Source organism: Micromonospora sp. WMMD1082 (assembly GCF_029626175.1).
In the GTDB taxonomy this organism is placed as follows: domain Bacteria; phylum Actinomycetota; class Actinomycetes; order Mycobacteriales; family Micromonosporaceae; genus Micromonospora.
In genome coordinates this window covers 1,660,990-1,717,324 of sequence record NZ_JARUBM010000002.1, presented here as the reverse complement: position 1 = coordinate 1,717,324, position 56,335 = coordinate 1,660,990, and the positions used below count along the sequence as shown (strand labels likewise).

The 56,335-nt window shown below is 72.6% G+C and carries 53 protein-coding genes, 2 tRNA genes and 1 pseudogene (2 of these 56 running past the window's edge); 33 read left to right on the top strand and 23 right to left on the bottom strand.

Annotated features, from left to right (window positions below; translation table 11 throughout):
* The 7 genes from O7615_RS08110 to nudC all read left to right on the top strand — a co-directional run.
* Window positions 1-2,163, top strand: the 3' portion of a protein-coding gene (locus O7615_RS08110) for an ATP-dependent DNA helicase (protein ID WP_278176746.1). 1,290 nt of this gene lie to the left of the window's left edge; only the last 2,163 of its 3,453 coding nucleotides appear in the window; its start codon lies off the left edge, out of view; its stop codon occupies window positions 2,161-2,163.
* A complete protein-coding gene (locus O7615_RS08105) occupies window positions 2,160-5,516 on the top strand; it encodes an ATP-dependent DNA helicase (protein WP_278176745.1) in 3,357 nt (1,118 codons plus the stop codon). Before O7615_RS08110 ends, O7615_RS08105 begins: the two co-directional genes overlap by 4 nt.
* Window positions 5,517-5,748: 232 nt before the next feature.
* Entirely contained in the window at window positions 5,749-5,952 is a 204-nt protein-coding gene (locus O7615_RS08100; RefSeq protein ID WP_013735772.1) for a cold-shock protein, read from the top strand.
* Window positions 5,953-6,166: 214 nt separating this feature from the next.
* Window positions 6,167-6,355, top strand: a complete 189-nt coding sequence (locus tag O7615_RS08095; protein ID WP_278176744.1) for a hypothetical protein — start codon at window positions 6,167-6,169, stop codon at window positions 6,353-6,355.
* An 84-nt stretch (window positions 6,356-6,439) separates the two neighbouring features.
* A complete protein-coding gene (locus O7615_RS08090) occupies window positions 6,440-7,750 on the top strand; it encodes a pitrilysin family protein (RefSeq protein ID WP_278176742.1) in 1,311 nt (436 codons plus the stop codon).
* Window positions 7,747-9,069, top strand: coding sequence for a pitrilysin family protein (locus tag O7615_RS08085; RefSeq protein ID WP_278176740.1), 1,323 nt, complete (start codon window positions 7,747-7,749; stop codon window positions 9,067-9,069). The genes O7615_RS08090 and O7615_RS08085 overlap by 4 nt, the downstream gene beginning before the upstream one ends.
* Window positions 9,066-10,016 carry an NAD(+) diphosphatase gene (nudC, locus tag O7615_RS08080; protein WP_278176739.1) on the top strand — a complete coding sequence of 317 codons (951 nt, stop codon included), beginning with the start codon at window positions 9,066-9,068 and terminating at the stop codon, window positions 10,014-10,016. Before O7615_RS08085 ends, nudC begins: the two co-directional genes overlap by 4 nt.
* Window positions 10,017-10,156: 140 nt before the next feature.
* On the opposite strand, the gene O7615_RS08075 is transcribed toward nudC, so the two are convergent.
* The 3 genes from O7615_RS08075 to O7615_RS08065 form a co-directional block, all read right to left on the bottom strand.
* On the bottom strand, window positions 10,157-10,429 hold the full coding sequence (locus O7615_RS08075) for a hypothetical protein (protein ID WP_278176737.1): 273 nt from the start codon (window positions 10,427-10,429) through the stop codon (window positions 10,157-10,159).
* Window positions 10,430-10,643: 214 nt separating this feature from the next.
* A complete protein-coding gene (locus O7615_RS08070; RefSeq protein ID WP_278176736.1) occupies window positions 10,644-10,880 on the bottom strand; it encodes a DUF397 domain-containing protein in 237 nt (78 codons plus the stop codon).
* Window positions 10,881-10,947: 67 nt separating this feature from the next.
* Window positions 10,948-11,928: a helix-turn-helix transcriptional regulator gene (locus tag O7615_RS08065; protein ID WP_278176735.1), complete on the bottom strand. Its 981-nt coding sequence runs from the start codon at window positions 11,926-11,928 to the stop codon at window positions 10,948-10,950.
* A gap of 218 nt (window positions 11,929-12,146) precedes the next feature.
* Here O7615_RS08065 and O7615_RS08060 point away from each other — a divergent pair, with 218 nt between their 5' ends.
* A complete protein-coding gene (locus O7615_RS08060; RefSeq protein WP_278176734.1) occupies window positions 12,147-13,490 on the top strand; it encodes an MFS transporter in 1,344 nt (447 codons plus the stop codon).
* Window positions 13,491-13,707: 217 nt separating this feature from the next.
* On the opposite strand, the gene O7615_RS08055 is transcribed toward O7615_RS08060, so the two are convergent.
* From O7615_RS08055 to O7615_RS08040, 4 genes are all read right to left on the bottom strand, one after another.
* Entirely contained in the window at window positions 13,708-14,517 is an 810-nt protein-coding gene (locus tag O7615_RS08055) for a hypothetical protein (protein ID WP_278176733.1), read from the bottom strand.
* 86 nt (window positions 14,518-14,603) lie between these two features.
* Entirely contained in the window at window positions 14,604-14,765 is a 162-nt protein-coding gene (locus O7615_RS08050; protein WP_278176731.1) for a hypothetical protein, read from the bottom strand.
* Window positions 14,762-15,886 carry a radical SAM protein gene (locus O7615_RS08045; protein WP_278176729.1) on the bottom strand — a complete coding sequence of 375 codons (1,125 nt, stop codon included), beginning with the start codon at window positions 15,884-15,886 and terminating at the stop codon, window positions 14,762-14,764. Before O7615_RS08045 ends, O7615_RS08050 begins: the two co-directional genes overlap by 4 nt.
* Window positions 15,887-16,625: 739 nt before the next feature.
* On the bottom strand, window positions 16,626-17,828 hold the full coding sequence (locus tag O7615_RS08040; RefSeq protein ID WP_278176727.1) for a helix-turn-helix transcriptional regulator: 1,203 nt from the start codon (window positions 17,826-17,828) through the stop codon (window positions 16,626-16,628).
* A gap of 70 nt (window positions 17,829-17,898) precedes the next feature.
* On the opposite strand from O7615_RS08040, the gene O7615_RS08035 reads away from it, so the two are divergent.
* A complete protein-coding gene (locus O7615_RS08035) occupies window positions 17,899-18,468 on the top strand; it encodes a flavoprotein (RefSeq protein ID WP_278176726.1) in 570 nt (189 codons plus the stop codon).
* 79 nt (window positions 18,469-18,547) lie between these two features.
* On the opposite strand, the gene O7615_RS08030 is transcribed toward O7615_RS08035, so the two are convergent.
* Window positions 18,548-18,811 (bottom strand): mycoredoxin, encoded by a 264-nt coding sequence (locus O7615_RS08030; protein ID WP_278182016.1) that lies wholly within the window; start codon window positions 18,809-18,811, stop codon window positions 18,548-18,550.
* Window positions 18,812-18,902: 91 nt separating this feature from the next.
* Between O7615_RS08030 and O7615_RS08025 the strand changes: the two genes are divergently transcribed.
* The 3 genes from O7615_RS08025 to O7615_RS08015 all read left to right on the top strand — a co-directional run bounded on the left by O7615_RS08025 (window position 18,903) and on the right by O7615_RS08015 (window position 21,976).
* Entirely contained in the window at window positions 18,903-21,056 is a 2,154-nt protein-coding gene (locus tag O7615_RS08025) for an ATP-dependent DNA helicase UvrD2 (protein WP_278176725.1), read from the top strand.
* Between the two features lie 140 nt (window positions 21,057-21,196).
* A complete protein-coding gene (locus O7615_RS08020) occupies window positions 21,197-21,478 on the top strand; it encodes a hypothetical protein (RefSeq protein ID WP_278176724.1) in 282 nt (93 codons plus the stop codon).
* A gap of 132 nt (window positions 21,479-21,610) precedes the next feature.
* On the top strand, window positions 21,611-21,976 hold the full coding sequence (locus O7615_RS08015) for a WhiB family transcriptional regulator (protein ID WP_278176723.1): 366 nt from the start codon (window positions 21,611-21,613) through the stop codon (window positions 21,974-21,976).
* Between the two features lie 302 nt (window positions 21,977-22,278).
* Here the strand turns inward: O7615_RS08015 and O7615_RS08010 are convergent, their stop codons facing one another.
* From O7615_RS08010 to O7615_RS08000, 3 genes are all read right to left on the bottom strand, one after another.
* On the bottom strand, window positions 22,279-23,607 hold the full coding sequence (locus O7615_RS08010; protein ID WP_278176722.1) for an AarF/ABC1/UbiB kinase family protein: 1,329 nt from the start codon (window positions 23,605-23,607) through the stop codon (window positions 22,279-22,281).
* A gap of 68 nt (window positions 23,608-23,675) precedes the next feature.
* A complete protein-coding gene (locus O7615_RS08005; protein ID WP_278176721.1) occupies window positions 23,676-24,731 on the bottom strand; it encodes a hypothetical protein in 1,056 nt (351 codons plus the stop codon).
* Between the two features lie 195 nt (window positions 24,732-24,926).
* The gene (locus tag O7615_RS08000; RefSeq protein ID WP_012014940.1) at window positions 24,927-25,094 is read right to left on the bottom strand and encodes a DUF5679 domain-containing protein; all 168 of its coding nucleotides are present in this window, start codon (window positions 25,092-25,094) and stop codon (window positions 24,927-24,929) included.
* A gap of 537 nt (window positions 25,095-25,631) precedes the next feature.
* On the opposite strand from O7615_RS08000, the gene O7615_RS07995 reads away from it, so the two are divergent.
* Window positions 25,632-26,153 carry a M48 family metallopeptidase gene (locus O7615_RS07995; protein ID WP_278176720.1) on the top strand — a complete coding sequence of 174 codons (522 nt, stop codon included), beginning with the start codon at window positions 25,632-25,634 and terminating at the stop codon, window positions 26,151-26,153.
* A 66-nt stretch (window positions 26,154-26,219) separates the two neighbouring features.
* On the top strand, window positions 26,220-26,852 hold the full coding sequence (locus O7615_RS07990; protein WP_278176719.1) for a hypothetical protein: 633 nt from the start codon (window positions 26,220-26,222) through the stop codon (window positions 26,850-26,852).
* Window positions 26,853-26,920: 68 nt separating this feature from the next.
* On the opposite strand, the gene O7615_RS07985 is transcribed toward O7615_RS07990, so the two are convergent.
* The gene (locus O7615_RS07985; protein ID WP_278176718.1) at window positions 26,921-28,219 is read right to left on the bottom strand and encodes a zinc-dependent metalloprotease; all 1,299 of its coding nucleotides are present in this window, start codon (window positions 28,217-28,219) and stop codon (window positions 26,921-26,923) included.
* A gap of 113 nt (window positions 28,220-28,332) precedes the next feature.
* Between O7615_RS07985 and O7615_RS07980 the strand changes: the two genes are divergently transcribed.
* From O7615_RS07980 to O7615_RS07955, 6 genes are all read left to right on the top strand, one after another.
* Window positions 28,333-29,346: a PDZ domain-containing protein gene (locus O7615_RS07980; protein ID WP_278176716.1), complete on the top strand. Its 1,014-nt coding sequence runs from the start codon at window positions 28,333-28,335 to the stop codon at window positions 29,344-29,346.
* Window positions 29,347-29,469: 123 nt separating this feature from the next.
* Window positions 29,470-32,466: a UPF0182 family protein gene (locus O7615_RS07975; protein ID WP_278176715.1), complete on the top strand. Its 2,997-nt coding sequence runs from the start codon at window positions 29,470-29,472 to the stop codon at window positions 32,464-32,466.
* 184 nt (window positions 32,467-32,650) lie between these two features.
* A tRNA-Met gene (locus O7615_RS07970) sits at window positions 32,651-32,724 on the top strand.
* 138 nt (window positions 32,725-32,862) lie between these two features.
* Window positions 32,863-32,936: transfer RNA gene (locus O7615_RS07965), tRNA-Met, on the top strand.
* 93 nt (window positions 32,937-33,029) lie between these two features.
* Window positions 33,030-33,281 (top strand): hypothetical protein, encoded by a 252-nt coding sequence (locus tag O7615_RS07960; RefSeq protein WP_278176714.1) that lies wholly within the window; start codon window positions 33,030-33,032, stop codon window positions 33,279-33,281.
* 63 nt (window positions 33,282-33,344) lie between these two features.
* Window positions 33,345-34,178, top strand: a complete 834-nt coding sequence (locus O7615_RS07955; protein ID WP_278176713.1) for a phosphoribosylaminoimidazolesuccinocarboxamide synthase — start codon at window positions 33,345-33,347, stop codon at window positions 34,176-34,178.
* A gap of 13 nt (window positions 34,179-34,191) precedes the next feature.
* On the opposite strand, the gene O7615_RS07950 is transcribed toward O7615_RS07955, so the two are convergent.
* Entirely contained in the window at window positions 34,192-34,662 is a 471-nt protein-coding gene (locus tag O7615_RS07950; RefSeq protein ID WP_278176712.1) for an ATP-binding protein, read from the bottom strand.
* Between the two features lie 113 nt (window positions 34,663-34,775).
* On the opposite strand from O7615_RS07950, the gene O7615_RS07945 reads away from it, so the two are divergent.
* Both O7615_RS07945 and O7615_RS07940 read left to right on the top strand, forming a co-directional pair.
* Window positions 34,776-35,912: a DUF5931 domain-containing protein gene (locus O7615_RS07945; RefSeq protein ID WP_278176710.1), complete on the top strand. Its 1,137-nt coding sequence runs from the start codon at window positions 34,776-34,778 to the stop codon at window positions 35,910-35,912.
* Between the two features lie 14 nt (window positions 35,913-35,926).
* A complete protein-coding gene (locus O7615_RS07940; RefSeq protein ID WP_278182015.1) occupies window positions 35,927-36,571 on the top strand; it encodes a response regulator transcription factor in 645 nt (214 codons plus the stop codon).
* A 13-nt stretch (window positions 36,572-36,584) separates the two neighbouring features.
* Here O7615_RS07940 and O7615_RS07935 read toward each other — a convergent pair whose 3' ends face one another.
* A complete protein-coding gene (locus tag O7615_RS07935) occupies window positions 36,585-37,157 on the bottom strand; it encodes a DUF5709 domain-containing protein (RefSeq protein ID WP_278176709.1) in 573 nt (190 codons plus the stop codon).
* A 244-nt stretch (window positions 37,158-37,401) separates the two neighbouring features.
* On the opposite strand from O7615_RS07935, the gene O7615_RS07930 reads away from it, so the two are divergent.
* Window positions 37,402-38,604, top strand: a complete 1,203-nt coding sequence (locus O7615_RS07930) for a glycosyltransferase (protein ID WP_278176707.1) — start codon at window positions 37,402-37,404, stop codon at window positions 38,602-38,604.
* Between the two features lie 36 nt (window positions 38,605-38,640).
* Here O7615_RS07930 and O7615_RS07925 read toward each other — a convergent pair whose 3' ends face one another.
* The 6 genes from O7615_RS07925 to aroA form a co-directional block, all read right to left on the bottom strand.
* On the bottom strand, window positions 38,641-39,045 hold the full coding sequence (locus O7615_RS07925) for a metalloregulator ArsR/SmtB family transcription factor (protein WP_278176706.1): 405 nt from the start codon (window positions 39,043-39,045) through the stop codon (window positions 38,641-38,643).
* Window positions 39,038-39,469 (bottom strand): SRPBCC domain-containing protein, encoded by a 432-nt coding sequence (locus tag O7615_RS07920; RefSeq protein ID WP_278176705.1) that lies wholly within the window; start codon window positions 39,467-39,469, stop codon window positions 39,038-39,040. The genes O7615_RS07925 and O7615_RS07920 overlap by 8 nt, the downstream gene beginning before the upstream one ends.
* A gap of 67 nt (window positions 39,470-39,536) precedes the next feature.
* Window positions 39,537-40,472 (bottom strand): hypothetical protein, encoded by a 936-nt coding sequence (locus tag O7615_RS07915; RefSeq protein ID WP_278182014.1) that lies wholly within the window; start codon window positions 40,470-40,472, stop codon window positions 39,537-39,539.
* A gap of 59 nt (window positions 40,473-40,531) precedes the next feature.
* Window positions 40,532-41,335, bottom strand: a complete 804-nt coding sequence (hisN, locus tag O7615_RS07910; RefSeq protein ID WP_278176704.1) for a histidinol-phosphatase — start codon at window positions 41,333-41,335, stop codon at window positions 40,532-40,534.
* A gap of 40 nt (window positions 41,336-41,375) precedes the next feature.
* Entirely contained in the window at window positions 41,376-42,332 is a 957-nt protein-coding gene (gene rsgA / locus O7615_RS07905; RefSeq protein WP_278182013.1) for a ribosome small subunit-dependent GTPase A, read from the bottom strand.
* Between the two features lie 137 nt (window positions 42,333-42,469).
* On the bottom strand, window positions 42,470-43,774 hold the full coding sequence (aroA, locus tag O7615_RS07900) for a 3-phosphoshikimate 1-carboxyvinyltransferase (protein ID WP_278176703.1): 1,305 nt from the start codon (window positions 43,772-43,774) through the stop codon (window positions 42,470-42,472).
* 103 nt (window positions 43,775-43,877) lie between these two features.
* Here aroA and O7615_RS07895 point away from each other — a divergent pair, with 103 nt between their 5' ends.
* From O7615_RS07895 to O7615_RS07865, 7 genes are all read left to right on the top strand, one after another.
* Window positions 43,878-44,588: an SOS response-associated peptidase gene (locus tag O7615_RS07895; protein ID WP_278176701.1), complete on the top strand. Its 711-nt coding sequence runs from the start codon at window positions 43,878-43,880 to the stop codon at window positions 44,586-44,588.
* Between the two features lie 193 nt (window positions 44,589-44,781).
* Window positions 44,782-45,174, top strand: coding sequence for a WhiB family transcriptional regulator (locus O7615_RS07890; RefSeq protein WP_278176699.1), 393 nt, complete (start codon window positions 44,782-44,784; stop codon window positions 45,172-45,174).
* A gap of 59 nt (window positions 45,175-45,233) precedes the next feature.
* Window positions 45,234-45,848: an alpha/beta family hydrolase gene (locus O7615_RS07885; RefSeq protein ID WP_278176698.1), complete on the top strand. Its 615-nt coding sequence runs from the start codon at window positions 45,234-45,236 to the stop codon at window positions 45,846-45,848.
* A gap of 271 nt (window positions 45,849-46,119) precedes the next feature.
* A complete protein-coding gene (locus tag O7615_RS07880) occupies window positions 46,120-46,932 on the top strand; it encodes a sigma-70 family RNA polymerase sigma factor (RefSeq protein ID WP_278176697.1) in 813 nt (270 codons plus the stop codon).
* Window position 46,933: 1 nt separating this feature from the next.
* Entirely contained in the window at window positions 46,934-47,221 is a 288-nt protein-coding gene (gene rsrA, locus O7615_RS07875) for a mycothiol system anti-sigma-R factor (RefSeq protein WP_278176696.1), read from the top strand.
* Between the two features lie 390 nt (window positions 47,222-47,611).
* Window positions 47,612-47,827, top strand: a complete 216-nt coding sequence (locus O7615_RS07870; RefSeq protein ID WP_278176695.1) for a biotin/lipoyl-binding carrier protein — start codon at window positions 47,612-47,614, stop codon at window positions 47,825-47,827.
* A gap of 41 nt (window positions 47,828-47,868) precedes the next feature.
* Window positions 47,869-48,375, top strand: a complete 507-nt coding sequence (locus O7615_RS07865; protein WP_278182012.1) for a GNAT family N-acetyltransferase — start codon at window positions 47,869-47,871, stop codon at window positions 48,373-48,375.
* A 15-nt stretch (window positions 48,376-48,390) separates the two neighbouring features.
* Here the strand turns inward: O7615_RS07865 and O7615_RS07860 are convergent, their stop codons facing one another.
* Entirely contained in the window at window positions 48,391-48,957 is a 567-nt protein-coding gene (locus O7615_RS07860; RefSeq protein ID WP_278176693.1) for a TetR/AcrR family transcriptional regulator, read from the bottom strand.
* A gap of 17 nt (window positions 48,958-48,974) precedes the next feature.
* Between O7615_RS07860 and O7615_RS07855 the strand changes: the two genes are divergently transcribed.
* Entirely contained in the window at window positions 48,975-50,657 is a 1,683-nt protein-coding gene (locus O7615_RS07855; RefSeq protein WP_347405079.1) for an MDR family MFS transporter, read from the top strand.
* Window positions 50,658-50,719: 62 nt separating this feature from the next.
* On the opposite strand, the gene O7615_RS07850 is transcribed toward O7615_RS07855, so the two are convergent.
* Window positions 50,720-52,399 carry a tetratricopeptide repeat protein gene (locus O7615_RS07850; protein ID WP_347405078.1) on the bottom strand — a complete coding sequence of 560 codons (1,680 nt, stop codon included), beginning with the start codon at window positions 52,397-52,399 and terminating at the stop codon, window positions 50,720-50,722.
* A gap of 194 nt (window positions 52,400-52,593) precedes the next feature.
* Here O7615_RS07850 and O7615_RS07845 point away from each other — a divergent pair, with 194 nt between their 5' ends.
* Window positions 52,594-53,625, top strand: coding sequence for an SIS domain-containing protein (locus tag O7615_RS07845; RefSeq protein ID WP_278182011.1), 1,032 nt, complete (start codon window positions 52,594-52,596; stop codon window positions 53,623-53,625).
* Between the two features lie 25 nt (window positions 53,626-53,650).
* Entirely contained in the window at window positions 53,651-55,276 is a 1,626-nt protein-coding gene (locus tag O7615_RS07840; protein WP_278176691.1) for a PAS domain-containing sensor histidine kinase, read from the top strand.
* 250 nt (window positions 55,277-55,526) lie between these two features.
* On the opposite strand, the pseudogene O7615_RS07835 reads toward O7615_RS07840, so the two are convergent.
* Window positions 55,527-56,335 (bottom strand): annotated as a pseudogene (locus O7615_RS07835) (glycosyltransferase family 39 protein) (its annotated part continues 832 nt past the right edge of the window); the annotation flags it as partial.

Sequence of the window (56,335 nt, the reverse complement as noted above, 5' to 3'; positions counted from 1 at the left end):
TTGCACGCGGCCGGCGTGCCGACCGTGGTGCACGGTGAGGATCTCCCACTGCACCTGCAACCGGCGGTCGAGCCGCTGCTGCTCCTGCTGCGCTGCGCGCTGGAGCCGGAGCGGCTCGACGAGGAGGCCGCCGTCGCGCTGCTGCACTCGCCCCTCGGCGGCGCCGATCCGCTGGCCGAACGGCGACTGCGACAGGGCCTGCGCACCCTCGCCCTGGCCGGTGGCAACCGCCGGCCCTCCGGCGAGCTGATCGTCGAGGCGTTGCGCGACCCGGCCGAGCTGGCCGGCGTCGAGCGGCGGTGGGCCGAGCCGGCGCAGACGGTGGCCGGGCTGCTGGCCGTCGCCCGGGAGGCGGCCGCGCGGCCGGCCGCCACCGCCGAGGAGGTCCTCTGGGCCGTCTGGCGGGCCAGCGGGTTGGCCGAGCTGTGGTCCGCCGCGCTGACCCGGGGCCCGGCCGTGGCCGGTGAGGGTGATCTCGCCCGGCGGCGTCGGGCCGAGGCGGCCGACCGCGACCTGGACGCCGTGATGGTCCTCTTCGACGCCGCCGCCCGCTTCACCGATCGTCTGCCGGGCGCGCGTACCGAGGTCTTCCTCGACCATGTGCTCGGCCAGGAACTGCCCGCCGACACCCTCGCGCCGGCCGCCGACCGGGGCGACGCGGTACGTCTGCTCACCGCGCACGCCGCCAAGGGCCTGGAGTGGGACCTGGTCGCGGTGGTGGGGGTGCAGGAGGGCGTCTGGCCGGACCTGCGGTTGCGCGGCAGCCTGCTCGGCTCGGAACGCCTGGTCGACGTGCTGGCCGGCCGGGCGGCCGGCGCCGGTGCGGTGGCCGCCCTGGTCGGTCAGACCTCGGCGCTGCTCGACGAGGAACGACGGCTGTTCCACGTCGCGGTGACCCGTGCCCGGCGGCGACTGCTGGTCAGCGCGGTCGCCTCCGCGGCCGTGGGCGGCGACGACCACGAGGAGCAGCCCAGCCGATTCCTCTACGAACTCGGCCCGCCCGACGAGCCCGGCCCGCCCGACGAGCCCGGCCCGCCCGACGAGCCCGGCCCGCCCGATCCGCCCGGCCCGCCCGGTCCGACGGGCGCCCCGCCGCCGCACCGCATTTCGCACGACGAGCCCGCGCCGGACCCGGTGAGCGGGTCCGACGCCGCACCCGCCGGGCCGCGCACGCTGCCGCTGAGTCGGCCGCCTCGGGCGCTCACGCTGCCCGCGCTGGTGGCGGAGCTGCGTACCGCCGTCGCCGATCCGGCGGCGCCGCTCGCCCGGCGGCACGCGGCGGCGGCCGAACTGGCCCGGCTGGCCGCCGCCGGGGTGCCCGGCGCGCACCCCGACGACTGGTGGGGACTGCGTCCGTTGTCGGACGATCGGCCGCTGGTGGACGACGGGGAGCCCGTCCGGGTCACCCCGTCGGCGATGGAGAGCGCCCTGCGGTGCAGCCTGCGCTGGCTGCTGGAGCGGCACGGCGGCAGCCCGCCGGCCAGCACCGCGCAGGGCGTCGGCAACCTGGTGCACGCGGCGGCGATGCTCGCCGAGGACGCCAGCGCCGACCGGGGAGCCTTGCTGGACTACGTGGCCGCGCGGTTCGACGCGATCGAGCTGGCGGCCCGGTGGATGGTGGGGCCGGAGCGGGCCCGCGCCGAGGCGATGGTCGACAAGCTGCTGCGCTGGCTGGCCGCCAACCCGCGCCGGCTGCTCGCCATCGAGCACGAGTTCGCGGTACGCCTCGACGACCCGCACCGGCCGGTGCAGCTGACCGGCCGGGTGGACCGGTTGGAGGTCGACGCGGACGGCCGGCTGGTGGTGGTGGACCTGAAGACCGGCAAGTCCACCGCCGTCACCGAGAACGAGGTGGCCGAGCATCCGCAGCTGGGCGCCTACCAGGCGGCGGTGGAGGCGGGCGCGTTCGCCGAGTTCGGCGACGAGCCCGGCGGCGCGGCCCTGGTGCAGCTCGGCACCGGCGCGAAGGACGCCCGGGAGCAGGCCCAGCCGCCCGCCACCGACGGCCCCGAGGCCGGCTGGGCCACCGCACTGGTACGCCGTACCGCCGACACGATGGCCGCCGCCACCTTCGCCGCGGTCGCCAACTCGAAGTGCCGGACGTGCCCGGTGCGCACCAGCTGCCCGGTCTCCGGGCAGGGGCGGCAGGTGGTCGAGCCGTGACCCAGCCCGCCCTGTTCAACCCCGCCGCGCCGGCGCCCCGGACGGCCGACGCCGGTCCCCGGTACACGCCGGTGGAGCTGGCGAAGCTGCTGCGCCTGCCGGCGCCGACGCGGGAACAGGCGGCGATCATCGCCGCCCCGGTCGAACCGCTGCTGGTGGTCGCCGGCGCCGGCTCGGGCAAGACCGAGACGATGGCCGCCCGGGTGGTCTGGCTGGTGGCCAACTCGTACGTCCGGCCGGAGCAGGTGCTCGGCCTCACCTTCACCCGCAAGGCCGCCGGCGAGCTGGCGCACCGGGTGCGTACCCGGCTGGACCAGCTGGTCCGCCGGCTGGGTCGGCGCGGGCGGGATCCGCTCGACGACCCCCTCGCGGGAGAGCCCACGGTGGCCACCTACCACTCGTACGCCGGGCGGATCGTCACCGAGCACGGGCTGCGCGCCGGTTACGAGCCCTCCACCCGGCTGCTCACCGAGGCGTCCCGCTGGCAGTTGGTCGACCTGATCGTGCGCAACTACGACGGGGACATGTCCGAGGTGGACCGGATGCCCAGCACGGTCACCGACGCGGTGCTGGCGCTCGCCGGCGAGCTGGACGAGCACCTGGTCGACCCGGACGAGCTGGCCGCCTGGACCGGCCGCTTCTTCGCCGACGTCCAGTCCCGCCCGGGGCGGGTCTACGCCGACGTGCGACGGGCCCTCGCGCTCCAGCAGACCCGGCTGAAGCTGCTGCCCCTGGTGCGCGCGTACGCCCGCCGCAAGGACGACTTCGAGGCGATGGACTTCGCCGACCAGCTCGCCCGGGCCGCCCGGGTGGCCCGCGACCACCCGGCCGTCGGCGAGATCGAGCGCAGCCGCTACCGCGTGGTGCTGCTCGACGAGTACCAGGACACCAGCCACGCCCAGGTGGTGCTGCTCGGCGCGCTGTTCGGCGGGGGGCATCCGGTGACCGCCGTGGGCGACCCCTGCCAGTCCATCTACGGCTGGCGGGGTGCCAGCGCCGGCACGCTGGACCGCTTCCCGGCCGAGTTCGCCCGCGCCGACGGCACGCCGGCCCGGGTGCTCGGGCTGACCACCAGCTGGCGCAACCGCCCGGAGATCCTCGCGGTGGCGAACGCACTGGCCACCCCGCTGCGGGCGGCCGGCGCCCGGGTGCCCGAGCTGCACGCCGCGCTCAGTGTCCGCGAACCGATCCCGCACCGCAGCCCGCGCGGCACCGCCGCCGGCACCGTGCACTGCGCGTTGCTGCCGACGTACGCCGACGAGGCCGACTGGATCGCCGACAGCCTGCTGGCCGCCTGGCGGGGCGCGGCCGGGACACCCCAGGCGCTGCCCGAGCAGATCCCGGTCACGCGGCGCCCGACCACGGCGGTGCTGGTCCGGCTGCGCAGCCAGATCCCGCCGATCGCCGCCGCGTTGCGCGAGCGCGGCCTGCCCGTCGAGGTGGTCGGGCTGGGCGGCCTGCTGGACACCCCGGAGGTGCGCGACGTGGTGTGCACCCTGCGGGTGCTGGCCGACCCGACCGACGGTGCGGCGCTGCTGCGCCTGCTGACCGGCGCCCGGTGGCGGATCGGCCCCCGGGACCTGGTCGCCCTGCACCGCCGGGCCAGGGGCATCGCGGCGGCCCGTCGCAAGCTCGCCGACGACGAGGCTGCGGAGATCACCCCGGACCGCCTCGACGAGGCCACCCTGGTCGAGGCGCTGGCCGACCTGGGCCCCGCCCAGGCGTACTCGGCCGAGGGGTACGCGCGGCTGCGGGCGTACGCCCGGGAACTGGGCCTGCTCCGCTACCGGCTGGACCAGTCGCTGCCGGAGCTGATCGCGGACGTGGAGCGGACCACCGGCCTGGACGTGGAGGTGGCGGTGCGCGCCGGACGGGGCGGCGCCGGCGACGCCGGCCTGGCCCGGGGCCACCTGGACGCGCTGGGCGACGTGGCCGCCCGGTTCAGTGGGGAGTCACCGGGGGCGACGCTCGCCGGCTTCCTGGCCTATCTCGCCGCCGCCGAGGACGAGGAGCGTGGCCTCGCACCGGGCGAGGTGGAGGTGGTCGAGGGGGCGGTGCAGATCCTCACCGCGCACGCCGCCAAGGGGCTGGAATGGGACGTGGTCGCGGTGGCCGGGCTGAGTCGGGGGGTGTGGCCGGGGCCGGTCCGCAACACGGACCACTGGCTTGGCGGGCTGGGCGCGCTGCCGTTCCCGCTGCGCGGCGACGCCGACGGGCTGCCCGAGCTGGCCCTGGCCGAGGCGGACGACCAGCGCGGCGTGGTCCGGGCGGTGGAGGACTTCACCGCCGCCTGGCGGGCCCACGACGAGCGGGAGGAGCGGCGGCTGGCGTATGTGGCGGTGACCCGTCCGCGCCGCCTGCTGCTCTGTTCGGGCCACTGGTGGGGCGCGGGCACCAAGCGGCCGCGCGGGCCGTCGGCGTTGCTGCGTGAGGTGCACGGCGCATGTCTGGACGGCGGCGCCGGTCACCTGGTCGACGAGTGGACGCCGGAACCCGCGCCGGACGCGGTGAACCCGACCAGCGAGGTGGTGCTGCGGGCCGAGTGGCCGGCCGACCCGCTCGGCGTCCGCCGTCCGACGCTCACGGAGGCGGCGGCACTGGTACGCCGCTTCCTGACCGACGGGGACGCTGTGGTCGAGCCCGAGGGCACGGCGGCCGGGGATCCGGAGGTGGCCCGGTGGCGGCGGGAGGCCGATCTGCTGCTCGCCGAGCGGGCGGAGCTGAGCCGGCTCTCCGGCCCGATCGAGGTGGCGCTGCCCGAGCACCTGTCGGTGACGCAACTGGTCGCGCTGCGCCGGGATCCGGCGGCGCTGGCCCGGGCACTGCGCCGGCCGCTGCCGACCGAGCCCAACCCGTACGCCCGCCGGGGCACCGCGTTCCACGCCTGGTTGGAGCAGCGGTTCGGGGCGGACCGGCTGCTCGACACCGACGAACTGCCGGGGGCGGCGGACGCCGACGCCGCGCCGGACGAGGAGTTGGCCGAGCTTCAGCGGCGCTTTCTGGCGAGCGAGTGGGCGGACCGGACACCGGTCGAGGTGGAGGTGCCGTTCGCCACGGTGATCGGCGGCGTGGTCGTCCGCGGCCGGATGGACGCCGTGTTCCGTCGCCCCGGCGACCGCTTCGACGTGGTCGACTGGAAGACCGGCGCCCGCCCCGACGGCAGGGCCGCCGAGGTGGCCGCGGTGCAGTTGGCGGTCTACCGACTGGCCTGGGCCGAGCTGGCCGGCGTGCCGGTCGACCGGGTCGGCGCGGCCTTCCACTACGTGCGGGACGGCGCGACGGTCCGGCCGGCGGACCTGCTCGACGCCGACGGGCTGACCAGGTTGATCCGGTCGGTTCCCGAGTTGCCGTGAGGCTATGTTGCTCGCCCCAGATCCGTGGTAGGGTTCCCGCGTTGCAGTTTTGGTTACCAGCTCTGTTTGCGCCTGGCGGATTGTGGCCCCAGGCGCTCTTTGTTATGTCCGGACTTCTCCGGGCGGGGCGACCAGCAGCGACAGGCGTTCCGGGCACGTTCGCACGGGACATTCCTCTTTCAACCCCACAACAGGTGTGGGGTTGACGTTCCGTCAAGGAGACGAAACAAGCATGGCTATTGGCACCGTCAAGTGGTTCAACGCTGACAAGGGCTTCGGCTTCATCACCCCGGACGGCGGCGGCGCGGACGTCTTCGCCCACTTCTCGGCAATCCAGTCCTCCGGCTACCGCAGCCTGGACGAGAACCAGCGGGTGGAGTTCGAGGTCGTCCAGGGCCAGAAGGGCCCGCAGGCGGAGAACATCCGTCCGCTCTGACCCCAGGGTCACCGGTCACCGGCCGGGTCATCGTCGGAGCAGTACGCACCGGCGGCGGCCCGGCCGTCGGCGTATCGGGCCGCTAACGGTGGAACCCTGAGTCGGCAATCAGCCGTCGTACCGTCGGGTGGACGACTGTGACCACCGCCCGGCTGGGCGAGGCTGGGCCCGCGGGAAGAGCCGCGGGGGATCGGCTCGTGCGGGAGGGACGACCATGCTGGGCTCCGCAGCGTTGCGCGAACTGCTCCTGGTGGTCGCGGTGGCGGTCGTCGGGTTGCTGCTCGCCACGGTGGCGGCGTTCACACCCTGGCCGGTCACGCCGGGTGGGTCCGCCCCGTCCGGCCTGGTGGAAGTGCGCGGGCCGTCGGTGTCGACCGATCGGCCGGACGGCGCGGTGGGCTGACCGGGGCGGCCGGATACCGCCGGCGCCCGGCCGGCTGTCGGCAGGTGGCCGTCCCGGACGCGCCGAGACGTTAGGGTCGGATCCGTGCCGACCCGCAGAGCGAGAATCCCAGCGACGAGGTATCCGGTCGAGCGGTTCACCCTCGACAACGGCCTACGGGTCGTCCTCACCCCGGATCGCAGCGCCCCGGTCATCGGGGTGGCGGTCGTCTACGACGTCGGCATACGCTCCGAGCCCGAGGGGCGTACCGGCTTCGCCCACCTCTTCGAGCACCTGATGTTCCAGGGTTCGGAGAACCTGGAGAAGCTCGCTCACTTCCGGTACGTACAGGGCGCGGGCGGCACCTTCAACGGCTCCACCCACCTGGACTACACCGACTACTTCGAGACCCTGCCGAGCAACGCCCTGGAGCGGGCGCTGTTCCTGGAGGCGGACCGGATGCGCGGCCCCCGGCTGACCGAGGAGAACCTGCGCAACCAGATCGACGTGGTCAAGGAGGAGATCCGGGTCAACGTGCTCAACCGGCCCTACGGCGGCTTCCCCTGGCTGACCCTGCCGCCGGTCATGTTCGACACCTTCCCCAACGCGCACGACGGGTACGGCTCCTTCGACGATCTGGAGTCGGCGACCGTCGCCGACGCCGACGACTTCTTCCGGCGCTACTACGCCAGCGGCAACGCGGTGCTCGCGGTCAGCGGGGACATCGACGTCACCGAGGCCGTCACGCTGATCGAGCGGCACTTCGGCGACGTTCCGGGCCGCGCGGCGCCCGGCCGGCCGGACTTCGCCGAGCCGGGGCCGACCGCCGAGCGGCGCACCGCGTACACCGATCGGTTGGCCCCGCTGCCGGCGGTGGCGTCGGCGTGGCGGGTGCCCGACCCGGTCGGCGACTTCGCCGCCTACCTGCCGTACGTGGTGCTGGCCGAGGTGCTCACCGACGGTGACGCGTCCCGGCTGGTCGAGCGGCTGGTACACCGGGACCGCGCGGTGACCAGCGTGGGCGGGTACCTCGGGTTCATGGGAGACCCGTTCGACGTACGCGACCCCACGGCCCTGCTGCTCCAGGCGCACCTGCCGCCGAGCGGCGACGTGGACAAGGTGCTGCGCACCGTCGACGAGGAACTGGACCGGCTCGCCACGGACGGTCCCGGCGACGGCGAGTTGGCCCGCACCCAGGCCCGGATGGCCACCCACCTGCTGCGCGACGCCGACGCGGTGCTCGGCCGCGCGCTCCGGATGGCGGTGCTGGAGCAGCAGCGCGGTGAGCCGGGCCTGCTCGGCGAACTGCCGCGGCTGATCGGTGAGGTCACCGACGAGCAGGTCCGCGCGGCCGCCGCCACCCTGCGCCCGGAGCACCGCGCGTCCGTCGAGGTCATTCCCGGAGGTGCCCAATGAGCCGGCCGCTGCCGCCGCTCGGGCCGAACCGCCGGCTCAAGCTGCCCCGGCAGGTGGAGCGCACGCTCGACAACGGGCTCACCGTGATCGTGGTGCGCCGGCCGGCGGTCCCGCTGGTGGAGCTGCGGCTCTGGATGCCCTTCGGACGGGCCCACCTGGCCCGTGGTCACCTGCTCACGCAGACCCTGCTCTCCGGCACGGAGACGATGAGCAGCGTGCAGATCGCCGCGGAGCTGCAGCGGATCGGCGGTGGGCTCGCCGCCGGGCTCGATCCGGACCGGCTGATGATCTCCGGGGCCGGGCTGGCCACCGGGCTGGACCGGATGCTGGAGATCCTCGCCGAGGTGCTCACCGGCGCCAGCTACCCCGCCGAGTGGGTGGGCGTCGAGCGCGACCGGCTGGTCGACGGGATCCAGGTCGCCCGGAGCCAGCCGGCGCACCTGACCCGTACGGCGCTGCTGAGGCGGATCTACGGCCGCCACCCGTACGCCGTCCAGACGCCGGACCCGGAGCAGGTCAGGGCCGTCCGTCCGGGCGCGTTGCGGACGTTGCACGCCCAGCGGGTACACCCGGCGGGTGCGGTGCTCGTGCTGGTCGGCGACGTGCGCCCGGAGCGGGCCCTGGACGCGGCCGAGAAGGCCCTCGGCGGCTGGGACGGCGCCGGTCACACCGCCGACGTGCCGCCGGCCCCGCCGCTGGAGCCCGGCCCGCTGTTGCTGGTCGACCGGCCCGGTTCGGTGCAGTCGTCGATGCGGGTGGCGCTGCCGGCGGTGCCGCGTACGCACCCCGACCATGCCGCCCTGCAACTGGCCAACCTGATCTTCGGTGGGTACTTCTCCTCCCGCTGGGTGGAGAACATCCGTGAGGACAAGGGCTACACGTACGGGCCGCACTCGCTGATCGAGCACTCGGTGGCCGGCTCGGTGCTGGTGGCGGCCGCCGAGGTGGCCACCGAGGTGACCGCGCCGGCGCTGCTGGAGACGAGCTACGAGTTGGGCCGGCTCGCCACCGTGCCGCCCGCGCCGGAGGAGTTGGAACAGGCCCGGCAGTACGCCCTCGGCACGCTCCAGCTCGGCATCTCCACCCAGGCGGGGCTGGCGTCGCTGGTCAGCGCGTACGCCGGCAACGGGCTGCGGCTGGACTTCCTGGCCGAACACGCGGCCCGGCTGGCGAAGGTGAGCGTCGACGACGTCACCGGGGCGGCGGCCCGCTACCTCGCCCCGTCGCGGGCGGTCACCGTCGTGCTCGGCGACGCCGAGCGGGTTGCGGCGTCCCTGGGCACCCTGACCAGGGTCGAGGCCGTGCCGGTGGAGCCGTGAACCAGCACGGGGAAACCAGCCCGCCGCTGGCCCGTTCCACGCTGGACCGGAGCGCGCACCGGCGTACCGATCCGCAGTGGCTGGCCCACGCGTGGGCCGGTGCGCGGGTGCTGGTCCTCGACGTCGAGGCCGGCGGGCGGGCCCTGGTGCGTACCGACAGCTCCGTGCCGGCGCTGGTGCTGGTGGAGGCCGACGGCCTGCCGCCGGCGCTCGCCGCCGGGGCGATGTTCCTCGGCGTCGAACCGGACGGGGTGCCGGTCTTCTGCGTGCACACCGCGCTGGCGACCGTGCCGGACACCCGGCCGGCCCACCTGAGGGACATCGGTCACCTGCTCAGCGACCGCGACGCCGGCCTCTTCACCACGGCGCTGGCGCTGACCAACTGGCACCTGCGGCATCTCTACCATCCGATCACGGGCGAGTCGACCCGGGCGGACGAGGCCGGCTGGTCCAGGGTGGACCGTACCGGCGAGCGGGTGTGGCCGCGGACCGATCCGGCGATGATCGTGCTCGTGCACGACGGGGTCGACGGCGTCGACGGGCGGTGCCTGCTCGGCAACAACGCCACCTGGCCCAGCGCGGAGGGGCGGCGCCGGTTTTCCTGCCTGGCCGGTTACGTGGAGCCGGGGGAGTCGGCCGAGGCCGCGGTGCTGCGGGAGGTACACGAGGAGGTCGGCGTCCCGGTCTCCGACATCGCGTACGCGGGCAGCCAGGCATGGCCGTTCCCCGGTTCGTTGATGCTCGGCTTCCTGGCCACCGCCGACGCGGATCATCCGGTGCGGACCGATCCCGTCGAGATCGCCCAGGCGCGCTGGTTCTCCCGACAGGAGATCGGGGCGGCGCTCGCCGACCGGCCGGTCGACGTGGGTGGTGCCCGGCTGCTCCTGCCGCCGCCGTCGTCGATCGCGCTGTTCCTCATCCACCGCTGGCTCGACGGGCACTGCTGACACCGGCCCTGCCGTTCTTGCGGCCCCGGCCCGTGACCGTCGTTGCCGCGGCGGTCACGGGCCGGGGACACGGGCCGTCGTGGTCGGCTGGTGCGGAACACGGCGGGGGAGCCGGTCGACCACGACGGACGTCGGGTGGTTCAGGTGCCGGGGCCGCCCGGGTCGGCCCGTCGGTGGTGCGGATCGTCCAGCGGCAGCACCTTGACCCGTTGCTTGCCGGATCGTACGGCGCCGACCGTGGAGATCGCCCGAGCCAGCAGCAGCGCGGCGTCGAGGTCCTCGGCGTGGACGACCTGACGGCGCGGCTCGGGCCGGGTGGTTTCGTCCCGCAGCCGGCGACCTCCGGCCCAGGCGGCCGTGATGTCGGTGTCGGCGGCGGCGCGGATGGCGGTGCGAACGATCAGGAACCGCATGTGGGTCTCCGGATGTGTCGCGACGGGTGAAACGCTGGAAGTTCCACGTCACTACCCCGCCATCGTACGCCCGGTCCGCGTCCCAGCAAGTGAAACGCGCCCATCGGTTCGCAGCCCCGACCGATCATCCGATCCCTGCTCACCGGGGTCGCCCGGGTGGTACGACGACGGGGCCGCCGGCACAGGTGCCGGCGGCCCCGCGGGTGTCCGCGGGCTAGTTCAGGTCGAACTGCCCGTTCTTGGCACCGGAGATGAAGCCCAGCCATCCGGCCCGGTTGAACAGCAGCACCGGGCCACCGCGGTCCTTGCTGTCGCGCAGCGCCACCGCGGCGGGACCGTTGGACAGCGGCGCGACCTCCACGCAGTTGGAGGTCTGGCTGCGCGTGCTGGTGCGCCAGGGTGCGTCCGCGAGTTGGGCGAGGACGGACGGCGTGTTGCGGAATCTGTTCATCGTTGCGCTCCTGAGGTGAACCGATGGAACGAGTGGCGCCGCACGTCCCGACGGCGTCCGGAGTCGGTCACCGTTCCGTCAGGCGCCCGGAGGATCCTCGGCGCTGGGCCGGCGCCGTTGCCGGGCCGAACGCCACAGTGGGCGGGTTCACCGCCGTGGACAGCCGTCCCGTGGACTCGATCAGCCAGGAGAGGGTGTCCGTTGCGGAGAGTGCCGCCGTGCATAGCCACTCGAACACCACTTTATAGCGATTTAGAGTGATTAGCTCGGTCGACATGACGTCGGTGAAGCCACCTTCGATGGCGAGCGTCTCCGGATCGAGGGGATCGGCGAACCGGTAGATCGAGAACGCGGTCGGCGGGAGGTACCACTGGCCGATCGGGGTGTCCCGGAGCAGCACGTGCAGCGTGACGTTCGGCAGCATGGCCAGCTCGCAGAGCTGCGCCAACTGCTCCCGGAGCACCTCGGGCGGCCCGGCCCGGTGGCCGAGCGCCGTCTCCTCCAACACCGCCGTGTAGCGGGGCGCGTCGGTCTCCCGGGTGAGTGCCGCCTGCCGCGCCAACCGGGCCTTGATCTCGGTCTCGATGTCCTCGTCGGCCTCCGGATCGCCGGCGGCGTGGTCGACCTGCGAGGCCGAGGAGATCCGCACCCGGGCGTACCCGGTGGTCTGCAACAACCCCGGCACCAGCACCGGGTTGTACTCGGAGATCTCGGCGCAGCCCGCCTCCAACTCGGCGAAGCCACGCTGCTGCTGCGTCATCGCCGGGTAGCCCTTCAGCCAACCGCGCATGTTGCCGGCCTCGTGCGTGATGCCGAGCAGTTCCGACTGGAGTGCGTCGTCGACGCCGTACAGATCAAGCAGATCCCGGACATCCTGCGGGTCCGGCCGGCTGCGACCGTTCTCCATCCGGGACAGTTTGGACGCGGAGGCCCAGCCGAGATGTTCGATCACCTGGTCTCCGGTGAGCCCGGCAGCCTCGCGCAACCGGCGCAGTTCACCGCCGAGCCGGCGGCGTCGCCGGATCGGGCTGGGTACGGCAGGAGGCACGGCGTCCTCTTTTCCGTCGACCGCCGCGGACGCGACGGTAACTGTATGAAATTCGCCCCCCACGGTCAGTATGGACGTCGCGACCGGCGCCGGAGGTTCCGGCGGAGGGCGTGTCATCAGAAATACGCAGACCTGACCCGACCGCCGGCCGATGCGATCCTCGGTCGCCGGCCCCGGCCGGGCCGGCTGCCGCCCCGAGTCGCGTCACCGGAGGATCAATGCGCAGCGTCCTGAGTCGCCCGGACTTCCGCCTGCTCTTCGGCGGACTGTTGGCCAGCATGACCGCCGAGTCGATCCTGCTGCTGGCGCTCGCCGTCTGGGTGAAGGACCTCACCGGATCGGACGCCCTCGCCGGCGCCACCATCTTCGTGATCATCGCGCCGAGGGTGTTCGCGCCGCTGGTCGGCTGGTTCGTCGACCGGTACCCACGACGCCCCTTCTTCGTGGCCACCAACCTCGCGACGGCGTTGCTGCTCACCCCGCTCCTCGCGGTCCGGGACGCGGGCGACATGTGGATCATCTACGCGGTGGCCGCGCTGTACGGGCTGTCGAACCTCACGGTCGGTGCGGTGCTCAGCCGGCTGGTCCGGGAACTGGTGCCCTCCGAACTGCTCGGTGAGGCCAACGGCGCGTTGCAGACGGTCCGCCAGGGACTGCGGCTGATCGGCCCGCTGGCCGGTGCCGGGCTCTACGTGACCCTCGGCGGCTGGCTGCTGACCGCGGTCGGGATGGCCGGCTTCCTGGTCGCCGCCCTGGTGGTCGGTGTGCCCTGGATGGGCGCCTCGCGGGCCGACCGTGCCACGCGGGTGGGCGGTTGGTCGCGGGTGGGCGGTCGGCCCGCCGGACCGGCCCCCGGGTCCACCACGCAGCTGCGTTGGCCGGGTGAGCTGGTCGCCGGGCTCCGGCACCTCGCCGGCGAGCCGGCGTTGCGCCGGGCGCTGGTCGGGTACGGCCTCGGCTCACTGGTGATGGGCTTCACCGAGTCGTTGATCTTCGCGTACGTCGACCGGGGGCTCGACCGGGAGCCGGCCTTCGTCGGCGTGCTGCTCACCGTGCAGGGCATCGGCGGTCTGGTCGGTGGGCTGTTCTCCGCCGCCGTGCTGCGTCGGGTCGGCGAGCTGGGCGCCCTCGCCGCCGGTGTCGCGCTCTTCGGCCCCGCCGCGCTGATGCTGGCGTACCCGAATCTGTGGCTCGGCTTCGTCGCGGTGCTGATGGCGGGCCTGTCGCTGCCGCTGACCCAGGTCGGGCTGCACACGCTGGTCCAGCGGCGGACCCCGCCCGAACTGCTCGGTCGGGTCGCCGCCGCCGCCGAGGCGGTGGTCAGGTGCCCGCAGGCGCTCTCGATCGGCCTGGGCGCCCTGCTCGTCGGTGTGCTCGACTACCGGTTGGTCTTCGCGCTGGTCGGCCTGGCCACCCTGCTCGCCGGCAACTACCTCTGGCGCGGCCGCCACCTGAGCCCACCGCCCGGGCCGCCGGCGCATCCCCGGGTGCCCGCGCCGCGCCCGTCCCCCGAGGCCCGGGAGGTCGAGGTCGGCGCTCTCCCCAGAAACCCGGGCCGCTGACCGCCGCCAGCGCTCCGGCGGCGCCCGCATGCCAACGTCGGCCGGCTGCGCTGCACCAGATCGCCAGGCTCTACGTCCCGGATACGCGACCTGTGGGTGCATCTGTTGTTACCCAGGCGACAACAGATGCACCCACAGCCGCTGTGCTGGCTGTCCAGGGACAACATGAACCCGCGCGAGTGGCTCCCGTAGCCTTTGGCCCTGAACGCGCAGCTATCTATGGTTCAAAGCTGCTTCTGAACCCGTGCCAGGAACCGGCGGCATTGACTAGACGACGAGTCCACGCGTCCGGATCTGTTCCGCCAACGTCGGCCCACAGGTGGGCGTTCGCGGCAGAGAATGCCGTTATGCCACTTGCCGGGGCAGTTCGCCATGCTGGCACCTTCGCTGCCCATCGTTCGGCCGACTCAGGGCTGTGGCCTGCGGCGATCAGCCAGATAACCCAGTAGGCAGCGTCAAGCCATGAGGCACCGCGGGTTGCCCATCCCCAGTCAACGATGCGAGCGCCGTCCCTACCGATGATGACGTTGGCGTTGTTCAAATCCGTATGGAGCAAGGCGTCACCGGCGAAGTAGTGGAGGTTGCTCGCATCGGCGTACGCCTGTAGGCGTTGCTCCGCCCGCCGCAGGGTGATGTCAGGGCAAGGAAACTCACCGATTCGAGTGAGTAGGTCGACAACGTGCCGGAGGTCGGCTGACCTGGGGGTGTAGTCCGCCTGGCGTCCCGCCAGTGCCTCGAAAACCAGGACATCCCATCCCAGGTCTACGACTCGTGCATAGAGCGCCGGAGCAATCGGGCGTAGGTACTGAGCGATCTCTGCTTCCCGTGCCTGGGTCCACGCCCAGCGGTGGTCAGACGGCAACGCCTTCACAAAGTAGCGTCCTCCTGACGTTTGCAGCAGGGAGGCAACGGAGTTGTTCATTCCCTCGCCGACCGATGAGGCCGACGTGACGATGCCGATGGCGTCCTCGATCCTGTTGCGGACGACCCTCGGCAGATTCCAGTACGAGACGCGGGCGAGTGGCACGGCGTTCCTTCAGCGGGGAGCGCGCTCCGGATCACCGCGTCATGGCACGACGGCGACCCGGAGCGCTCAACTGGTGGGGCGTTGGGTCAGTTGTACGGGTTGTCGTTGCCGCAGCCGCGCTCGTTCCCCACGGTGAGCGCCTCGACGTTCGTGATGACGATGCCGGCGGGCTCCTGCTTGGGAGGGTTCTTGGCGGCGTTGTGCGTCCTCGGCGGACGGCTGGTGATGTCGACGTGGATGGCGGTCATGTCTCCTCCTTCATGCCGTGCTGGCAGTAGTGACTCAGTGGTGCCTTCGCCTCCTGGTACACACGCGCCATGGGTCGGCATACCCGGCAGGTGGACGAGATCTTGCAGCCGCTGCATCCACCCGTGCGAAGCATCTGGACGTCTGCGATCCCGGGCAGACGCAAGAGCCCTTCAGGGCCTTCGGAGATCAAGTTGATGGGGCTGTCCCGGCCGACTTTGCACATCGTGGCGAAGCCGTGTGGGTCGACGTGGAACGAGGTATGGCCTGCTGGGCAGCCCTGGAATATGTCGCTTTTGCCGACCATGCTCGGAACCTGCGTCGCGAGTGTCGACCCCTTGCCGGTGTAGGTAGGCGAGATAGACCCGTACTCCTTGAACGACAGTCCGAGGTCTCGCACCATCGCGCGCATCTCGCCGAGTTCCTCGACGTTGTGCTTGGTAATGATCAGCGTGACCTCGACAGGCAGGCTCGCTCCGGCTGCTGCCACCATCCCCCGGTAGGCGCTCTTGAACGCTCCCCGGGTCTGCGTCAGGGCGTCCGCTGTCTCCGGGCTCGCCCCGTACATCGAGATCGTGATCTTGTGCGGTCGGTGTACGGCGAAGGTCTCCAGCAGGTCGTCACGGTAGAGCCGTGAGCCGTTCGTGAGGATCTCCACCATCATTCCGGCGGTATGTGCCCGCTTGTACGCCGGCACGAAGTCCTGATCGATGAGAGGTTCGCCGCCGGTAATCTCGAACCAGATCACGCCCATGTCGCGGAGCATGTCGAGTAGACGGAGCTTGTCGGTGAGGGGGAGCCCGGCGAACGGTCGTTGCTCGAGATAGCAGTGTTCGCAGGAGAAATTGCAGCCCTTGTTGATCTCCCATGAGGCGCGGCTGTACGTCACCGACAAGACCGATGGCGCCCTCACCACCAGGACGTCATGGATGGGGCGACCTGCTAGCTCGATACCCCAGGCTTGACGTGCGGCAACCCCGAACCAGTCGGGCACCACCCCGTCCGAGTCCGCGACCTCAGCAAGCTCGCCGTAGTAGGCGGAAGGAAGTTGGATGGCTGCCTGCTGACCAGCACGTACGGCAACGAACTTGCTTTCCTGGGGACTGACAATTGCCTGGTACATCGGCTTCTCCTAGGAACTTGCCGCCGCGTTGGTCGGATCGCTGCTCCGGCCGCTGGTCGGTGGGTGTGGCGATCGGAGGATTCGGCACCTGTGGAATCCATCCCATGAAGCGGGGCCATAAATCGATCCCGACTCCCGTGGGATGCCGGACGGCATCCTCGATCGCGTCATGCATGTTGGAAGCCATGTAGATGCGCAGCACCAGACGTGCGTTCGCGTACGTATTCAGCAAATCTGCGCGCTTCGTCGCGCACGGCCACGGCTCTCCACAGCCGGGCGCTCTGCAACTCCAGTCCGGGCGGGAAGGGGTGTGCATGGTGGTTGACTTCGGCATCTGGTCACCACTAACCGGCGAGCGGCAGCCGTGCGGCCGGTATCCGTCGAGCATTGATTAACTCAGGTTGGCTAACTCCTGGCAGACGCGTGGGAAGCCGCAGGGTCCTGGAGAAGATCACTACTGCGCTCTCGCGCCTCCAACACGGACCCAATGTGCCGCACTCCAGACAACGGCCCGTGGCGCTCGACGTGACGTGCGCGTCGAGTAGTCGCTGTGCCTCGCCCAATTGCTGGTCGGCCGAGGTCGCGTAGTACGTCGTGGATGCCTTGCCATGCTGAGGCTGGCCTCCGTGGCTTGCCATCTTGTCACGCCCTCCCGCGGTCCAGGTCGGGCGTTGGCCGCCCGTGCTCAACGGGATGTGACGCTATGCGCACTCCAAGCAGGAATGATTAGAGGCTGTAATCACGCTGCGCCGAGCCGCGCGGCGAGGGCTTGCAGGTCTCGCCCACCGGCCGAACGGCGCGCTCGTCGCAGCATCGAACCGACGGTTTCGCGTACCAGCGGCGACAAGCGAACTCGCTGAGGGGCGATCGTCTCAGCGCGTAGTAGAGCGGCCACGGCTTCCCCGTCGTGCTTGCGCGTCTGGGCAAGGCATCTGCCGAGATCGGCGTACATGGTTGCCCGGCGGTTCGATGAACCGATGGTCGAAACGTCCAGTCCTGGCAGGTGCACGACGGCGCCACCATCACCAAGCTCGGCCAACACACCAAGCCGCCAGATCTCGACGTTCGTCGGCCCGAACCACAACTGGCCGAAGTTGCCCTCACCGAGTCGCAAAGCAGAGGCACGGGCCTCGTGGAGGTGCGTACGGCTCGCCTGAGCGTCCCCGCCAACTGCAGCCAGCATGGCGGCACTCAGGTGCAGCATGCCGTGTACCTGTCCGGCGTGTGGGTGATCAGCGGCCATCTCCAGCAGATCGATCGCGCGGACGGCACGCTGCAACGGCAGCGCCTTCGACTCGGCGGGCAGCGTATGAACGACGGCGAACTCCGCCAACCCCAACCACTCCGGCTCGTCGGTCAGAAGCGCCGCGACCGCCCGACACTGCTGAGCAGCGAGCATCGCAAGATCGGTGTGCCCGAGATACTTCGCCGCAAATGTGGCGGCATACGTCACCCAGACTAGGCGACGAACCGACGCCGGATCGTCCCGCTCGCCGCTCAGCGCCAGAAGCAAGCTCGGGAGGCCGGCAACAAGGTCATCGTAATGGCAGGCGTTGTGTAACTCGGTGACCTTGCGCACGGCGTCCGCAAGGTCGGACGGGCCGTCCTCTGGAGCGTCGGTTGAACCGAACGCCAGCGCTGCGATCGCCGCCCTCAACGCGGGAAGGTGTCGTGCTGCGGTGGCATGTTCCAACGTCGTCGGGTCGTAGGGCTGCCCGGTCAGGTCGGCCAAGGAGATTTGCAGTGCCTTGGTCAGGGCGAGCTGCGTACTGCGTTTGTCGAGTGGGGCCGTTCCGGCCTCGATCTGCGCGATGTATCCCTGACTCAGACCGGCCAGATCCGCAAGCACGCGCTGGCTGAGATTACGCTTGAGCCGCCAACGGCGGACCCGTACTCCGATGTGGTCCAGCGCGGTGCCGGATTCTCGCCGGTCCGCAACCATGGCATGACGATACGTCAGCGTCTGGGCTTGAACCACCAGGCTCAGGTCATCGGTCGAGTGATGGAGTGGCATGCCAACCGCTGGTCAGCCTGTGCTCTACGTGGTGGCGTGCGGCGGACGGCCCGCCGCCGACCTGCCGCACTTCGTGACTCAGGCGCAAGCTGACGGATGGCATGTATGCGTCGTCGCCACGCCGTCCGCCGTGAAGTTCATGGACCTTGATGTGCTCGCGGACATCACCGGCCACCAGGTGCGCTACGACTACAAGCAGCCAGACGAGCCGGATGTTCTGCCGTTTCCCGATGCGTACGTGATTGCTCCGGCGACGTTCAACACCATCAACAAGCTGGTGTCGGGAGCGAGCGACACGCTTGCGCTCGGCATGCTGAACGAGGCCATCGGCCTACCGCTGCCCATCATCGCGGTTCCCACGCCGAACGTGGCGCTGGCCCGTCATCCGGCATTCCGTGCCAGTGTGCAGGCGCTCCGGTCGTGGGGGATTGATCTGCTCTTCGATCCGGATCGCTATCCCCTGCCCACTCCGAACATGGGGCCGCCGGCTGCCGCGCTCTTCCCGTGGGCTGACCTGGCTTCTGCCGTCAGCAAACTCCGCAGGACGATCGACCTTGGTGGCAGATAGGGGCGGGCAGCCCTGACAACGCAGAGACCCCGGCTCGTCACCGGGGTCTCGCTGCGGTCACGCGGCCGTCGAGGCTTCGTCAGCCAGTCACGCCTGCACCGGCCAACGCGCTCTTGACCTGCGTGATCGACGGGTTCGTCATGACGATCGGCGCCCCGCCACCGGCGGGATCGATACGGATCGTGGGGACGGTCTGGTTGCCGCCGTTGACGCTCATCACGAAGTTGGCGGCTTCCGGATCCTGCTCGATGTCGACCACCTCGTAGGCGATCCCCTCCCGGTCGAGCTGCGACTTCAGCCGGTGGCAGTAGCCGCACCAGGGAGTGGAATACATCGTCAGCATGGTGAGATCCTCCCGCGTCACGCCGGCTGCTTGCCGATCAAGCAGGGGCTATCCGCTGCAACGCTCGCGGAAGCTGCGACAATTCCCCGCTGTGGTGGTTAACTCCGCGTCCGTTGGCGTGCTCGCCGGGCTCGATCCGGAGCAACGCTCGGCGGTGACCGCCCCGGCCGGTCCGGTCTGTGTGCTCGCCGGCGCCGGCACCGGCAAGACCCGGGCCGTGACGTCCCGGATCGCGTACCGGGCGCTGACCGGCGAGATATCCGCCCGGCACGTGCTCGCGGTCACCTTCACCGCCCGGGCCGCCGCCGAGCTGCGCCACCGGCTCGCGCAGCTCGGCGCGGTCGGCGTGCAGGCCCGCACCTTCCACGCGGCGGCGCTGCGCCAGGTGCGCTACTTCGCGCCCCGGTTGCTCGACGGGCGGTCCATGCCCGAGCTGCTGGACAGCAAGGTCCGGCTGGTGACCCTCGCCGCGGCCCGGGTCGGCCTGCGCGCCGACCGGACCGGGGCCCGGGACCTCGCCGGTGAGATCGAGTGGGCCAAGTCCTCGCTGGTCGAGCCGGGGGAGTACGCGGTGGCCGCGGCCAAGGCGCTGCGGGAGACCCCGCACGAGCCGGGGAAGGTCGCCGAGGTCTTCGCCGCGTACGAGAAGCTCAAGCGGACCGGCGGGGTGATCGACTTCGAGGACGTGCTGCGCGCCGCGGTGTGGGGGATCGAGGAGCACCCGGACGTCGCCGAGCAGGTCCGCAGCCAGTACCGGCACTTCGTCGTCGACGAGTACCAGGACGTCAACCCGTTGCAGCAGCGGCTGCTGGACGCCTGGCTCGGCGGCCGGGACGACCTGACCGTGGTCGGCGACGCCAGCCAGACGATCTACTCGTTCACCGGGGCGACGTCGGCGTACCTGGTCGACTTCCCGCGCCGGCACCGGGGCGCCACGGTGGTCCGACTGGTCCGCGACTACCGGTCCACCCCGCAGGTGGTCGGGCTCGCCAACGCGGTCATCTCGCAGGCGCGCGGCACCGAGTCGCGGCTGCGCCTGGAGCTGGTCGGCCAGCGCCCGCCCGGCCCCGAGCCGGACCGGCGGATCTTCACCGACGAGCCGGCCGAGGCCAGCGCGGTCGCCGCCCGCTGCCGGGCGCTGGTCGACGCCGGCACGCCGGCCCGCGAGATCGCCGTGCTGTTCCGCACCAACGCCCAGTCCGAGGCGTACGAGAAGGCGCTCGCCGAGGCCGGCGTGCCGTACGTGGTGCAGGGGGCGGAGCGGTTCTTCGAGCGGGCCGAGGTGCGCCAGGCGATGGTGGCGCTGCGCGCGGCCACCCGGTCGATCCCCGGCGAGACCCCGCTGCGGGCGGCCGTGGTCGAGGCGCTCGCCGGCGTCGGGTGGGCGCCCGACGCGCCCCCGCCCGGCGGCGCCGCCCGGGAACGCTGGGAGGCGCTGGCCGCGCTGGTCCAGCTCGCCGAGGAGTACGCCGCCGCACCGGAAATCCTGCCCCTCGGGGTGGCCGCCACGGTGGAGCGCCCGGTCACCCTGGCCGACTTCACCGAGGAACTGGCCCGGCGGGCGGCCCAGCAGCACGCCCCGACCGTGGACGGGGTGACCCTGGCCTCCCTGCACGCCGCCAAGGGGCTGGAGTGGGACGCGGTCTTCGTGGTCGGCCTCGCCGAGGGCACTCTGCCCACCACGTACGCGCGCACCGCCGAGCAGGTCGAGGAGGAGCGCCGGCTGCTCTACGTCGGCATCACCCGGGCCCGCCAGTGGCTCTGGCTGTCGTACGCCTCCGCGCGCTCGCCGGGCGGGCGGGCCCGCCGCCCGTGCCGGTTCCTGCCCCAGCTGGCCCCCTCCGGCGGGGTGGAGCGGGCGACCGGCGGCCGGTCGGCGCGGGTGCCGCAGCGCCGCGCGGCCACCCGGACCGTCTCCTGCCGGATCTGCGGTACGACCCTGATCGCCGGCCCGGACCGCAAGCTCGGTCGCTGCGCCACCTGCCCCTCCGACATCGACGAGGAGCTGCACGAGCGGCTGCGCGAGTGGCGGTCGCGGGTGGCCGGGGCGCAGAAGGTGCCCGCCTACGTGGTCTTCACGGACGCGACGCTGGTCGCGCTGGCCGAACGGCGGCCGGGCAGGGCCGAGGAACTCGTCGCGATCGCCGGGATCGGCCCGCGCAAGCTGGGCCTGTACGGGGAGGCGGTGCTGGCGCTGGTGGGTGGCGCGGCGGTCGACGAAATCTGCTCGCAGAAAAGTTTCTGAATCCGGCCGTTAATTCGTTTGCCCTCGCCCCACCGGCCGGCATAGCCTCAGGGCACACCTCGCGAGGGGGCCCTGTTCGGGCTGCTCACGGGGTCTGTGTCCGAGTCGACCACGAGTGAACGTCAAGGGAGGTGGCCCCGATGGAGAGCTACATCTACCAGCGTCCGACGGCGCTGCCCGTTGCCGTCGCTCCGCTGTCGGCTGCCCCGATCACCGTCGCTCCGGCGACGCGGGTCCGGGCCACCGCCGTCGCCGTTCGACCGTGGGCTCCGCCGGCGCACCGGGTCGAGGTTCAGGCCGAGCTGATCCTCGCACCGATGCCGAATGGGCAGCAGGGGAGCAGTGTCTTCACGGGCAATGGCGTCGATGGCGTCAAGCGGATGGACGTCCGCGGTGTTCCACCTCGAGGTAGACCGGTCTGATCACCAGACCACCGGCTCACCTCGAGGCCGCGGAACCCGCATACCGGGATCCGCGGCCTCAGTTTTTTGCACCGCCGAAGTACGTCGGAACAGCGATCCACGAGATCGCAGTGAGAGAGAGGTGACCGGGCTATGAGTCTGGCGTTGGCCCCGCTCGACCTGAGCGTCGAGATGGAGGCGAACCTGCCCTGCCGGAAGTTCGACCCCGACCTGTGGTTCTCCGACTCGCCCACCGAGCTGGAACTGGCCAAGTCGCTCTGCGGGGACTGCCCGCTGCGCGTCGAGTGCCTGGCCGGCGCGGCCGAGCGGGCCGAGCCGTGGGGCGTCTGGGGCGGCGAGATCTTCGAGCGTGGCGCGGTCGTTCCGCGTAAGCGGCCCCGTGGCCGGCCGCGCAAGGAGGACCTCGCCCGTGACGCGGAGCTGCGGGTCGAGGCGGAGGCGCGGCTGGCGGCCAATGGTCTTGCCACGTCGCGCGGCGCCGTCCGGCTGGCTGCCTGACATGTTCCCGATTCAGACCACCCCCGCCGGCGTCGCGCCGGCCGAGAGAGAGATGACGACCATGCCGCACCTTCCGAACGGAGCCGAGATGTACCTACTCCACGAAGCGTTGTCGAGGGCTCGAATGCTCCGGCCTCAGGCCGGTCGCACCACGAGCACTGAGGCAACCCGATCCGCCCGTACCGTCGCCATGACCGGCCGCGCCCGGTCAGCCCGCGAACTGGGCGTTCTGTAGGACGACGCACCGCATCGGCGGGCGGGGACCGACCGGTCCCCGCCCGCCGTTTCGCGTGCCGGGGCGGTCAGCTCACCGGGGCGAACCCGGGCAGCCAGCGTTCCAGGATGCCGCGGTACGGCGCCTTGGCCTCCAGTTGGCACAGCACCCCGATCGACCCGAGCGTGACCCGGTGGATGAGCAGGTACGACGGCGGCAGGTTGAGCTGCCGGCTGAACTGGTACGCGGGCGAGCGGGGATTCGCCAGGCGGGTGGCCTCGGCGCGTAGCCAGGCCCGGGTGAACCGGAACTCGTCGGCGGCGATCGGTTCCAGCATCGGACGCAGGAACTCCAGCAGCGCGGGGGCGTCGACCGGCTCCCCGGAACTGACGAAACCCTCGGCCCGCAGGCCGGCCACCACCTCGTCGGCGTCGCCCCGCAGGGCCAGCCCGGCGATGCGTCCGATCGGTTCCGGCGTACCCTCCGGCATCCGGGCCACGGCGCCGAAGTCGATCACCCCGAGGCGACCGTCGGGCAGCAGCCGGAAGTTGCCGGGATGCGGATCGGCGTGCAGCAGCCCGGCCCGGGCCGGCGCGGACAGGTGGAGGGTGGCCATCAGCCGCCCTGCCTCGTCGCGCTGTTCCTCGCTGCCGGACCGGATGATGTCGGCCAGCGGTGTTCCCTCGATCCACTCGGTGACCAGGACCCGGGGGGAGGCGAAGCAGACCGCCGGTACGTAGATCTCCGGGTCGTCGGCGTACGCGGCGGCGAAGGCCCGCTGCGACTCCGCCTCCAGCTCGTAGTCCAGTTCCTCGGTGATCCGTTCCCGCAGCTCGGCCAGGAGTGGCTTGACGTCCAGGCCGGGCTGGATGGCCCGGAACATGCCACCCAGCCGGGAGAGTTGCTTGAGGTCGGCGAGCAGGGCGTCGCCGGCTCCCGGGTACTGGATCTTCACGGCGGTGTCCCGGCCGGTGCCGTCCGGCAGCCGCCACACCGCCCGGTGCACCTGCCCGATGCTGGCCGCGGCGGCCGGCGAGTCGTCGAAGCTCACGAACCGCTCCCGCCAGGCGGGGCCCAACTGCTCGGCCAGCACCTTGTGCACGCTGGCGGCGGGCAGCGGCGGCGCGGCCTCCTGGAGCTTCGTCAGGGCCTGCCGGTAGGGCGCGGCGATCTCCTCCGGGAGGGCGGCCTCGAAGACCGACAACGCCTGGCCGAACTTCATCGCCCCGCCCTTGAGCTGGCCGAGGACGCTGAACAGCTGCTCGGCGGTGCGCTGTTGGATCTCCGCGGAGATCACGTCGGAGGCGAGCCCGGTGACGCGCTTACCCATGCCGAGGACGGTCCGGCCGGCGAAGCCGAGCGGCAGAGCGGCGAGCTTGGCGGTCCGGGACACGGCCCGGCGCGGGATGTCGGTCACTTGGTCATTGTTACCGACTCGGGCGGCCCGCTGCTGCCGTGCGGCCGGCTCCGACCCTCGCCGAACGGCTACCCGCCGCACCGGCACCGGGGGTGCGGCGGCCAGAGCCGGCGACGGAGGCTGCCCGGCGACACCACCTCGATCGCCCCGCCAAGCGTCTCCGGCGTGCCGCCGTCCAGCTGGCTCAGCGCCTCGCCGACGGCGTACGCGGTCGCCGCCAGCAGGAGACCCGCGGCGCAGGCCGGCGTGGGCGGACCGCTGGCGAGCTGGGCGGCGAGCACCGGCCAGTCCGGATCCCGGTCGGCGCGGTGCAGGTCGAGACAGCGCAGGCAGGGGCCGATCGGCGGGCGGACCAGCGGGCCGACCGCCGGCACCCCCTCCCGGATCTCGACCAGCAGGTGTGGCTGTCTCCGTTGCGCATGACCGGTGGCCAGCAGCGCGGCCGGCCGGTCGGAGCCGAGCTGGATGACCAGGTCGGGCCGGGGCCGGCGCAGCGGGCCGGTGCCGGTACCGGGTGCGGCGCGCTGAAGGGCCGCCCGGACCGCGGCGCCGAGCGGACGCCCGATCTCGTCGGCGGCGATGCCGCCGCCGACGAGATCGACCGGGCGGACCGTCCCGGGTAGGTCGGGATGGACGTGCCCGACGCCCGCCTGGGCCAGGGCGACCGCGATGGCGGCGCCGAGCGGGCCGGGACCGGTGACCACCACCCGGGCGGCCAGGCGACGCCGGAGCACCTGGGCCGGGGTGCCCGGCAACCGGTCGGCGGCCAGCGCCAGCGCGCCGGCCTCGGCGGCGAGCCGGGTCCGTCGTGGTTCGGCGAGGTCGCGCGGTACGAGCGTGTGCGCCGGCACCACCAGACCGGCGGCGCGCAGAGCGTCGAGCAGGGCATGGGCGTGCTCCGGTCGGACACCCGTCCGGGTCGTCCCGGTCAGCACCTGCCGTTCGCTACGGGCGCCGTCGAGCAAATCGAGCAGCCGGGCCGCCCGGGGGTCGGCGACCTCGACCAGGACCGCCCGTTCGTGACCGATGCCGAGCTGGAGGGTGTGCCGGTCGCGCCAGAGCCGGCTGAGCCCGGGCAACAGGCGGGGACGGGGGGACGGCGGGTGCTCGGGATACTGCGTCATGGGCACGAATAGTGACCGTTCCCCTGCTGTCCGTCGATCGTTGTCCACAGGTGGCCGGCCCCAGGCGCAGGGCTGTCCACAGGATTCCGCGAGTTATCCACAACCCGCGAGTAACTGAGTCGGCCGTCCGACAGTGACCGGGAGACGCGCGAGGGGGGTGGCCGCCGGCCACCCCCCTCGCGCGGTACGCGTAGGTCAGACCTTCGCCTTGCCCAGGATGCGGTTCACTGTTGTGCCACACACCGGACACTTGCCCTTGGCCATGTTCATGCCGGTCTTCGAGACCTCGACGCGGCCTTCGAAGTCCCGCTTCTCCTTGCACTTGACGCAGTAACCGTTGTAGGTCTGGGCCTGGTCGGCCACGGTGTGCCCTCCTCGTCTCGTCCACCGGCCGAAACGGCCCGGTGGGTCTCCCGGTGGCGGTCGCTCAGGACCCCCGGCGCCGGGTCTTGTCCCGTGGCCACCCACGTGACCACCGGTTGGCGGACCCTACCCAGGTGTGGGCGGTTCCATGTCAGCTGCGCATTGCCACTGTGAGCAAGGCGACGTCGAGAGTGTGCACGCCAAATTGGGTCAGATCAGTCACTTTGGCGGGGACACGCCGACCGGGCACCCGCAAGTGCGCTGGTAGCACCCCCGGATGAGGGGCTGACACCCCCCGATGTGGGGTCCGGCGCGATGATCACTTACCGTGGTGGCCGAGCCTGGTGTGACACCTCACGGGTCACCACGAAGGGTGATCGTGACGGCTGCGGCCGGTCCAGCAAGAAATTTTTCGGGACTCCTGGCGACCAATCCCCATTTTCCGGACGCGTGTCGAGGGGTTGACTCTTGCGGACCCCTGGTCACAACGCATTAGCTTGCCAACGTGACAGCAAACCGAGGCTGCGCGGTCCACTGATGGCTGGGGTGCGGAAGCCGGTTGTCGAAGTACGGCGCAGCCAGCGTCGACGACGCACGGTGTCCGCCTACCGCGACGGTGAGCGGGTCGTCGTCCTCATCCCGGACCAGTTCTCCCGGGCCGAGGAGAGCGAGTGGGTCGACCGGATGCTCGCCCGGCTCGCCGCCCGGGAGGGGCGCCTGGTCCGCTCCGACGCGGAACTGCTGGCCCGGGCCCATCGGCTGATCAAGCTCTACCTGACCGAGTACGGCGACCAGGCCCTGCCGATCAGCGTCCGGTGGGTGAGCAACCAGAACGGCCGGTGGGGCTCCTGCACTCCGGCGGACCGGTCCATCCGGCTGTCGCACCGGATCCAGGAGATGCCGGACTGGGTGATCGACTACGTGCTGCTGCACGAGCTGGCCCACCTCATCGTGCCCAGCCACAACGCCCGGTTCTGGGCACTGGTCGGCCGGTACCCGAGAACCGAACGCGCCCGGGGTTACCTGGAGGGTGTGGCGGCCGTCGCCGGCGCCCCCTGAGCCCGGCACGCCCCGCACGCCCGGCACGCCCCGCACGCTCGGCGCGCTCGGCGGTAGGGTCGGTGGATGGCCCGACGTGTGGTGGTGGCGCTGCTCGCGCCGGTCGCCTGGGCACCGCCCGGTGTCGACCCGGTGGGCTGGCGCACGGCGCTCGCCGAGGACGTGGTGGACCTGCTCGCGATGCTCAACGAGGTGGAGACCGCCGTGGCGGTCACCCGAGCGGACCGCTGGCTGGCCGATGCGGTGATCTGGCCCGGCACGACCGTGTACGAGGTGCCCGAACCGACGCCGAACGCGGTGTTCGCCGCGCTGGGTGCGGCCCCGCACGGGCCGGACGGTGGCTACGAGCAGGCCGCGGTGGTCGTCGGAGACGCCCCTGACCTGCCCGGACTCACCGTCGGCAAGTTGCTGCGCCCACTGACCACCCGACCGGTCGCGGTCGCGCCGGCCGAGGGTGCCCTTCCCGGCCTGCTGGGTGTGGCCGCCCGGCTGCCCGTACCGTCGTGGCTGCCGCCGCTGGACATCGACGCCACGGTGCCCGCGGCCGTACGCGCGGCGGCGCCCCGCCCGGGCGACCTGGCGGTGACGCCCGCCTGGCACCGGCTGCGCGGGCCGGCGGACCTCGCCCGGCTCGACCCGGCACTGGACGGCTGGGAGAACACCCGCGCCCTGCTCTCCGGTGCCGGCCGGCGCGGCTGACGGCCGCCAACGCGCCCGCCCGGCCGCCGGCTGAACCCAGCCGAGCCGACGGCAGCGGGCGCGGGCGGTCAGGGGCGGTTCTCGTCGCCCTCGGTGTCGTCGCGGCGCTCCGTCTCGCCGGGTGCCTTCTCCTCCGGCCCGCCCGGGGCGGTGAAGTCGAAGTTCTCCAACTCGGTCATCAGGTCCACGTCGGCCATGGCGAAGGCCACCGGATCGGCGAAGTCGTCGTCGGAGGGGAGCAGGTCGGGGTGCCCCCACAGCGCGTCCCGGCCGGAGATGCCCCGGTGCTCGGTGAGCGCCGCCCAGAGCGCGGCGGCCTCGCGCAGCCGGCGGGGTCGCAGCTCCAGCCCGACCAGGGCGGCGAAGGTCTGCTCGGCCGGTCCACCGGCCGCCCGGCGCCGGCGGAACGCCTCGCCCAACGCCACCACGTTCGGCAACCGGGCGGCCGCCGCGCCGTCCACCACGTGGCAGACCCAGCCCTCCACCAGGGCGAGGGCGGTCTCCAACCGGGCCAGCGACGCCTTCTGCGCCGGGCTGTCCTCCGGCGTGAAGATCCCCTCCAGGGCGATCGCCTGCATCGACTCCGGGTCGGTCGGATCGACCCGACCCATCGCCTCCTCGATCGCCTCCCGGTTCACCCGGATGCCGGCGGCGTACGTCTCCACGGCGTTGAGCACGTGCCCGCGCAGCCACGGCACGTGTTCGAAGAGCCGCTGGTGCGCCGCCTCGCGCAGGGCCACGTAGAGGCGTACCTCGTCCTCGGGCAGTTCCAGGCCCTCGCCGTACGCCTTGATGTTGGCCGGGATCAACGCGGCCGTGCCGGCCGGTCCGAGCGGCAGGCCGATGTCTCCGGCGGAGAGCACCTCCGCGGCGAGCGACCCGAGTGCCTGGCCGAGCTGACCACCGAAGAGCGCGCCGCCGAGGGTGGCCACCATCGACTGCATCGGGCCGAGCTGTGCCCGGGCCTCCGGCGGCACCAGATCGCCCATCGCGCCGACCATCCGGCTGGCGACCGGGTCGCAGAGTTTCCGCCAGACGTCGAGCGTCTTGAAGATCCACTCGTTGCGGTTCCAGGCCACCGCGCTGCGGATGCCCGAGGGCAGCGCGGAGGCGGGCTCCAGCCAGAGGTCGGCGATGCGCAGCGCCTCCTCCACCGCGTGGCGCTCGTACGGCGAGACCGCCGGGTCGCCCGCCGAGGCGAGCTGGCTGGCGGCCACCTGGCGGGCCAGGTCCCAGTTGACCGGCCCGCTGCCCGGCGCGGAGAGCAGGTGCTGCAACTGCGACATGAACTGCTGCATCTGCGCGGGGTCGTTGGGGTCGGGCGGCTGCCCACCCGGTAGCGCGAAACCGAACGGAATATCAGGCACGACGTCTACGGTACGCCGACGGCCATAACTCGGCCGCTGGTGCGGTTGCGCTGAGGGCGAAGTCATCGTCGCGCCGGACGGGAGCCGTCACCCCGCTCGGTACGCTCTGCCGCATGAGACGTCGCGGCGTGACCGTCCTGCTCGGTGCTCTGCTCACCGCTCTGCTCAGCATCGGCGTGCTCGGCGCGCCGGTCCCGTACGTGGTGCTCGGTCCCGGGCCGACCGTCGACACCGTGGGGCAGGAGGACGGCAAGGAGGTCATCCAGGTCACCGGCCGGGAGACCTCCACCTCGGCGGGCCAGCTGCGGCTGACCACGGTGGGTGTGCACCCCAGCGTCAAGCTGCGTTCGGCCATCCAGGGCTGGCTCTCCGACGAGCAGGCGGTGGTGCCGCGCGAACTGGTCTACCCGCCGGGGGAGAGCCAGGAGGAGGTCGAACAGCGCAACGCCGAGGACTTCCAGGTCTCGCAGACCAGCGCCGAGACCGTCGCACTGCGGGAACTCGGGTACGAGGTGCAGGTGGTGGTCAAGACCGTCGCGGCCGACGGGCCGGCGGCCGGGGTGCTCCGCCCGGGCGACGTGGTGACCTCGGTCGACGGGGAGCCGGTGCCGCTGGCCTCCCGGCTGACCGAACTGATCAGGGCGAAGCCAGCGGGTACGGCGCTGCGCATCGGATACACCCGCGACGGCGCCGCCCGCACCGACACGATCACCAGCCGCGAGCAGGACGGCCGGCCCCGGATCGGAATCGAGATCGAGCAGCAGCAGCCGCACCCGTTCACCCTCTCCTTCGACCTGAAGGACATCGGTGGCCCCAGCGCGGGCCTGATGTTCGCCCTGGGCATCATCGACAAGCTGACCCCGGAGGACCTGACCGGCGGTCGGATCATCGCGGGCACCGGCACCATCGACGACTCCGGGCAGGTCGGCCCGATCGGCGGCATCCCGCAGAAACTGGTCGGCGCGAAGCGGGCCGGCGCGACCGCGTTTCTGGTGCCGGCGGCCAACTGCGCCGAGGCGGTGCGTAACCGGCAGCCGGACCTGCCGTTGGTCAGGGTGGGCTCGCTCGACGAGGCGCTCGACGCGCTGGAGACGCTGCGTTCCGGGGGCGAGCCGACGCACTGCTGACCCTCGCCTCGACCGTGCGCCGCCAGCACGGCGCGACCTTGTGCCCACGCTTTCAGGAACACCCCGTACTCTGGGTGCCTGGTCGGAGCCGATCATAACGAGCGTGCGGAGCCAACAGTGGTCATGCGTAGCAGCAGCCCCCTGCCGAGGATGAGCCGACGCGGACGCGTCACGATCGGGGTCCTGGTCGGGGTGTTCGTTCTGTTCACCCTGCTCGGCTGGGGGGTGCAAGCCTGGACCGACTGGCTCTGGTTCTCCGAGGTCGACTACACCGCGGTCTTCCGGGGGGTGCTGGTCACCCGGCTGCTGCTCTTCCTGGCCGCCGCCCTGGCGATGGCGGCGATCGTCGGCGGCAACCTCTGGCTCGCGCAACGGCTGCGGCCCCGGATCCGGCCGCACTCGCCGGAGCAGGCCACTCTGGAGCGCTACCGGATGCTGCTCGGCCCCCGGCTCGGGCTGTGGATCGCGGCGGCCGCCGCGATCGTCGGCCTCTTCGCCGGGTTGTCGGCACAGAGCCGCTGGAACCAGTGGCTGCTCTTCCTGCACGGCGGCAACTTCGGCGTCCAGGATCCGGAGTTCGGCGTCGACGTCGGCTTCTACGTCTTCCAGTTGCCCTTCTGGCGCTTCCTGCTGGGGCTCGGCTTCACCGCGGTGGTGCTGGCGCTGATCGGTGCGCTGGCCGTGCACTACCTCTTCGGCGGCGTGCGCCTACAGGGCGTCGGCGACCGGATGAGCAACGCCGCGCGCGCCCACCTGAGCACGCTGGTGGCGGTCTTCGTCCTGCTCAAGGCCGTCGCGTACGTGCTGGACCGGCGGGCAATGCTGCTGGAGTACAACGACGGCGTGGGCGTCTACGGCGCCGGTTACGCCGACATCAACGCGCTGCTGCCGGCCAAGGAGATCCTCGCCTACATCTCCGTGGTGGTGGCGATCGCGATCATCATCTTCTCCAACGCCTGGATGCGGAACCTGGTCTGGCCGGGCATCTCGCTGGCGCTGCTCGGTGTCTCCGCGGTGGCGATCGGCGGCATCTACCCCTGGGCGGTGCAGACCTTCGAGGTCAAGCCCAGCGCCCGGGACAAGGAGGCGCCGTACATCGAGCGCAGCATCCAGGCCACCCGCGCGTCGTTCGGCCTGGAGAACGCCGAGACCTCGGCGTACGCGGCCAGCAACCTGAACCCACCGGAGAGCCTGGCCACCGACACCTCGGTGATCTCGAACGTCCGGCTGCTCGACCCGCAGCTGGTCAGCGAGACGTACACCCAGCTCCAGCAGGTGCGTGGCTTCTACGACTTCGGTCCGAAGCTCGACATCGACCGGTACACGGTCGACGGCGAGACCCAGGACTACGTGGTCGGCGTACGTGAGATCAACTATGGCGAGCTGACCGCCCAACAGAGCAACTGGATCAACCGGCACACCGTCTACACCCACGGGTACGGGTTGGTGGCCGCCCCCGCGAACCGGGTGGTCTGCGGTGGTCAGCCGTTCTTCATCTCCGGCTTCCTCGGCGAGCGGTCGCAGTCCTGCGCCTCGCCCGCCGACCAGATCCCGGCGAGCCAGCCCCGGATCTACTACGGCGAGCGGATGGACGATGGCGACTACGCCATCGTCGGCAAGCCCAACCCGGACGCCAACCCCGCGGAGTTCGACCGGCCGGCCGGTGAGAGCGGCGAGGGGCGCGAGTCGTACTACACCTACACCGGCTCCGGTGGCGTGGACGTCGGGTCGTTCTCCCGGCGGCTGCTCTACGCGATCAAGGAGCAGGAGGCGAACTTCCTGCTCTCCGAGGCGGTCAACGAGAACTCCAAGCTGCTCTACGTGCGTAACCCCCGGGACCGGGTGGAGAAGGTCGCGCCGTTCCTCACGCTCGACGGCGACCCGTACCCGGCGGTGGTGGACGGCCGGGTGCAGTGGATCGTCGACGGCTACACCACCTCGGCCACCTACCCCTACGCCGAGCGGGTCAACCTCCAGCAGGAGACCACCGACGAGCTGACCGGCCGGGGCACCATCCAGCTGGCCCGGGAGAACGTCAACTACATCCGCAACTCGGTCAAGGCGACCGTCGACGCGTACGACGGCACGGTCACCCTCTACGAGTTCGACGAGAACGACCCGGTGCTCAAGGCGTGGAACAAGGCGTTCGGCGGTGACCTGATCAAGCCGCGCGCGGAGATCCCGCCGGCGCTGGTCGAGCACTTCCGCTACCCGGCCGACCTGTTCAAGGTGCAGCGCAACCTGCTGACCAGGTTCCACGTCACCGCACCCGGCGACTTCTACTCCGGCCAGGACTTCTGGCAGGTGCCGAACGTGCCGGACGCGCCGGACAGCGGGGTGAAGCAGCCGCCGTACTACCTCTACACGCAGTTCCCCGGTCAGGAGGGGCCGCGCTTCCAGTTGACCAGTGCGGTCACCCCGAACGGCCGGCAGAACCTGGCCGCGCTGATCTCCGGGTCGTACGAGGATGGCAAGCCGACGTTGCAGGTGCTGGAGCTGCCGGACCAGACCGCGATCTCCGGGCCGGTGCAGGTGCACCAGCGGATGACCAACACCAACGCGACCATCCGACAGCAGCTGAACCTGCTCTCCTCGAACCAGGCGCAGGTGCAGTACGGCAACCTGCTCTCGCTGCCCGTCGGCGACGGGATGCTCTACGTCGAGCCGGTCTACGTGAAGAGCAACCAGCAGGACGCGTTCCCGCTGCTGCAGAAGGTGCTGATGTCGTACGGCGACGGGGGTTCCTACGTCGTACTCGCCGACAACGTGGCCGACGGCATCAAGCAACTCGTCGAGCAGGGTAAGCAGGCCGCCGCCGGCAACCCGCCCCCGCCGCCACCGGTCGAGGGCGAGGAACCCCCGGTCGAGGGCGAGGAGCCGCCGACCACGCCGTCGCCGACCCCACCGGCGCCGCTGGCTCCCGTCGAGCTGTCGGCCGCCGCCGACCAGGTGCGGGCCGCGATCACGGAGGTACGGGCCGCGCAGGCGTCCGGCGACTTCGAGCGGTACGGCCGTGCGCTGAAGGCGTTGGACGACGCGCTGACCGCCTTCCAGCAGGCGCAGGGAGCTGACGCCGGCGGCGGAAACGGCGCGCCGGCCAGCCCGTCACCCACCGGCTGACGGCGACCGACCAGGGTCCGCGACGGCGATCGGTCGGAGGATCGCCTGGCCGCGGACCCTGGTCGGTCGCGCGGACCCGCCGTGGTCCGCGCGGGCTTGGCACGGGCTGCGCGGCGTTGGCGCGGGTGGTTCCGTGGGTCGTTTTGCGGCGGCCCGGGGTGGTGCGCTACGGTGGATCTACCGACGCGGGGTGGAGCAGCTCGGTAGCTCGCTGGGCTCATAACCCAGAGGTCGCAGGTTCAAATCCTGTCCCCGCTACTGCACGACAAAGGCCCCGGATCGATCCGGGGCCTTTGTCGTTCCGCGGCCCCGATCGTCGTGCCACGCTCCGGCGGATCGGGGGTCGGGGGTGGGTGACCGGGGGCGGGCGTGGATGGGGTAGGCTGAATCTACCGACGCGGGGTGGAGCAGCTCGGTAGCTCGCTGGGCTCATAACCCAGAGGTCGCAGGTTCAAATCCTGTCCCCGCTACTGCACGACAGAGGCCCCGGATTGATCCGGGGCCTCTGTCGTTTCCGAGCCGATCGGCGGCCACGGGTTGCGCGTCTCGGCGAGGATGATCCCATGTCTTCCTTCGGTAGGTGGTGGGGGCGGCTCGGCACGCTCCTGGGTACGGTCGTGCTGACGGTGTTCGTTCCCGTGGCCGCGTGGGCCTCGACCGGCACCGGGGAGCTGGTCGTCGAGGCCGCCCGGCGGCGGGGCCGCGGCTTCGGGTTCTTCGGCTTTCTGAGCCTGCTCTGCTGCCTGGCGGTGGTGGCCGTGATCGTCCTGCTGGTGGTCCGGCTGACCCGCCGCCGTGGTGGGCCACCGCGCTGACCGGCCGTCCGCCCGCGCGGACCGCCCCGGGCCGTACGCGCGTCGCGTGGTCTACTTGTGCGCGTGGAACTTCTGCACTCCGGCAAGGTGAGGGACGTCTACGCCGAGGGCGACGACCTGATCCTGGTCGCCTCGGATCGCATCTCCGTCTACGACGTGGTGCTGCCGACCCCGATTCCGGACAAGGGCAAGCTGCTCACCGCGCTGTCGCTGTGGTGGTTCGAGCAGCTTTCCGACCTGGTGCCCCACCACGTCATCTCGGCCACCGACGTGCCGCCGGAGTTCGCCGGCCGGGCGATCCGGTGCCGCCGGTTGGAGATGGTCCCGATCGAGTGCGTCGCCCGTGGCTTCCTCACCGGCGGCGGGTTGACGGAGTACGACAGCACCGGCGCGGTCTCCGGCGTCGACCTGCCGCGCGGCCTGGTCGAGGCGTCCATCCTGCCCGAGCCGATCTTCACCCCGTCGACCAAGGCGCCGATGGGTGAGCACGACGAGTCGATGACCTTCGCCGAGGTGGTCGACAAGGTCGGTGCGGAGACCGCCGAGCGGCTGCGGCAGCTGACCATCGACGTGTACTGCCGGGGTGCCGAGCTGGCCGCCGACCGGGGCATCCTGGTCGCGGACACCAAGATCGAGTTTGGCTGGGCGGCGGACGGCACGCTGGTCCTGGCCGACGAGTTGCTCACCCCCGACTCGTCCCGGTTCTGGCCGGCGGAGTCCTACCAGCCGGGGCGCGCACAGTTCTCCTACGACAAGCAGTACGTGCGGGACTGGGCGGCGCAGAGCGGCTGGGACAAGCGGTCTCCGGCGCCCGAGGTGCCCGCCGAGGTGGTCGACGCGACCCGGGCCCGGTACGTCGACGTCTACGAGAAGCTGACCGGCGACCGCTGGGGGTAGCGGGCCCGGCCGTTCAGTCGCTGCGGTGGCGGCCGGTGTGCTGCTCGGTGGGGGCGGACGCGGTGGTGATGCGGACGGTGGTGCCGGCCGGCCCGGTCTCGACCTCCATCACGTCGGTCAGCTCACGGGCCAGCCAGAGGCCCCAGCCGCCGGCCGTCTCGGGGGCGGGCCGGTCGCGGTTGTCGAGGCGCCGGGTGTCGATGCCCCGGCCGTGGTCGGAGACCTCGCAGAGCACCAGCCCGGGCTCCCCCCACAGCCGCAGCCAGCCCTGACCTCCGCCGTGCCGCACCGCGTTGGTGATCAGCTCGTTGACGGCGAGCACGAAGTCGTCCAGGCGTTCGCCGCGCAGCCCGGCAGCGCGTGCGCAGTCGGCGACCGAGTGTCGGAGCTCGGTCACCTTGGCCTGGTCGAAGGCGTCGGCGATCAGGAGGGCGTGTTCGATGGGCACCACCGTACGCGGTGTGCGGGGTTCTGCGTTCGTCATGGCCCCGTCCCGACTGGAGGTCACAGAGGTTTACGCGGCATTTACCACCGTACGTCAGGGTTAGTCGAGTCGCATCGGCCGTGCAGGGCCAGGGCATCCGGGCCGGCTGTGGCATGGTGACGCACGTGCCCGTGCCCGGTGGTTTCGAGGTCCCGCTCTGGCGGGCCGTCGCGGTCTTCCGGGTGGCCGCCCTGGCGTATGTCTGCGTGGTGTTGATCCGCGACGCGGACCGGTACGCCCATCCCCTCGCCGCCTGCGGGCTGGTGCTGGTCATGGCGGCCTGGACCGCCGTCACCGCGGCCGGCTACGCCACCCCGGCCCGGCGCGGCTGGCCGCTGCTGGTGGCCGACCTGGGCGTCGTCGTGGCGATCCTGCTGGTGACCCCGTGGGTGATGGGCCGGCCGGCGCTCGACGCCGGGCTGCCCACCCTCCCGGTGGCCTGGCTGAGCGGACCGGTGCTGGCCTGGGCCGTCTCCGGCGGGCGGCGACGCGGCACCGTCGCCGCGCTCCTGATCGGCGCGACCGACCTCGCGACGCGGGGCGTGGTCACGCCGAGCGCGTTCAACGGCGCGATCCTCATGCTGCTCGCCGGCGTGGTGGTCGGGCACGTGGCCCGGCTCACGGTGACCGCCGGGGAACGGTTGCAGCGGGCGGTCGAGCTGGAAGCCGCCACGCGGGAACGGGAGCGGCTGGCCCGCGACATCCACGACTCGGTGCTCCAGGTGCTCGCCCTGGTGCAGCGGCGCGGTGCGCACCTCGACGGCGAGGCGGGTGAGCTGGCCCGGCTGGCCGGCGAGCAGGAGAGCGCCCTGCGGGCCCTGATCTCCGGCACCGGGCCGGTCCCGGCGGGCGCCGCCGACGCGCCGGTGGACCTGCGCGCGCTGCTCGGCCGGCACGCCTCGGCCGCCGTGTCGCTGTCCGTCCCGGCGACCCCGGTGCCGCTGCCCCGGGCGGTGGCCCGCGAGCTTGCCGCGGCAACCGGGGCGGCACTGGACAACGCCGCCCGGCACGGTGGCGGGCGAGCCTGGGTGCTGGTCGAAAACGAGGGCTCCGCGGTGACCGTGTCGATCCGGGACGAGGGGCCGGGCTTCGGGCCCGACCGGCTGGACGAGGCCGCGGCTCAGGGCCGGTTGGGCGTGGCGCAGGCGATCCGGGGCCGGCTGGCCGACCTCGGCGGGAGTGCCAGGATCAGCTCGACACCCGGTGCCGGCACCGAGGTCGAACTCACCGTGCCGAGGAGACAGCCGTGAGCGGCGTACGCGTGATGGTCGTCGACGACCACCCGATGTGGCGGGAAGGGGTGGCCCGCGACCTCGCCGAAGCCGGTCACCAGGTGGTGGCCAGCTGCGGGGAGGGCCGCCAGGCGATCCGGGTGGTCGCGGCGGCGCGCCCCGACGTGGTGGTGCTCGACCTGCAACTGCCGGACATCTCCGGGGTGGAGGTGATCCGGGGACTGCGCGCGGCCCGGCCGGAGGTGCGGGTGCTCATGCTCTCCGCCAGCGGCGAGCAGCAGGGCGTGCTCGACGCGGTGAAGGCCGGGGCCACCGGCTACCTGCTGAAGTCCGCCGCGCTGGCGGAGTTCCTGGCGGCGGTGCGGAGCACCGCGGAGGGGAAGCCGGTCTTCACCCCCGGCCTGGCCGGGCTGGTCCTCGGTGAGTACCGCCGGCTGGCCGCCGTCCGGGAGGGCGCGGCGGCCGGAACCGGGGACGCGGCACCCCGGCTCACCGACCGGGAGACCGAGGTGCTGCGGCTGGTGGCCAAGGGGATGTCGTACAAGCAGATCGCCGAGCGGCTCGTGCTGTCGCACCGCACGGTGCAGAACCACGTGCAGAACACGCTCGGCAAGCTCCACCTGCACAACCGGGTCGAACTCACCCGGTACGCGATCGAGCGGGGCCTGGACGACTGAGCGGAGGGCCGGCTCAGACCGAGTGCGGCGGCTGGGTCTCGTGCACGGCCAGCTCCTCGGCGCTGGCCCCGCCGCCGGCGGCACCCGCGTCGTACGCGATCGAATCGGTCTCCTGGTCGGTGTGCGTACCCTCGTCCGGTTCGACCAGCCGGCCCACGGTGGCGTCCGCCGTGGTGCCGAGCTGGCCGTGGTCGTAGAGCGACACCGGGGACTTCGGGTCGGAGGTCGGGCCGGGGTCGATGACGTCGGCGTCGAGCTGCGCCTGCGCCGCCTGCTCCCGACTGTCCGCCTCGGCCGCGATGTCCGGATCCACCGGGCCGGCCAGCGGATCGTCGACCGGGAGTTCGAACTGCTCCCGGCCGAGCTTGTAGTCCAGCGACTCGCCGTCGAGCTGCTCCTCGGCGGTGGTGCCGAACTCGTCCACGGCCACCGGCGTCCGGTCACCGGGCAGCTGGGCCGGTGCCGGGCCGTCCGCCTCCCGTCCGGTCAGCACGTCGTCCCCGGCCGACGAGTCGTCGTCGGCGGTGTCGGGGAGGCCGTCGGCCTCGGGATCGGACACGGGGGTCGGGTACTCGTCGTCGCGCATGGCAGACCACTACCCGCTGCCCATCCGCCGTAACCGGTCCGGCCGAGGCGGATGGGGACAGAAAGCCCTTCCCGGCCGTGGCGTCGGGGAGGTTTCTGGCGAGGGGCATTCCTCATCGGTACCCCGCCGTGTCCGGGTCATGCCGCCGACCACCCCCACGATCTGCGAGGTTTCGGCTCTTCGGAGCCCGGTTAATGGGACGCTCTGACCGGAGACCACCGCCCCATCCGCATGGAGGTGACCCATGCGCGTCGGCCTCGTCTGTGCCCACGCCGCTGCGCCGCCGTTCGGCGACGGCACCGTCGTCGGCACCTACCAGCACATCGCACGGGTCGCGGCCGAACTGGCCGGTCGAGGTCACGACGTCCGGGTCTACACCCGCCGGGACGATCCCGAGGTGGCCGAGACCGCCACCGTGGACGGCTACCGCGTGGAGCGGGCGCCCGTGGGTCCGGTCGCGCCGATGCCCACCGCCGACCTGGTGCCCTACGTGGCCGAGTTCGGCCAGTGGCTGGCCGACCGGTGGTCCGGCGACTGGACGCCGGAGGTGGTGCACGGTCACTACTGGATCGGCGGGCTGGCCGCCGCGCACGCCGTCCGGGAGACCGACATCCCCGTGGTGCAGACCTTCCACTCGATCGGCATGGAACAGCTGCGCCACCTCGGCGCGCAGTACGACGGTCCCGGCGCCCGCATCCCGCTGGAACGGGCGCTGACCCGGGCGGTGGACATGGCGGTCGCCCAGTGCAACGACGAGGTCGACGAGCTGACCCGGATGGGCCTGCAACGCGCCTCGGTCGCGATGGTGCCGACCGGCGTCGACACCGAGCGGTTCCACCCCGAGGGTGAGGCGGCCCCGCGCGACCAACGGCCCCGGATCCTGTCGGTGGGTGGGCTCTCCCGTGGTCACGGGCAGGACGACCTGATCCGCGCGATGCGCCTGGTCGGCGACGCGGAGCTGGTGATCGCCGGCGGGCCGCAGGCGGACGGGCTGGCCCACCACGCCGAGGCGCGCCGACTGCGCGAGCTGGCCGATCGCATCGGGGTGGGCGAGCAGGTGCACCTGGTGGGCGCGGTGCCGCACGAGCAGATGGCCACCTGGTACCGCTCGGCCGACGTGGTGGCCTGCACCCCGCACTACTCCTCCGCCGGGCGGGTGTCACTGGAGGCGATGGCCTGCGGTGTCCCGGTGGTCGGCTACGCCATGGGCGGCATCGCCGACGCCGTGGTCGACGAGGTCACCGGCAAGCTGGTGCCGCCGGGCGACGTACGCACGCTCGGAATGACGCTGCGTCGGCTGCTCACCGACAACGCCGGCCGGTTCGCGTACGGGCACGCCGCGGTGGACCGGGTCCGGTGCAGCTACACCTGGGAGCGTACGGCCAGTGCCCTGGAGCGGCTCTACGAGCGGGTGGTCGGTCGCCGTAAACCGGTCGAGGCGGCCTGACCGGGTGACCCGGGCGGGGTCGTGCGGGAGGCGCGGCTACGCAGTTCCGGCGGCCCCGTCGCCCGGCTCCGCAGCCGCCCGCAGCCGGGCGAGCGCACCGGTCCAGTAGGTCTCGTACCTCGCCAACCAGGGTGCCAGCGCTCGCGACATCGCCTCCGCATCGATGGTGTAGAGCTGATGGCGGCCCTGGCGCGTCGCGGTGACCAGGCCCGTCGCCCGCAGCGCCATCAGATGCTTGGAGATGCCCGAGGGCACGAGGTCGGGGAACTGCGCGGCCAGTTCGCCGACGGTGAGCCTGCCGTGCTCGGCCAGCAGGTCGAGGATGCGCCGGCGCGTCGGGTCGGCCAGCGCCCGGAACAGGCTGTCGCTGGCGTCGGCCCGGGTGTCGTCGCGCCCCGTGTCCTCGTGCACCACCTCGTCGCGCACCACCTCGTCAGGCACCGCCGGTCGGCACCGCCCGCGCCAACCGGTGCAGCACCTCGTGCTTGTCGGCCCCGCGTTCGTAGGCTTCCCACGTCTCTGCCCACCCGGGCTTGCCGATCCCCGCGAAACCGTCGTGGACGAGCCTGACCCGGGTGCCCGACGTGATCGGCTCCAACGTGATGACCAGCCGGGCGGGGTGGACCCAGCCGGCCTGCTCCTCCTGCCACGACAGCACCAACCGACCCTCCGGCACCAGCTCCAACACCGTGCCGCTGATCCAGGTCTGCCCGTCGGCGCCGAGCATCCGGTAGGCGCCGCCGACCCGCAGGTCGATCTCGATGTCGGGCGCGAGCCAGCGGCGTAGGCCCTGCTGGGTGGACAGCCACCGCCACACGCCGCTCGGCGGTGCGGAGATCTCGACGGAACGGACGACCTCGGGCATGACCGGCCTCCCTACCAACGTCTTACCGTACGGTAATGCATTACCGTACGGTAAGACGTTGTGTCCGTCAACGTCCTTCGCGCCGCGCGTCAAGCGCGAGCAGGGGCGCTTCCTCGACACGAGGCGCCAACAGGGAGCCTGTCCGTTGAGCCGGATGTGGGGCGGCGCCGACCAGGGCCCGGGTGGTTTCGTGGGCGACGGCGTGCTGGTGCTGTGGTTCGGCGTACCGGGTGAGCCCGATGACGGCGGCCAGGGTGACCAGGAAGCCGATGCCGGCGAGCCACTCCCGGCCCGGCCAGATCTTGTCGTTGAGCAGCAGCAGGCCGACGATCGCGGCGGGCACCGCACCGGCCGCGTCCATGGCGGCCACCGCCGCCGTGGTGGAACCGCGTTGCATCGCCAGCCCGAGCAGCAACTGGCCGACCACCGAGTGACCGACGAGCAGGTAGAGCAGCGGGTCGGTGAGGAACGCATCCCAGGTCGGTGCGGAGGCCAGCGGCCGGGCGGCCACCGCCGCGGCGGAGAAGGCCAGCCCGGCCAGCGAGCCGAGCGCCACCGAGCCGGGCGCGCCGCGCAGCCGGACGGCGAAGAAGCCGAGCACCGCGATCACCGCCAGGGTCACCAGCAGGGCCACCATGCCCGCGGTGCCCAGGGCCTTCGACGGCGCGGGTCGGGCGGAGAGCACCAGTGCGGTGATCCCGGCGAAGAGCAGCACCAGCAGTACTACCTCGGCCAGCGGCAGCCGCCACTTCAGCACGACCACGCCGAGGATGGCGGTGACCCCGAGCCCGGCCGCCACGCTCGCCTGCACCAGGAACAGCGGCAGGTCCCGCCGGGCCAGGAAGGCCAGCACGAACCCGGCCACCTGGCAGGCCAGCCCGACCAGATAGGTGCGGTGCCCGGCCAGGCGCAGCAGCAACCCGGGATCGAAGGTGTGGTGCACCGTGGTGCGGGCGACGGCGATCGACTGCAACAGGTTGGCGACGCCGTACGCGACGATCATCGCCGCCAGGAAACACCAACCCGAGGTAGCCACGTGGCGAGGATAGAGGTTACCGGGCGTCAGCGCGCGGCCGGCTGACCGAGCCGGCCGAGGATGTCGGGGTGCAGCGCGCCGTTGCTGGCCACGGTGCTGTTGTCGCCGCCCGCAGGGGTCGGGCGGCCCGCCAGATCGGTGATCGTACCCCCGGCTTCGGTCACTATGGGTACCAGTGCGGCCACGTCCCAGAGCGAGAGTTCGGGCTCGATCATGACGTCCAGTGCACCCTCGGCCAGCAGCATGTAACCGTAGAAGTCGCCGTAGGCCCGGCTGCGCCAGGTGTCCCGCATCAGCCGGAGCACCTGGTCCAGCCGGCCGATCTGCTCCCAGCCACCCAGCGAGGAGTAGCAGAGGCTGGCGTCGGCCAGCCCGGTCACCCCGGAGACCCGGATCGGTGCGCCCCGGGACGCGTCCGGTCCCGCGTACGCCCCGGTGCCGCGCCCCGCCCACCAGCGGCGGCCCAGCGCGGGCGCGGAGACCAGCCCGGCGACCGGCCGCCCGTCCTCCAGCAGCGCGATCAGGGTGGCCCAGATCGGCACCCCCCGGACGAAGTTCTTGGTGCCGTCGATCGGGTCCACCACCCACTGTCGCGCCCCGGCGGCGGGCTGCTCGCCGTACTCCTCGCCGAGCAGTCCGTCGCCGGGCCGGTGCGCGGCGAGCAGGGCGCGGATCTCGCGTTCCACGGCGGTGTCCGCGTCGGAGACCGGGGTCAGGTCGGGCTTCGACTCGACCCGCAGGTCGAGCGCGCGGAACCGGGCCGTCGAGATGGCGTCGGCGGCGTCGGCGAGGCGGTGGGCGAGGGCGAGATCGTCGGCGTAACCGGTCATGCCGGACACGGTAGCGAGGCCGGTGCCGGGCCCGCCGGGCTCACTCCGCCCGCCCGCGCGGCTCGGCCTCGCCGCGCGGGTCGGTCTCCCCGGCCCGGGAGGCCAGCAACCGGCGGTACGAGGCCAGCCGGCGCGGATCCGCCCGCCCCCGGGTGACCCAGTCGTCCAGCGCGCAGTCGGCCTCGTCGGGGGTGTGCGGGCAGTTCGCCGGGCAGTCGGCGGTGGCCTCGACCAGATCCGGGAAGCCGTGCAGCAGGCTCTCGGCCGAGACGTGGGCCAGCCCGAAGCTGCGGACGCCGGGGGTGTCCACGATCCAGCCGGTGTCGTCCGGGGTGCCGGGCACGGCGGGCAGCCGCAGCGCCACCGCGCTGGTCGAGGTGTGCCGGCCACGGCCGATCGCGCTGACCGTGCCGACCGCCCGGTCGGCCTCCGGGACCAGGCGGTTGACCAGCGTCGACTTGCCGACCCCGGAGTGACCGACGAGCACCGACACCCGGCCCGCGAGCAGGCTGCGCAGGGCGTCCAACGGTGAATCCGGCCGGATGAGCACGTACGGCAGTTCCAGCTCGGTGTAGTAGTCGAGCACCGCCTCGGGGCCCGCCAGGTCGGCCTTGGTCAGGCAGAGCAGCGGCTCGATGTCCGCGTCGTACGCGGCCACCAGGCAACGGTCGATGAACCCGGTGCGCGGCGGCGGGTCGGCCAGCGCGCTGACGATCACGAGCTGGTCGGCGTTGGCGACCACCACCCGTTCCAGCCGCCCCTCGGCGGTGCTGGCGTCGTCCTCGGCGGTGCGCCGCAGCACCGAGCGGCGCGGCGCGATCCGGACGATGCGGGCCAGCGCCCCGGGCAGGCCGGAGGTGTCGCCGACCAGCCCGACCCGGTCGCCGACCACGACCGACTTGCGCCCCAGCTCGCGGGCGCGCATCGCGGTGACGGTGGGATCCTCCGGGCCGGTGCCGGTCAGCACGCAGGTGTACCGCCCGCGGTCCACCGCGATGACGAAGCCGTCCCTCGCGTCGGCATGCCTCGGCCGGGTGCGGGTGCGCGGGCGCGAGGACTTGCCGGGCCGGACCCGGACGTCGTCCTCGTCGTACTCCCGCCGCCTGGTCGCCAGGGCCGCCCCTTCTCCTTCGCTCAGTTCTTACCGGTCACCACTGCCGACCATAGTGCCGGGAACTCGGGCATGGTCTTCGAGGTGCACGCCACGTCGTTCAGCTCGATGCCGGGCACCGCGAGACCGGCCACCGCCGCCGCGTGCGCCATCCGATGATCATCGTAGGTGTGGAACAGCCCGCCGCGCAGCGGCCGGGGCCGCACCTCCAGGCCGTCGGCGGACTCGGTGACGTCCGCGCCGAGCGCGGTGAACTCCCGGGCCAGCGCGGCCAGCCGGTCGGTCTCGTGACCACGGATGTGGCCGACCCCGGTGAACACCGAGGGGGAGTCGGCGAGCATCGCCAGCGCGGTCAGCGCCGGGGTCAGCTCGCTGACGTCGGACAGGTCGGCACGCAGACCCCGCACCGTGCCGGTGCCGCGTACGGTGAGGCCCTCGGTGGTGAGGGCGACCTCCGCGCCCATCTGCTGCAACAGTGAGCGGAGCCGCTCGACCGGCTGGGCGCTGCCCCGTGGCGGCCAGCCGCGCAGGGTCACCTCGCCACCGGTGACCATGGCCGCGGCGAAGAACGGCACCGCGCCGGAGAGGTCGGGCTCGATCTCCCAACCGCGCCCCGTCAGTGGCCCCGGCTCGACCGCCCAGACGTCGGGGGTGCTGTCGTCGACGGCGGCACCGGCGGCCCGCAGCATCTGCACGGTCATCCGCAGGTGCGGCGCGGAGGGCACGGGCGGGCCGACGTGCCGGACGACCAGCCCGCGCTGGAAGCGCGGCGCGGCGAGCAGCAGGCCCGAGACCAGCTGGCTGGAGGCCGAGGCGTCGATGATCACCTCGCCGCCGGTGACCCGACCGGCACCGAGGACCACCATCGGCAGGCTGCCGGGCCCGGTGGTGTCGATGCGTACGCCGAGCGAGCGCAGCGCCTCGATCAGCGGCCCGAGCGGGCGGGTGCGGGCCTGCGGGTCGCCGTCGAAGGTGACCTGGCCCTCGGCCAGCCCCGCCACCGGCGGCACGAAACGCATGATCGTGCCGGCGAGCCCGACGTCGACGTGCGCCGGGCCGACCAGCCGGCGCGGCCGGACCAGCCAGCGCTCGTCGTCGGCGATCGACACGTGTGCGCCCATCGCCCGCAGCGCCCCGGCCATCAGCTCGGTGTCCCGGGCGCGCAGCGGCCGGGACAGCGTCGAGGGGCCGGTGGCCAGCGCGCTGAGCACCAGGGCGCGGTTGGTGATCGACTTGGAGCCGGGCAGGCGCAGCGACGCCGACACCGGATCGCTGGCCGTCGGTGCGGTCCACGGCTGTAGCGGCCGGGTCGCGGTCAGGTTCCCCACGGCTACATTCTGCCGTGTGCCGGCGCCGGTGGCTGCTGGCGCTCCCCATCGCTCCCGGTGACCGGGACAGCCGTCCGGCCGGTGGCCCGCTAGCGTGGGCGGCATGTGCGGGAGGTACGCCACGACCCGGAGCGCCGGTGACCTGAGCGGCCTGTTCGACTCCGTCGACGAGACCGGAGGCGGGCTCGTCGCCGATCACAACGTGGCGCCGACCGATCCGGTGCCACTGGTCCGGGTCAGCCCGCAGGGGCACCGGGCGCTCTCGCTCGGCCGGTGGGGGTTGGTGTTGCCGTGGTCCCGGTCGCCGGCCGGGGCGGCTCGCATGATCAACGCTCGTGCCGAGACGGTCGCGACCAGCCGCGCGTACGCCCGGGCCTTCGCTCGTCGCCGATGCCTGGTCCCGGCGGACGGCTGGTACGAGTGGGTGCGGCAGCCGGGCGCGACCAAGCAGCCCTTCTACCTGACGCCGCGCGACGGCTCGGTGCTCGCCTTCGCCGGCATCTGGTCGGTCTGGGACGGGCCGGCCGGCGCATTGCTGACGTGCAGCGTGCTGACCACCGCCGCGCTCGGCGACCTGGCCGAGGTGCACGACCGGATGCCACTGCTGCTGCCGCCCGGGCGGTGGGCGGGCTGGCTGGGTGGCGACGGTGGCGCGGCCGAGCTGCTCGTCCCGCCGCCGCTGGACTGGCTCGCCGGGTTGGAGGTGCGACCGGTGGGGCCGGCGGTGGGTGATGTCCGCAACGACGGCCCGGAGCTGATCGCCCGGGTGCCGCTGGCGCGTGACGCCGAGCCGGAGAACATGACGCTCTTCTGATCGCGCCGCACATTGTCGGGAGTGATTTGCTGCGGTTGCGGGTGAAAGATGCCTCGGTTGTTCCGCCAACTTCCCCGCAGAGTCTTGTATCCGTGTCCGCAAGTGCGATAGAACACAGCGCCGGTGGTGGGTGTCGATCGCGTCGGGTGACGACATCCATCGATCTTGCTGGTCCCACGGGGGAGGTGGGTGGATGACACGGGCGCGTATGCCCCGCCCGCACGAGGTGGCCGCCGCGCGGCGTGATCCGCGACTGCTGCGGGCGTTGCGCGAACGGCGACAGGACGAAGCCTGGCGTACCAGGGGCACCTGCCAGAGTGTCGACCCGGAGACGTTCTTTCCGGCGCCGAACGAGCCGGCCGACGCGGCCGTGGCCGTGTGCCGCAGCTGCGACGTGCAGGGTTCCTGTCTGGCCTGGGCACTGGAGGTCGGCGACTGCCACGGCGTGTGGGGTGGCACCACCCCACGGGAACGGCGGGCGATGCTGGTGGCCTGGCGCGGCGAGGTGCAACCCGATCCCGACGCCGCGGGCGAGGCCGGCCCACCGGTGCGCGACCGGCTGCTCACCCTGGTGCCGCTGAGCTGACACCGTCGACGCGCGGGCCGGCGCGGGGCCGTGCGGGTGCTGGGCCGCAGAATGGGTCGGTGCCGCACGACGACGTCCTCGATACTCCGCGCGGTCCGGCGTGGGTCGACACCGACCAGCCACCCGACCCGGCCCGAGCGCTGCTGGTGCTCGGGCACGGGGCGGGTGGCGCCGTCGACGCCCCCGACCTGCGTGCGCTCCGCGACGCGGCGGTGGCCGCCGGGCTGGTCGTGGCGCGGGTGACCCAGCCCTACCGGGTGGCCGGTCGGCGCGCGCCGGCCCCGGCCGGGCACCTCGACGAGGCGTGGGTCGCCGTGCTGGCCGTGCTGCGGGTCCGTCACCCGGGCGTACCGCTGCTCGTGGGGGGTCGCTCCAGCGGTGCGCGGGTGGCCTGCCGGACGGCGAGAACCGTCGGCGCCGCCGGGGTGGTCGCGCTCGCCTTCCCCCTGCATCCACCGGGCCGGCCCGATCGGAGCCGGGCCGGCGAGTTGGCGACCGGAGTGCCGACCCTGGTGGTCAACGGCGACCGGGATCCGTTCGGGGTGCCGGAGGCGGGCCCGCAGGTGCGGGTGGTGGTCCGACCGGGGGAGCGGCACGACCTGCGCGGGGATCCGCCCGGCACGGCCGCCGTGGTGATCGACTGGTTGCGTACGCACGACTGGGCGCGGGCCTGACCCGCCGCCCGACGACTCTGGCCGGCGGTGCGAAGTCCCGGCCGCCGGATGGCGCGGGCGTGCCGGCGCCGTTTCCGGCGGCCGCGCCGGTTCGTTGCACCCGATGGTGTCCCCGCGCCCGGTCCGGGCGGCGACACCGGGCTCCCAGGCCCTTCCTGGTCCCAGCCTCGGTTGCACCGCCGTGGCGGGGACCAGGAACGCCGGGCCGGAATGCCCCGGCCCACGGTGCGCGTTGCACATCTCGGACAACCACTGTGCGAGGGGGTGACCGGTGCCGACGGAGATCCGGAACCGGGGGCGCGACGAGCGGGAGGCGCGGCAGCTGAGGCAGCTGCTGGCCGGCCCGGACTGGCCGGCGGCGGTGCCACCGGCGACGGTGGCGACGGGCACACCCGTCGGAACCGAATCTTCCGATAGGTCCGTGCGCGTATCCTCGGCTGGAAAGCATCCGACCCGAGGGGATGTGCGGTTGACCACCGAGAAGACGGACGAGCGCAGGGCCCGGTTCGAGCGGGACGCGATGCCCTTCGTCGATCAGCTGTACGCGGCCGGCCTGCGGATGACGCGTAACCCGGCGGATGCCGAGGACCTGGTCCAGGAGACCTACCTGAAGGCGTACGCCGCCTTCCACCAGTTCGAGCAGGGCACGAACCTGAAGGCCTGGCTCTACCGGATCCTGACCAACACCTACATCAACTCCTACCGGAAGCGGCAGCGCCAGCCGGTGCAGGCGCCGACCGACGAGATCACCGACTGGCAGCTCGCCGAGGCGGAGTCACACACCTCCAGCGGGCTGCGATCCGCCGAGACCGAGGCGCTGGACCGGCTGCCCGACAGCGACGTCAAGGAGGCCCTCCAGCAGCTGCCGGAGGAGTTCCGGCTGGCCGTCTACCTGACCGATGTCGAGGGCTTCTCCTACAAGGAGGTCGCCGACATCATGGGCACGCCGATCGGCACGGTGATGTCGCGGTTGCACCGCGGGCGTCGTAATCTGCGCAAGCTGCTTGAGGGCTACGCCGCGGAGCGCGGTTTCTCCGCCGCGCCGTCGGCCCGGAGCTCCGCTGCCACCGGCCGGGAGGTGTGACGTGAGCTGTGGAGATCCGCACGAGACGGATTGCCGTGAGGTCCTCGCGGAGGTCTACCTCTACCTCGACCTGGAGTGCGCGCAGGAACGCCGGACGCTGATCCGCCACCACCTCGACGAGTGCGGCCCGTGCCTGCGGGAGTACGGCATCGAGCAGGAGGTCAAGGCGCTGGTGGCCCGCTGCTGCGGCAACGAGTCGGCGCCGGCCGAGCTGCGCGAGCGGCTGCGGGTGCGGCTGACCGAACTCGTCGTCTTCGAGAGCACCGAGTCGCGCGAGCTGGCCGACTGATCATGCCGGTGCCCGGGTCGCTCTCGACCCGGGCACCTGCGTTTCCTCGTCCGATCCGCGGTGGGCGGTTCGCCCGCCGTGTCAGGAGTTGGGGCGCTTGCCGTGGTTCGCGGCGCTCTTCTTGCGGGCCTTCTTCTTGCGGGCCTTCTTCGCCATGCTGACCTCCTCGTGATGGCCGGATCGCCTGCGCACGACCCCGGCGCCGGACACGCGTTCGTCTTCCCAGCGTCAGGGCCCGACCCGTTGATGCTAGTGCCGCGGGCCCGGACGGGCGGCTCCCGGGGCCGCTCCCGGCCCGCCGATGGCCCGCTCACGGGCCGCTCCGGGCCCGCCGGCGGCCCGCTCATGATTGGATACGTCGCAGGCAGTCGCGAGAGAAAGGGCCGGGAGATGGCCGAGGAGATCCGCGCCGAGATGGTGGCGAACGTCTGGAAGGTCGTCGCGTCGGCCGGGGACGCCGTGTCCGAGGGGGACACCCTGGTGATCCTGGAGTCGATGAAGATGGAGATTCCGGTGGTGGCCGAGTTCGAGGGCGTCGTGCAGCAGCTCGCGGTGAACGAGGGCGACGTGGTACAGGACGGTGACCTGATCGCGGTGATCGGTTGACCCGCGGCGCCGCTGCCGACGGCGCGGCTGAGCGGGCTCGCCTGCTGGTCCGTCCGGCAGAGCCGGCCGACTTCGCCGCGGTGGCCCGGCTCACCGTCGCGGCGTACGAGGCCGACGGCCAGCTCAAGGGGGAGAACGGCTACGCCGACGTGCTGGCCGACGTGGCCGACCGGGCGGCGCACGGCGAAATCCTGGTCGCCGTCGACCCGGTCACCGGTCAACCGCTCGGCTCGGTCACCTTCGTCCTGCCCGGCACCCGGTACGCCGAACTGTGCGGCCCGGGCGAGGCCGAGTTCCGGATGCTGGCGGTCGACCCGGCGGCGCAGGGTCGGGGAGCCGGCGCGGTGTTGGTCGAGGCATGCGTCGCGCGCGCGGCCGAGCTGGGCTGCACGGCCCTGACGATCTGCGTACGCGCGGGGCACGCCGAGGCCGCCCACCGGCTCTACCGCAGGCGTGGCTTCGTCCGCGTACCCGAGCAGGACTGGGCCCCCCTCCCCGGCGTGGACCTCCTGGCCCTCCGCCTCCCCCTCTCCCCACCCCCGCCCTAACCCCCGTGAAGGGGGTCAGGGGGTGTTGACGGGGGCCAGGAGGTCGTTGGCGACCTCCAGGGCCACGCGTTTGCGCTCGGCGTCGGTGATGTCCGGCGTGCGTACGGCAAACCAGCTGCTGTGCACGGCGAACAGGGCCAGCGCGGCGCGCAGCTGAGCGGCGGGGGAGTCGTCTCCCTGGCAGAGCACGGCGGCCAGCCGGAACATCCGGCCGCGCATCTCCCGGCCGGCGGAGAGGCTCTTCAGCGCCGTCTGGTTCTGCTCGAAGAAGCGCATCACCGAGGGCTCGTCGCCGCTGAACATGGTGTCGGCGTACCGCTCGATGACGGCCCGGCGGGTGGCCAGCGAGGCCGGTTGGCTCTCGGCCCAGTCGATCAGCGCGTCCATCCGGTCCAGCCGGTCGGAGACCACGCTGGTGACGATCTCGTCCTTGCTCTTGAAGTGGTAGTAGAGGGCGGCCTTGGTCACGCCGAGCCGCTCGGCGACCTCGCGCAGCGAGGTCGCCTCGTATCCCTGCTCGGTGAAGAGCTCCAGCGCGACGGCCTTGATCCGCTCCCGCGTGCCGCCTGTGCCCTGGCTCACCGCACCCACCTATCCGCTTGACGGTCGTTCCCTGTCCAACTTACCGTCCGGCTAGTAAGGTTGCTAGCCGGACGGCAAGTAAGTACGCCACATCTCGGGGGGAGAGCTTACCGATGGCTCAACAGGCCCAGGCTGCCGTGCGACCCAATGTCCGGGTCGTGCTCTTCGGTCTGATGATCGCCATGATGCTGGCGATGCTCGACAACATGATCATCAGCACCGCGCTGCCCCGCATCGTGGGCGAGTTCGGCGGGCTCAACCACTTCACCTGGGTGGTGACCGCGTACGTGCTGGGGACCACGGTCTCCACCCCCATCTGGGGCAAGCTCGGCGATCTCTACGGGCGCAAGGCCGTCTTCCTCACCGCAGTGGTGATCTTCCTGGTCGGTTCCGCGCTCTGCGGGATGTCCGGTTCGGGGTTCCTCGGCGGTCCGGACGACGGCATGGTCCAGTTGATCGCCTTCCGGGCCGTGCAGGGCCTGGGCGCGGGTGGCCTGATGGTCGGCGTGATGGCGATCATCGGCGACCTGGTGCCGCCCCGCGAGCGCGGCCGCTACCAGGGCATGATCGCCGGGATCATGGCCATCGCGATGGTGGCCGGCCCGCTGGTCGGCGGCTTCATCACCGACCACCTCTCCTGGCGCTGGGCGTTCTACGTCAACCTGCCGCTGGGCGGCGTGGCGCTGGTGCTGCTCGCTGCCACCATGCACCTGCCGAAGTACCGCACCGAGCACCGCATCGACTGGCTCGGTGCCGCGCTGCTCTCGGCCGGCATCACGTCGATCGTGCTGATCACCAGCTGGGGCGGAAACGAGTACGCCTGGGCCTCGCCGCAGATCCTCGGCCTCGCCGGGCTTGCGGTCGCCGCGCTGGTGGTCTTCGGCTTCGTCGAGCGGCGGGCCGCCGAGCCGATCCTGCCGCTGAGGCTCTTCGCCAACCGGAACTTCGCCCTGATCTCGGTGATCGGCTTCCTGCTCGGCTTCGCGATGTTCGGCGCGATGAACTTCCTGCCGCTCTACCAGCAGACCGTGCAGGGCGCCTCGGCCACCAACTCCGGCCTGCTGCTGCTGCCGCTGATGTTCGGCATGCTGGTGGTCTCGCTGGTCGTCGGCCGGGCGATCACCCGGACCGGTCGCTACCGGATCTATCCGATCGTCGGCGGCGTGGTGATGGCCGTCGGCCTCGCCCTGCTGAGCCTGCTGGACGTGCACACCAGCAAGCTCCAGTCGTCGCTCTACATGATCGTGCTCGGGGCCGGCATGGGCTTTCTGATGCAGACGTCGATGCTGATCGCGCAGAACAGCGTCGGCCAGAAGGATCTCGGGGCGGCCAGCGGCGCGGCCACCTTCTTCCGCTCCATCGGCGGCTCGTTCGGCATCTCGCTCTTCGGCGCCATCTTCGCCAACCGGCTGGCCGGCTCGGCGGCCGGCGGCGCCTTCAGCGGTGGCGGCGAGGCCGGCGCGGCGATGAACATCGAGCAGCTCAAGCAGTTGCCGGCGCAGGCCCGCGAACTGGTGCTGGGTGGGCTCGCCGACGCGATCTCGCACGTCTTCCTTTGGGCGGTGCTCTTCGCGGTCGTGGTACCGGTGCTCGCCTGGTTCATCCGGGAGATCCCGCTGCGCACGAGCAACGAGCCGGAGCCGGGCAGCAGCCCCGAGGAGCAGGCCGAAACCGCCCTCGCCCGCTCCCCGGCCGCGTGAGAGGAAGGGCCCCTTCCCGACATCTGTGCGGTCGCCGGGTGCGCGGCGGGGGTGAGCTGGCGTCAGGGCGGCGGGCCGGGGAGGCGCGTGCGGCGCGGGCGCAGGAGGCGGCGCAGCAGGGCACGCAGCGAACCGTGCCGCCGGGCGGCGGGGACGCCGGCCAGCGAGCGCGCCAGCGCGATGCTGTCCGGATCGAGATCCGGCGTGACGAGTGCCAGGTGGCCCAGGGAGGGGGCAACCGGTACGGGAGCCTCCCGGCTCGCCTCGGCCACCGCCGTCAGCCGTTCGGCGACGAGCCCGGCCACGTCGGTGCGCACCGACGGATCGACCCAGGCGGCGGTCACCAGGGCGAACAGGGCCGCCTCGGTGACCGCCTCCGTCCCCCGGGCCAGTTCCACCAGCACCCGCCGCCGGGTCGAGGCGGCCCAGGGCTCGTCGGTGCGATGGTGCAGCAGACCGAGGCAGGCCCACACCCGCACGCAACGCTCCCACAGCGCCGGGTCCTGGCCGGCGAGCACCTGACCCAGCGCGGTCCGCGGGATCTCGGGCGGATGGGCCAGCAGGCCGAGCAGGTCGGGCAGGTCGAGAGTGGCGAGACCGACCGCGGCGTCGTACGCCGCCGGCGGGTGCGGCCAGGCCGGGCGGGCCAGCTCGCGCAGTCGGCGCGCCGCCTCGGCCGAGGGTGGGGGCGTCGTCGGGCGTACGGCAGCCGGGTCCGGTTCGGCGGCCACCGGCCGTGACGTCCCGGTCGCCGGTGCGGCCGGGGTCAGCTGCCCCAGCCAGGGGCGACCGCGGCAGCACTCGGCCAGGTCGCCGTGCTCGTGCGAGTCGTCCGGATGATCGCGGATGTAGTCCGCCAGTGCGACCAGGTGACGCACCTCGCCGTCGCGCTGGAACCGCAGCCGGTGCGCGGTGTGCACCGCGCAATCGAAGGACGGGTTGCGGGCCAGTGCGCGCTCGATCCAGTCCAGCGCCTCCGTGAGCCGGCCGTGGTCGGCCAGCGTGCCCGCGATGTCGGCGTACACCGCCAGGTCGTCCGGGTCGTGGTCGACGGCACGGCGCAGCGCGGCGAGCGCCTCGCGGGTCCGGCCGGCGCTGCGCAGCGCGTACCCGAGCCAGACCTCGCCCATCTTCGACGGCGCCGCGCGTACGCCCCGGCCGGCCCAGCGGACCGCGAGCGGGACCTCGCCCACCCGCCGGGCCAGCGCGGAGGCCGTGCCCAGCAGCAGCGCGTGCTCCGGATGGACGGTGACCGCGTTGCGGGCCAGCGTGAGGTACGCCGCCAGGGCCGCCCGGTCCGTCGGCGGCACCGGGTCGGGAGCGGCGGCACAGACCTGCATCAACACCCGGGCCGCGCGGTCGGGCCCGAGGCGCTCGGCCAACTCCGGCGACGTCACCCACGGCACCCCCGCCCAGTCCGCCCCGGGCGCGTGCGCGGTGGCGGCGACGAGCAGGTCGAGACCTTCGGCCGGGCGACCCGCCGCGGCGAGCAGGTGTGCGCGGGCGACGACCGCGCCGACGAAGGTGTGATGCTGCAGGGGGAACAGGCCGACGCTGCCATCTCCGCTGGCCGCGGCCAGGTGGGCGAGGGTCTCGTGCACCTCGGGCAGCGTCGGTGCCCGGGCGAGCGCGGCCGCGACATGGTCAGCGGCGTGCGCCAGCTCGCCGGAGTCCAGGGCCCGGCGGGCCAGGGCCAGTTCCTCCGTCGCCGGCAACGCCCGATCATCCGTTCCCTCGGCCACGTGGTCCTCTCGCTCGTCGGTACCGGTTGCGCGGTGAGGCCGGGTCAGCGTAGGTGACGGCACCCCATTTTGGTGATCCACTGCGCACTGCTGCTCATTTGATTGCTCAGACTGGATGAAAGATGCAAGACTGAGCAGCAAACGCGCGCTCATCGCGCAGGGGAGGAGCTTCCGTGACGCAGCCAGGCAGCGGCATGGCCGCCGACATCGACGAGCAGCCGGCCGGCTACGAGCGGCTGCTCTCCGCCGGACACGCCGCGCAGATCGCCCGGGTGGCCGCGGCCGTCGCCGAGCGCCGGCCGCGACACGTGGTGTTCACCGCGCGGGGCACCTCCGACCACGCCGCCCTGTACGCCGCCTACCTCACCGAGATCCGCCTCGGCCTGCCGGCCGGCCTCGCCTCACCGAGCGCGGTCACCCTCTTCGGCGCCCGGCCGGATCTCTCCGACGCCCTGGTCGTCGGCGTCAGCCAGAGCGGCGGCTCGCCCGACCTCGCGGAGGTGCTCCGGGCCGCCCGGGGCTCCGGTGCGCTCACCCTCGCGCTCACCAACGCGCCGGACTCCCCGCTGGCGACCACCGCCGAACTCTCCGTCGACATCGCGGCCGGCCACGAGCGGGCGGTGGCCGCCACCAAGACGTACACCGCCGAGCTGCTGGCCCTGCTGATGCTGGTCGAGGGGATCCGGGCCGGTGACGGCGTGCTGCCCGCCGAGGAGCGCGAGGCCCTGGCCGCCCTGCCCGGGCTGGCCGCCCGCACCCTCGCCGACCCCACCCCGGCCCAGCTCGCGCCGCGCTACCGGTTCGCCGCCCAACTCGTCACCACCGGCCGGGGCTACGCGTACCCGACCGCGCGGGAGGCGGCGCTGAAGCTGATGGAAACCTCCTACCTGCCGGCGCTGGCGTTCTCCGGCGCCGACCTGCTGCACGGCCCGCTCGCCATGACGGACCCGGACGTGCCGGTGCTGGCCGTGGTCGGCTCGGGGCCGGGTGGCCGCGCGATGGGCGAGGTGCTGCCCCGGCTCGGCGAGCGCCGCGCCGACGTGGTGGTGGTCGGCTCCGCCGAGGTCGAGGGGGCCACCCGCATCGCCGTGCCGGAGGTCGACGAGCGGTACGCCCCACTGCTGGACATCCTGCCGTTGCAGCGGCTGGCGCTGGCCCTGGCCCTGGCCCGGGGCGAGGACCCGGACGCGCCGCGCGGGTTGAAGAAGGTCACCGCGACGAGGTGACCACCGGCGTGGCACGCTGGTCGGCGTGTCCACGCTGCGCGAGCTTGCCGAGGAGCACACCCGTCTGTGCCCGGCCGACATCGACCACCTGCACCGGATAGCCGGTGACTGGCAGCTGCTGTCCGACCTCTCCTTCGCCGACCTGCTGCTCTGGGTGCCGGTGGACGGCGAGGGCAGCTTCCTCTGCGTGGCCCAGGTCCGCCCGACCACGGCGCCCACCGCGTACCAGGACGACCAGGTCGGGCGGATCGTCGGCGGGCCGGAGGTGGCGCACCTGGAGGTCGCCTGCCGGCAGGGGCGGATCTGGCGGGAGGGCGACCCGGTCTGGTACGGCGACGTGCCCGCCCGGCACGAGGCGATCCCGGTCCGGTTGCGCACCGCCGACGGTGAATCCGGCGAGGTGATCGCCGTGGTGGGCCGCGACACCAACCTCTCCACCGCCCGTACGCCCAGCCAGCTGGAGCTGAACTACCTGACCACGGCCGACGACCTGGCGCAGATGATCGCCGACGGCACCTTTCCGCCGCCCCGGCACCCCGGCGAGACCACCTCGGCGCCCCGCGTCGGCGACGGGCTGGTCCGGCTGGACGCCGGCGGCAAGGTCACCTACGCCAGCCCCAACGCGCAGTCGGCGTACCGCCGGTTGGGCCATGCCTCCCACCTGGTGGGCGAGGATCTCGCGGCGCTGCACCGGCGGCTGGCCGGCGATCCCCTGGAGGGCACGGACGCCGCGAACGGCATCCTCGCCGCGTTGCGCGGCGAGGCGCCGGCGCGGCGGGAGATCGACGCGCGGGGCGCGACCATGCTCACCCGGGCCCTGCCGCTGATGCCCGCCGGAGTGCCGATCGGCGCGCTGGTGCTGGTCCGTGACATCACCGAGGTACGCCGCCGCGACCGCGCGTTGATCACCAAGGACGCCACCATCCGGGAGATCCATCACCGGGTGAAGAACAACCTGCAGACGGTGGCCGCCCTGCTGCGTCTCCAGGCGCGCCGGGTTTCGATGCCGGAGGCGCGGGTGGCCCTGGAGGAGTCCGTGCGGCGGGTGGCGTCGATCGCCCTGGTCCACGAGACCCTCGCCATGTCCAGCGACGAGGCGGTGGAGTTCGACGGGATCGTCGACCGGGTGGCCAACGCGGCGACCGAGGTGGCGGCGACCGAGGTGACCGTCGGGATGCGGCGCAAGGGCACCTTCGGCGTACTGCCGGCCGAGATCGCCACCTCGCTGGTGATGGTCCTCAACGAGTTGCTGCTCAACGCCGTCGAACACGGCTTTCCGCCGGCCGGCGAGGCCGAGGACGGCCCGGCGGTGCCGGAGACCGACGCTGCGGTGCCGGAGGGTGGCGCTGCTGGGCTGGGGGGTGGCGCTGCTGGGCCGGACGGTGGTGCCGCTGGGCCCGAGCCGGGCGCGGTGAAGCCCGAGGTGGTGGTCTCGGCCCACCGGTTCCGCAAGATGCTGAACGTCACGGTCGCCGACAACGGCCGCGGGCTGCCCGCCGACTTCGACGCCGACGGCGGCGCCAAGCTCGGCCTGCAGATCGTCCGGGCGCTGGTCACCGGCGAGCTGCGCGGCAGCATCGAGCTGCGCCCCGGCGCCACCGGCGGCACCGAAGCCGTCCTCACCGTCCCCCTAGCCCGCCCCACCCCCTAACCCACCCCCCGCCCCCCTCTCCCAGGCCCCCTCGCCCCGGCCGTTCTCCCCGTTGATCATGAAGTTAGCGGGCGGGTTTGATCTCTAAAACACCCCGTTAACTTCATGATCAACGGGGGTGGAAGTGGAGGGTGAGGGTGGGTGTGGGTTAGGGGGTGGGGCGGGTGAGGAGGGTTAGGGTCAGGCCGGGGTGGGGCCAGGTCTGGGTGGCGGTGAAGCTGGCGCGTAGCGCGTCGCCCTTGGCGCCGGGGACGGCGGCCAGGGGGTCGGGGTGGCGACCGTCCAGCACCAGCCAGACCCGGTCGGTACCGGCCAGGCACTCGGCCGGGCGGTCGCACTCGGTGGCCCAGAGGTCGCCCCGACGGGCCTGCCCCTCGACCAGCAGCACGTCCCGTGGGGTCCGCCCGCCCAGGTGATAGCCGAGACCGAGGTCGAGGAAGAGCCAGCTTTCCCGGGGGGAGTAGACCACCGCGTCGCCGGGGCGCTGGCCGTCCGCGACGGTCCGGGCCACTGCCCGGTAGTCCACCATCGCGCTGCGTGGCCACTCGTGGGTGCGGCGCAGCGCCGCCTGGTCGGGTAGGCCGAGCAGCCCGGCCAGGGCCACCACGACCAGCGCGGCCGGCAACCGCGCCGACGCGAGTGCCACGCCGGCCAGCAGGCAGCCGAAGGGCACCACGAAGACCAGGTAGCGAGGCACCCAGAGGGGTACGACCAGCCCGGCGAGGAAGAGCAACAGCACCGGCAGGAGTACGCAGCTCGCCGGCAGCAGCCCGCGGCGACCGGCCCGGACGGCGCCGAGCGCGGCGAGCCCGACCAGCAGGCCGCCGACCACGCCGCTCTGGGTCACCCCGCCGGCCAGCGTCGCCAGGTCCGAGGGTCGGGCGGCATCCACCCAGTCGAGCTGCCGTGCCCGCTGTCCCTGGGCCACCAGCGCCAGCGGGGTCACCGCCACCGCCACCGGCACCAGGGCGGCCAGCCAGCACCAGACCGTCCGGCCGCCCGGCGGCCCTCGCTCTCCGCCACCGGGCTCCGTCCCGCCGGCTGTGGCGCCGGCTTGGG

What these genes read in the sequence shown, in the direction of transcription:
- O7615_RS08100 (WP_013735772.1), top strand. Translation starts at nt 5,749, where the DNA reads ATGGCTATTGGCACCGTCAAGTGGTTCAACGCTGACAAGGGCTTCGGC.
- O7615_RS08095 (WP_278176744.1), top strand. Translation starts at nt 6,167, where the DNA reads ATGCTGGGCTCCGCAGCGTTGCGCGAACTGCTCCTGGTGGTCGCGGTG.
- O7615_RS08085 (WP_278176740.1), top strand. Translation starts at nt 7,747, where the DNA reads ATGAGCCGGCCGCTGCCGCCGCTCGGGCCGAACCGCCGGCTCAAGCTG.
- O7615_RS08075 (WP_278176737.1), bottom strand. Translation starts at nt 10,429, where the DNA reads ATGCGGTTCCTGATCGTTCGCACCGCCATCCGCGCCGCCGCCGACACC.
- O7615_RS08070 (WP_278176736.1), bottom strand. Translation starts at nt 10,880, where the DNA reads ATGAACAGATTCCGCAACACGCCGTCCGTCCTCGCCCAACTCGCGGAC.
- O7615_RS08060 (WP_278176734.1), top strand. Translation starts at nt 12,147, where the DNA reads ATGCGCAGCGTCCTGAGTCGCCCGGACTTCCGCCTGCTCTTCGGCGGA.
- O7615_RS08050 (WP_278176731.1), bottom strand. Translation starts at nt 14,765, where the DNA reads ATGACCGCCATCCACGTCGACATCACCAGCCGTCCGCCGAGGACGCAC.
- O7615_RS08045 (WP_278176729.1), bottom strand. Translation starts at nt 15,886, where the DNA reads ATGTACCAGGCAATTGTCAGTCCCCAGGAAAGCAAGTTCGTTGCCGTA.
- O7615_RS08040 (WP_278176727.1), bottom strand. Translation starts at nt 17,828, where the DNA reads ATGGTTGCGGACCGGCGAGAATCCGGCACCGCGCTGGACCACATCGGA.
- O7615_RS08035 (WP_278176726.1), top strand. Translation starts at nt 17,899, where the DNA reads ATGCCAACCGCTGGTCAGCCTGTGCTCTACGTGGTGGCGTGCGGCGGA.
- O7615_RS08030 (WP_278182016.1), bottom strand. Translation starts at nt 18,811, where the DNA reads ATGCTGACGATGTATTCCACTCCCTGGTGCGGCTACTGCCACCGGCTG.
- O7615_RS08020 (WP_278176724.1), top strand. Translation starts at nt 21,197, where the DNA reads ATGGAGAGCTACATCTACCAGCGTCCGACGGCGCTGCCCGTTGCCGTC.
- O7615_RS08015 (WP_278176723.1), top strand. Translation starts at nt 21,611, where the DNA reads ATGAGTCTGGCGTTGGCCCCGCTCGACCTGAGCGTCGAGATGGAGGCG.
- O7615_RS08005 (WP_278176721.1), bottom strand. Translation starts at nt 24,731, where the DNA reads ATGACGCAGTATCCCGAGCACCCGCCGTCCCCCCGTCCCCGCCTGTTG.
- O7615_RS07995 (WP_278176720.1), top strand. Translation starts at nt 25,632, where the DNA reads ATGGCTGGGGTGCGGAAGCCGGTTGTCGAAGTACGGCGCAGCCAGCGT.
- O7615_RS07990 (WP_278176719.1), top strand. Translation starts at nt 26,220, where the DNA reads ATGGCCCGACGTGTGGTGGTGGCGCTGCTCGCGCCGGTCGCCTGGGCA.
- O7615_RS07980 (WP_278176716.1), top strand. Translation starts at nt 28,333, where the DNA reads ATGAGACGTCGCGGCGTGACCGTCCTGCTCGGTGCTCTGCTCACCGCT.
- O7615_RS07975 (WP_278176715.1), top strand. Translation starts at nt 29,470, where the DNA reads ATGCGTAGCAGCAGCCCCCTGCCGAGGATGAGCCGACGCGGACGCGTC.
- O7615_RS07960 (WP_278176714.1), top strand. Translation starts at nt 33,030, where the DNA reads ATGTCTTCCTTCGGTAGGTGGTGGGGGCGGCTCGGCACGCTCCTGGGT.
- O7615_RS07950 (WP_278176712.1), bottom strand. Translation starts at nt 34,662, where the DNA reads ATGACGAACGCAGAACCCCGCACACCGCGTACGGTGGTGCCCATCGAA.
- O7615_RS07945 (WP_278176710.1), top strand. Translation starts at nt 34,776, where the DNA reads ATGGTGACGCACGTGCCCGTGCCCGGTGGTTTCGAGGTCCCGCTCTGG.
- O7615_RS07940 (WP_278182015.1), top strand. Translation starts at nt 35,927, where the DNA reads ATGGTCGTCGACGACCACCCGATGTGGCGGGAAGGGGTGGCCCGCGAC.
- O7615_RS07935 (WP_278176709.1), bottom strand. Translation starts at nt 37,157, where the DNA reads ATGCGCGACGACGAGTACCCGACCCCCGTGTCCGATCCCGAGGCCGAC.
- O7615_RS07930 (WP_278176707.1), top strand. Translation starts at nt 37,402, where the DNA reads ATGCGCGTCGGCCTCGTCTGTGCCCACGCCGCTGCGCCGCCGTTCGGC.
- O7615_RS07920 (WP_278176705.1), bottom strand. Translation starts at nt 39,469, where the DNA reads ATGCCCGAGGTCGTCCGTTCCGTCGAGATCTCCGCACCGCCGAGCGGC.
- O7615_RS07915 (WP_278182014.1), bottom strand. Translation starts at nt 40,472, where the DNA reads ATGATCGTCGCGTACGGCGTCGCCAACCTGTTGCAGTCGATCGCCGTC.
- hisN (WP_278176704.1), bottom strand. Translation starts at nt 41,335, where the DNA reads ATGACCGGTTACGCCGACGATCTCGCCCTCGCCCACCGCCTCGCCGAC.
- O7615_RS07895 (WP_278176701.1), top strand. Translation starts at nt 43,878, where the DNA reads ATGTGCGGGAGGTACGCCACGACCCGGAGCGCCGGTGACCTGAGCGGC.
- O7615_RS07890 (WP_278176699.1), top strand. Translation starts at nt 44,782, where the DNA reads ATGACACGGGCGCGTATGCCCCGCCCGCACGAGGTGGCCGCCGCGCGG.
- O7615_RS07870 (WP_278176695.1), top strand. Translation starts at nt 47,612, where the DNA reads ATGGCCGAGGAGATCCGCGCCGAGATGGTGGCGAACGTCTGGAAGGTC.
- O7615_RS07845 (WP_278182011.1), top strand. Translation starts at nt 52,594, where the DNA reads ATGGCCGCCGACATCGACGAGCAGCCGGCCGGCTACGAGCGGCTGCTC.